This is a genomic window from Microbacterium sp. NPDC087591 (genome assembly GCF_044743625.1).
Taxonomy (GTDB): Bacteria; Actinomycetota; Actinomycetes; order Actinomycetales; family Microbacteriaceae; genus Microbacterium.
Genome location: NZ_JBIUWU010000003.1, coordinates 505,737 through 559,451 on the forward strand (window position 1 = coordinate 505,737; position 53,715 = coordinate 559,451).

At 66.6% G+C, this 53,715-nt stretch carries 68 protein-coding genes (2 of these 68 running past the window's edge); 9 read left to right on the plus strand and 59 right to left on the minus strand.

Annotated features, from left to right (window positions below; all coding sequences use genetic code 11):
- From ACIOVG_RS16935 to ACIOVG_RS16965, 7 genes are all read right to left on the minus strand, one after another.
- A protein-coding gene (locus tag ACIOVG_RS16935; RefSeq protein ID WP_400876029.1) for a hypothetical protein crosses the window boundary here: on the minus strand, positions 1-81 show its 5' portion. 78 nt of this gene lie to the left of the window's left edge; the window shows 81 of its 159 coding nt (coding positions 1-81); its start codon is at positions 79-81; its stop codon lies off the left edge, out of view.
- Between the two features lie 11 nt (positions 82-92).
- The gene (locus ACIOVG_RS16940) at positions 93-899 is read right to left on the minus strand and encodes a hypothetical protein (protein ID WP_400876031.1); all 807 of its coding nucleotides are present in this window, start codon (positions 897-899) and stop codon (positions 93-95) included.
- A 370-nt stretch (positions 900-1,269) separates the two neighbouring features.
- Positions 1,270-2,649: an NtaA/DmoA family FMN-dependent monooxygenase gene (locus ACIOVG_RS16945; protein WP_400876034.1), complete on the minus strand. Its 1,380-nt coding sequence runs from the start codon at positions 2,647-2,649 to the stop codon at positions 1,270-1,272.
- A gap of 108 nt (positions 2,650-2,757) precedes the next feature.
- Positions 2,758-3,609: an ABC transporter permease gene (locus ACIOVG_RS16950; RefSeq protein WP_400876037.1), complete on the minus strand. Its 852-nt coding sequence runs from the start codon at positions 3,607-3,609 to the stop codon at positions 2,758-2,760.
- Positions 3,602-4,399, minus strand: coding sequence for an ABC transporter ATP-binding protein (locus tag ACIOVG_RS16955; protein ID WP_400876040.1), 798 nt, complete (start codon positions 4,397-4,399; stop codon positions 3,602-3,604). Before ACIOVG_RS16955 ends, ACIOVG_RS16950 begins: the two co-directional genes overlap by 8 nt.
- Positions 4,399-5,499, minus strand: coding sequence for an ABC transporter substrate-binding protein (locus tag ACIOVG_RS16960; protein ID WP_400876042.1), 1,101 nt, complete (start codon positions 5,497-5,499; stop codon positions 4,399-4,401). Before ACIOVG_RS16960 ends, ACIOVG_RS16955 begins: the two co-directional genes overlap by 1 nt.
- 236 nt (positions 5,500-5,735) lie before the next feature.
- On the minus strand, positions 5,736-7,205 hold the full coding sequence (locus ACIOVG_RS16965; protein WP_400876045.1) for a helix-turn-helix domain-containing protein: 1,470 nt from the start codon (positions 7,203-7,205) through the stop codon (positions 5,736-5,738).
- A 140-nt stretch (positions 7,206-7,345) separates the two neighbouring features.
- On the opposite strand from ACIOVG_RS16965, the gene aceB reads away from it, so the two are divergent.
- The 3 genes from aceB (at position 7,346) to ACIOVG_RS16980 (ending at position 11,198) form a co-directional block, all read left to right on the plus strand.
- Positions 7,346-8,992 (plus strand): malate synthase A, encoded by a 1,647-nt coding sequence (aceB, locus tag ACIOVG_RS16970; protein ID WP_400876048.1) that lies wholly within the window; start codon positions 7,346-7,348, stop codon positions 8,990-8,992.
- Positions 8,993-9,022: 30 nt separating this feature from the next.
- Entirely contained in the window at positions 9,023-10,618 is a 1,596-nt protein-coding gene (locus tag ACIOVG_RS16975; protein ID WP_400876051.1) for an isocitrate lyase, read from the plus strand.
- A gap of 145 nt (positions 10,619-10,763) precedes the next feature.
- A complete protein-coding gene (locus tag ACIOVG_RS16980) occupies positions 10,764-11,198 on the plus strand; it encodes a hypothetical protein (protein WP_400876054.1) in 435 nt (144 codons plus the stop codon).
- A 259-nt stretch (positions 11,199-11,457) separates the two neighbouring features.
- On the opposite strand, the gene ACIOVG_RS16985 is transcribed toward ACIOVG_RS16980, so the two are convergent.
- Both ACIOVG_RS16985 and ACIOVG_RS16990 read right to left on the minus strand, forming a co-directional pair.
- Positions 11,458-12,528 (minus strand): helix-turn-helix domain-containing protein, encoded by a 1,071-nt coding sequence (locus ACIOVG_RS16985; protein WP_400876056.1) that lies wholly within the window; start codon positions 12,526-12,528, stop codon positions 11,458-11,460.
- A gap of 244 nt (positions 12,529-12,772) precedes the next feature.
- Positions 12,773-13,291, minus strand: coding sequence for an Lrp/AsnC family transcriptional regulator (locus ACIOVG_RS16990; RefSeq protein WP_400876059.1), 519 nt, complete (start codon positions 13,289-13,291; stop codon positions 12,773-12,775).
- Positions 13,292-13,392: 101 nt separating this feature from the next.
- Here ACIOVG_RS16990 and ald point away from each other — a divergent pair, with 101 nt between their 5' ends.
- Positions 13,393-14,478 (plus strand): alanine dehydrogenase, encoded by a 1,086-nt coding sequence (gene ald, locus ACIOVG_RS16995; protein ID WP_400876062.1) that lies wholly within the window; start codon positions 13,393-13,395, stop codon positions 14,476-14,478.
- A gap of 92 nt (positions 14,479-14,570) precedes the next feature.
- Positions 14,571-15,770 carry a pyridoxal phosphate-dependent aminotransferase gene (locus ACIOVG_RS17000; protein WP_400876065.1) on the plus strand — a complete coding sequence of 400 codons (1,200 nt, stop codon included), beginning with the start codon at positions 14,571-14,573 and terminating at the stop codon, positions 15,768-15,770.
- Positions 15,771-15,885: 115 nt separating this feature from the next.
- Here ACIOVG_RS17000 and ACIOVG_RS17005 read toward each other — a convergent pair whose 3' ends face one another.
- From ACIOVG_RS17005 to ACIOVG_RS17025, 5 genes are read right to left on the minus strand one after another with little or no spacing between them, the layout of a single operon-like run.
- Positions 15,886-16,287, minus strand: a complete 402-nt coding sequence (locus tag ACIOVG_RS17005) for a VOC family protein (protein ID WP_400876068.1) — start codon at positions 16,285-16,287, stop codon at positions 15,886-15,888.
- A gap of 25 nt (positions 16,288-16,312) precedes the next feature.
- A complete protein-coding gene (locus tag ACIOVG_RS17010; protein WP_400876071.1) occupies positions 16,313-17,443 on the minus strand; it encodes a UDP-N-acetylmuramate dehydrogenase in 1,131 nt (376 codons plus the stop codon).
- A 1-nt stretch (position 17,444) separates the two neighbouring features.
- Positions 17,445-17,843, minus strand: coding sequence for a MaoC/PaaZ C-terminal domain-containing protein (locus tag ACIOVG_RS17015; protein WP_400876074.1), 399 nt, complete (start codon positions 17,841-17,843; stop codon positions 17,445-17,447).
- Complete coding sequence (locus ACIOVG_RS17020) at positions 17,843-18,319, minus strand: MaoC family dehydratase N-terminal domain-containing protein (protein WP_400876076.1); 477 nt, start codon at positions 18,317-18,319, stop codon at positions 17,843-17,845. The genes ACIOVG_RS17015 and ACIOVG_RS17020 overlap by 1 nt, the downstream gene beginning before the upstream one ends.
- Before the next feature lie 41 nt (positions 18,320-18,360).
- On the minus strand, positions 18,361-19,161 hold the full coding sequence (locus ACIOVG_RS17025; protein WP_400876079.1) for a sulfite exporter TauE/SafE family protein: 801 nt from the start codon (positions 19,159-19,161) through the stop codon (positions 18,361-18,363).
- 461 nt (positions 19,162-19,622) lie between these two features.
- On the opposite strand from ACIOVG_RS17025, the gene ACIOVG_RS17030 reads away from it, so the two are divergent.
- Entirely contained in the window at positions 19,623-21,197 is a 1,575-nt protein-coding gene (locus ACIOVG_RS17030) for an AMP-binding protein (RefSeq protein ID WP_400876081.1), read from the plus strand.
- 192 nt (positions 21,198-21,389) lie between these two features.
- Here ACIOVG_RS17030 and rplQ read toward each other — a convergent pair whose 3' ends face one another.
- The 45 genes from rplQ to ACIOVG_RS17255 all read right to left on the minus strand — a co-directional run bounded on the left by rplQ (position 21,390) and on the right by ACIOVG_RS17255 (position 52,252).
- Entirely contained in the window at positions 21,390-21,905 is a 516-nt protein-coding gene (gene rplQ / locus ACIOVG_RS17035) for a 50S ribosomal protein L17 (protein WP_400876083.1), read from the minus strand.
- Positions 21,906-21,938: 33 nt separating this feature from the next.
- On the minus strand, positions 21,939-22,928 hold the full coding sequence (locus ACIOVG_RS17040) for a DNA-directed RNA polymerase subunit alpha (RefSeq protein ID WP_141870974.1): 990 nt from the start codon (positions 22,926-22,928) through the stop codon (positions 21,939-21,941).
- A 142-nt stretch (positions 22,929-23,070) separates the two neighbouring features.
- Positions 23,071-23,469, minus strand: coding sequence for a 30S ribosomal protein S11 (gene rpsK / locus ACIOVG_RS17045; protein WP_017829189.1), 399 nt, complete (start codon positions 23,467-23,469; stop codon positions 23,071-23,073).
- Positions 23,470-23,500: 31 nt separating this feature from the next.
- On the minus strand, positions 23,501-23,875 hold the full coding sequence (rpsM, locus tag ACIOVG_RS17050; RefSeq protein ID WP_047524098.1) for a 30S ribosomal protein S13: 375 nt from the start codon (positions 23,873-23,875) through the stop codon (positions 23,501-23,503).
- 179 nt (positions 23,876-24,054) lie between these two features.
- Positions 24,055-24,171 carry a 50S ribosomal protein L36 gene (rpmJ, locus tag ACIOVG_RS17055; RefSeq protein ID WP_005050492.1) on the minus strand — a complete coding sequence of 39 codons (117 nt, stop codon included), beginning with the start codon at positions 24,169-24,171 and terminating at the stop codon, positions 24,055-24,057.
- Between the two features lie 65 nt (positions 24,172-24,236).
- Positions 24,237-24,458 carry a translation initiation factor IF-1 gene (gene infA / locus ACIOVG_RS17060; protein WP_017201569.1) on the minus strand — a complete coding sequence of 74 codons (222 nt, stop codon included), beginning with the start codon at positions 24,456-24,458 and terminating at the stop codon, positions 24,237-24,239.
- 185 nt (positions 24,459-24,643) lie between these two features.
- A complete protein-coding gene (locus ACIOVG_RS17065) occupies positions 24,644-24,985 on the minus strand; it encodes a hypothetical protein (RefSeq protein WP_400876088.1) in 342 nt (113 codons plus the stop codon).
- Positions 24,986-25,484: 499 nt separating this feature from the next.
- On the minus strand, positions 25,485-26,153 hold the full coding sequence (locus tag ACIOVG_RS17070; RefSeq protein WP_400876090.1) for a DsbA family protein: 669 nt from the start codon (positions 26,151-26,153) through the stop codon (positions 25,485-25,487).
- A gap of 123 nt (positions 26,154-26,276) precedes the next feature.
- Complete coding sequence (gene map, locus ACIOVG_RS17075) at positions 26,277-27,125, minus strand: type I methionyl aminopeptidase (protein WP_400876093.1); 849 nt, start codon at positions 27,123-27,125, stop codon at positions 26,277-26,279.
- A 10-nt stretch (positions 27,126-27,135) separates the two neighbouring features.
- Positions 27,136-27,732 carry an adenylate kinase gene (locus ACIOVG_RS17080; protein WP_363555336.1) on the minus strand — a complete coding sequence of 199 codons (597 nt, stop codon included), beginning with the start codon at positions 27,730-27,732 and terminating at the stop codon, positions 27,136-27,138.
- Positions 27,729-29,051 (minus strand): preprotein translocase subunit SecY, encoded by a 1,323-nt coding sequence (gene secY, locus ACIOVG_RS17085; protein ID WP_141870970.1) that lies wholly within the window; start codon positions 29,049-29,051, stop codon positions 27,729-27,731. The genes ACIOVG_RS17080 and secY overlap by 4 nt, the downstream gene beginning before the upstream one ends.
- Positions 29,052-29,180: 129 nt before the next feature.
- Positions 29,181-29,816: a 50S ribosomal protein L15 gene (rplO, locus tag ACIOVG_RS17090; RefSeq protein ID WP_363555340.1), complete on the minus strand. Its 636-nt coding sequence runs from the start codon at positions 29,814-29,816 to the stop codon at positions 29,181-29,183.
- Entirely contained in the window at positions 29,816-30,001 is a 186-nt protein-coding gene (gene rpmD, locus ACIOVG_RS17095; RefSeq protein ID WP_046013417.1) for a 50S ribosomal protein L30, read from the minus strand. Before rpmD ends, rplO begins: the two co-directional genes overlap by 1 nt.
- Positions 30,001-30,693: a 30S ribosomal protein S5 gene (gene rpsE, locus ACIOVG_RS17100; protein ID WP_372491805.1), complete on the minus strand. Its 693-nt coding sequence runs from the start codon at positions 30,691-30,693 to the stop codon at positions 30,001-30,003. Before rpsE ends, rpmD begins: the two co-directional genes overlap by 1 nt.
- Positions 30,694-30,713: 20 nt before the next feature.
- Positions 30,714-31,073, minus strand: a complete 360-nt coding sequence (gene rplR, locus ACIOVG_RS17105) for a 50S ribosomal protein L18 (RefSeq protein ID WP_029260926.1) — start codon at positions 31,071-31,073, stop codon at positions 30,714-30,716.
- 2 nt (positions 31,074-31,075) lie between these two features.
- Positions 31,076-31,612 (minus strand): 50S ribosomal protein L6, encoded by a 537-nt coding sequence (gene rplF, locus ACIOVG_RS17110; protein ID WP_400876099.1) that lies wholly within the window; start codon positions 31,610-31,612, stop codon positions 31,076-31,078.
- 6 nt (positions 31,613-31,618) lie between these two features.
- Entirely contained in the window at positions 31,619-32,017 is a 399-nt protein-coding gene (gene rpsH, locus ACIOVG_RS17115; RefSeq protein WP_141870966.1) for a 30S ribosomal protein S8, read from the minus strand.
- Positions 32,018-32,162: 145 nt separating this feature from the next.
- Positions 32,163-32,753 (minus strand): 50S ribosomal protein L5, encoded by a 591-nt coding sequence (gene rplE, locus ACIOVG_RS17120; RefSeq protein WP_400876103.1) that lies wholly within the window; start codon positions 32,751-32,753, stop codon positions 32,163-32,165.
- Positions 32,753-33,112: a 50S ribosomal protein L24 gene (rplX, locus tag ACIOVG_RS17125; protein ID WP_141870964.1), complete on the minus strand. Its 360-nt coding sequence runs from the start codon at positions 33,110-33,112 to the stop codon at positions 32,753-32,755. The genes rplE and rplX overlap by 1 nt, the downstream gene beginning before the upstream one ends.
- A 2-nt stretch (positions 33,113-33,114) precedes the next feature.
- Positions 33,115-33,483, minus strand: a complete 369-nt coding sequence (gene rplN / locus ACIOVG_RS17130; protein WP_045278746.1) for a 50S ribosomal protein L14 — start codon at positions 33,481-33,483, stop codon at positions 33,115-33,117.
- On the minus strand, positions 33,480-33,797 hold the full coding sequence (gene rpsQ, locus ACIOVG_RS17135) for a 30S ribosomal protein S17 (protein WP_400876108.1): 318 nt from the start codon (positions 33,795-33,797) through the stop codon (positions 33,480-33,482). Before rpsQ ends, rplN begins: the two co-directional genes overlap by 4 nt.
- Positions 33,797-34,114 (minus strand): 50S ribosomal protein L29, encoded by a 318-nt coding sequence (gene rpmC / locus ACIOVG_RS17140; protein ID WP_105526205.1) that lies wholly within the window; start codon positions 34,112-34,114, stop codon positions 33,797-33,799. Before rpmC ends, rpsQ begins: the two co-directional genes overlap by 1 nt.
- Positions 34,114-34,533: a 50S ribosomal protein L16 gene (rplP, locus tag ACIOVG_RS17145; RefSeq protein ID WP_136055200.1), complete on the minus strand. Its 420-nt coding sequence runs from the start codon at positions 34,531-34,533 to the stop codon at positions 34,114-34,116. Before rplP ends, rpmC begins: the two co-directional genes overlap by 1 nt.
- The gene (rpsC, locus tag ACIOVG_RS17150) at positions 34,533-35,288 is read right to left on the minus strand and encodes a 30S ribosomal protein S3 (protein WP_017201587.1); all 756 of its coding nucleotides are present in this window, start codon (positions 35,286-35,288) and stop codon (positions 34,533-34,535) included. The genes rplP and rpsC overlap by 1 nt, the downstream gene beginning before the upstream one ends.
- Positions 35,288-35,686 (minus strand): 50S ribosomal protein L22, encoded by a 399-nt coding sequence (rplV, locus tag ACIOVG_RS17155; RefSeq protein ID WP_045278749.1) that lies wholly within the window; start codon positions 35,684-35,686, stop codon positions 35,288-35,290. The genes rpsC and rplV overlap by 1 nt, the downstream gene beginning before the upstream one ends.
- Positions 35,686-35,967, minus strand: coding sequence for a 30S ribosomal protein S19 (rpsS, locus tag ACIOVG_RS17160; protein ID WP_045278750.1), 282 nt, complete (start codon positions 35,965-35,967; stop codon positions 35,686-35,688). The genes rplV and rpsS overlap by 1 nt, the downstream gene beginning before the upstream one ends.
- Positions 35,968-35,979: 12 nt before the next feature.
- On the minus strand, positions 35,980-36,819 hold the full coding sequence (gene rplB / locus ACIOVG_RS17165) for a 50S ribosomal protein L2 (RefSeq protein ID WP_141870961.1): 840 nt from the start codon (positions 36,817-36,819) through the stop codon (positions 35,980-35,982).
- A 20-nt stretch (positions 36,820-36,839) separates the two neighbouring features.
- A complete protein-coding gene (gene rplW / locus ACIOVG_RS17170; RefSeq protein ID WP_017829206.1) occupies positions 36,840-37,163 on the minus strand; it encodes a 50S ribosomal protein L23 in 324 nt (107 codons plus the stop codon).
- On the minus strand, positions 37,160-37,822 hold the full coding sequence (rplD, locus tag ACIOVG_RS17175; RefSeq protein ID WP_400876114.1) for a 50S ribosomal protein L4: 663 nt from the start codon (positions 37,820-37,822) through the stop codon (positions 37,160-37,162). The genes rplW and rplD overlap by 4 nt, the downstream gene beginning before the upstream one ends.
- Before the next feature lie 2 nt (positions 37,823-37,824).
- The gene (gene rplC / locus ACIOVG_RS17180) at positions 37,825-38,484 is read right to left on the minus strand and encodes a 50S ribosomal protein L3 (protein WP_247631098.1); all 660 of its coding nucleotides are present in this window, start codon (positions 38,482-38,484) and stop codon (positions 37,825-37,827) included.
- An 8-nt stretch (positions 38,485-38,492) separates the two neighbouring features.
- Positions 38,493-38,801, minus strand: coding sequence for a 30S ribosomal protein S10 (gene rpsJ / locus ACIOVG_RS17185; RefSeq protein WP_030147986.1), 309 nt, complete (start codon positions 38,799-38,801; stop codon positions 38,493-38,495).
- A gap of 1,081 nt (positions 38,802-39,882) precedes the next feature.
- The gene (locus tag ACIOVG_RS17190) at positions 39,883-40,095 is read right to left on the minus strand and encodes a hypothetical protein (protein ID WP_045278754.1); all 213 of its coding nucleotides are present in this window, start codon (positions 40,093-40,095) and stop codon (positions 39,883-39,885) included.
- Between the two features lie 181 nt (positions 40,096-40,276).
- Positions 40,277-41,467 (minus strand): elongation factor Tu, encoded by a 1,191-nt coding sequence (gene tuf / locus ACIOVG_RS17195; protein ID WP_400876119.1) that lies wholly within the window; start codon positions 41,465-41,467, stop codon positions 40,277-40,279.
- A gap of 149 nt (positions 41,468-41,616) precedes the next feature.
- Positions 41,617-43,731, minus strand: a complete 2,115-nt coding sequence (gene fusA / locus ACIOVG_RS17200) for an elongation factor G (RefSeq protein ID WP_400876122.1) — start codon at positions 43,729-43,731, stop codon at positions 41,617-41,619.
- A gap of 84 nt (positions 43,732-43,815) precedes the next feature.
- Positions 43,816-44,286 (minus strand): 30S ribosomal protein S7, encoded by a 471-nt coding sequence (gene rpsG, locus ACIOVG_RS17205; RefSeq protein ID WP_017201608.1) that lies wholly within the window; start codon positions 44,284-44,286, stop codon positions 43,816-43,818.
- A 5-nt stretch (positions 44,287-44,291) separates the two neighbouring features.
- Positions 44,292-44,660 carry a 30S ribosomal protein S12 gene (rpsL, locus tag ACIOVG_RS17210; RefSeq protein WP_017201609.1) on the minus strand — a complete coding sequence of 123 codons (369 nt, stop codon included), beginning with the start codon at positions 44,658-44,660 and terminating at the stop codon, positions 44,292-44,294.
- A gap of 260 nt (positions 44,661-44,920) precedes the next feature.
- Positions 44,921-45,568, minus strand: a complete 648-nt coding sequence (locus ACIOVG_RS17215) for a spermidine/putrescine ABC transporter substrate-binding protein (RefSeq protein WP_400876125.1) — start codon at positions 45,566-45,568, stop codon at positions 44,921-44,923.
- A gap of 60 nt (positions 45,569-45,628) precedes the next feature.
- Positions 45,629-46,060 carry a hypothetical protein gene (locus ACIOVG_RS17220; RefSeq protein WP_400876128.1) on the minus strand — a complete coding sequence of 144 codons (432 nt, stop codon included), beginning with the start codon at positions 46,058-46,060 and terminating at the stop codon, positions 45,629-45,631.
- A gap of 68 nt (positions 46,061-46,128) precedes the next feature.
- The gene (locus ACIOVG_RS17225) at positions 46,129-47,115 is read right to left on the minus strand and encodes an ABC transporter (RefSeq protein ID WP_400876129.1); all 987 of its coding nucleotides are present in this window, start codon (positions 47,113-47,115) and stop codon (positions 46,129-46,131) included.
- Between the two features lie 114 nt (positions 47,116-47,229).
- Positions 47,230-47,382: a hypothetical protein gene (locus ACIOVG_RS17230; RefSeq protein ID WP_400876132.1), complete on the minus strand. Its 153-nt coding sequence runs from the start codon at positions 47,380-47,382 to the stop codon at positions 47,230-47,232.
- Positions 47,383-47,452: 70 nt separating this feature from the next.
- Positions 47,453-48,109 (minus strand): HAAS signaling domain-containing protein, encoded by a 657-nt coding sequence (locus ACIOVG_RS17235; protein ID WP_400876135.1) that lies wholly within the window; start codon positions 48,107-48,109, stop codon positions 47,453-47,455.
- 2 nt (positions 48,110-48,111) lie between these two features.
- Positions 48,112-48,438, minus strand: a complete 327-nt coding sequence (locus ACIOVG_RS17240; RefSeq protein WP_400876138.1) for a PadR family transcriptional regulator — start codon at positions 48,436-48,438, stop codon at positions 48,112-48,114.
- Positions 48,439-48,481: 43 nt separating this feature from the next.
- On the minus strand, positions 48,482-49,369 hold the full coding sequence (locus tag ACIOVG_RS17245) for a sugar ABC transporter permease (protein WP_400876141.1): 888 nt from the start codon (positions 49,367-49,369) through the stop codon (positions 48,482-48,484).
- Complete coding sequence (gene malF, locus ACIOVG_RS17250) at positions 49,369-50,973, minus strand: maltose ABC transporter permease MalF (RefSeq protein ID WP_400876144.1); 1,605 nt, start codon at positions 50,971-50,973, stop codon at positions 49,369-49,371. Before malF ends, ACIOVG_RS17245 begins: the two co-directional genes overlap by 1 nt.
- Before the next feature lie 70 nt (positions 50,974-51,043).
- On the minus strand, positions 51,044-52,252 hold the full coding sequence (locus tag ACIOVG_RS17255) for an extracellular solute-binding protein (RefSeq protein ID WP_400876147.1): 1,209 nt from the start codon (positions 52,250-52,252) through the stop codon (positions 51,044-51,046).
- A gap of 187 nt (positions 52,253-52,439) precedes the next feature.
- On the opposite strand from ACIOVG_RS17255, the gene ACIOVG_RS17260 reads away from it, so the two are divergent.
- From ACIOVG_RS17260 to ACIOVG_RS17270, 3 genes are all read left to right on the plus strand, one after another.
- Positions 52,440-52,928, plus strand: a complete 489-nt coding sequence (locus ACIOVG_RS17260; protein WP_400876150.1) for a YajQ family cyclic di-GMP-binding protein — start codon at positions 52,440-52,442, stop codon at positions 52,926-52,928.
- 113 nt (positions 52,929-53,041) lie between these two features.
- A complete protein-coding gene (locus tag ACIOVG_RS17265; protein ID WP_400876153.1) occupies positions 53,042-53,668 on the plus strand; it encodes an MSMEG_1061 family FMN-dependent PPOX-type flavoprotein in 627 nt (208 codons plus the stop codon).
- A protein-coding gene (locus ACIOVG_RS17270; protein ID WP_400876156.1) for a PDR/VanB family oxidoreductase crosses the window boundary here: on the plus strand, positions 53,669-53,715 show its 5' end (the start). 898 nt of this gene lie beyond the right edge of the window; only the first 47 of its 945 coding nucleotides appear in the window; it begins with the start codon at positions 53,669-53,671; its stop codon lies beyond the right edge, outside the window.

Below are 53,715 nucleotides of genomic sequence, written 5' to 3' on the forward strand. Positions count from 1 at the left end.
GAAGAAGATGATCGCGAAGATTGCTACGACAACGAGCACGGTGATGATCAATCCGGACCAGCTGAAGAGTGATGCGTCCATTTGGTTGCTCCTTACGGCAAGCTGAACGAGCCAGATTTGGTGTAGACAAACGACTTGCAGTCGACCTGCATGTACGCGACCGCTGCCACAACTTTTCCGCTCCGAGCGAAGGACCAGCTGCTTGCCCCGCTTGGAGAGGTGGCACTATACGACCGAGAGTAGACCAACCCGACGAACGGCCACCCTGCCACAGCCCCGAATGCATCGGCTCTCACCGAGCTCGTGATCTTGGTGAGAGCTGCCCCGCCCGTACGCTTTGTCGTCCAGGAAACACCCCAGTTCGCATCCACAATATTGATGCCACCGGTGACACGACCATTCGCGTTTGCAGTAGCACCAGCGCCAGATCTGGTCACATTGAACGGCTGGTTAAGGTTATAGAGAGCAGCGGGAGCAACACTTCCAGACCCGCCGAAAGCAACCGTCTCTATCACGGGTGTCCCGGCGTCAGCGGCAGGCTCTCCATCGATGAGATACGCGCGCAAGAACTCAAGATCTTCAAGACTCGGCGGCTCGCCTTCGACGTAGTCAGTGGCAAGAGCCTCCTTGCGCTCCGCCACCTCAACGGGTGACAGGTCAACGTTCTCGTCGAACGTCACCTCGCTCTGATCGATCGGGGTGGAGAACTCCTCGTAGGTCTCCGCGTCTTCCCCCGTCAACGTGGAAGTCTGGCCGCTGGCCGACACCGCAGTGAACGTTGTGGCCTCTGTGATAATGCCGTCCTTCGCATGTTCAGGTTCATGGGAGACTGACCCGGCCACATACCCTAAGGACGCAGCGGTGAGAACACCCACTGTGAAACAAGCGCCGAGCGTCATCCGACGCTTTCGATTTGAAGCCATATTTCCTTCACCCTCCATTGGCGTCACGAATTTCTCAACCTAGTGACGTGTGAGCAACTGGTGTATCCCCTTCTTCGGGGACCGACCAACTCCTTACAAAGTCGAAAAGCTCGTGCTATCCGCACAGTTGGGGATCCACGACGGCTCAACTCGCCCACCGCGCTTGACAGCAGACCCTGCCAACATGTCTGCGAACTTTCCCCGCCCGCGCCCACTCCGAGCAACGCCACACCCGAAGCGGCCGCCCGCACGCCCGAGCAGGGTCTCGCCGACGAGCGGGGGGCGCGACACCTCGACCACGAGATCGAGGTTCGTGCTCCCCACCACGGCGACGCCCGTGAGGGTGTCAGACACGCGACATCGTCCGCCGGTACTGCGATCCGGTGTGCGTGTCGGCCAGCGCCGGGGTCGGCGTGCCGATCAGGCGCTCGCGCAGCGACTGCGGCTCCGATGAGGGCTCCACGATCGCCCCGCGCTCCTTGAGGATCGGCAGCACGTGCTCGATGAAGTCGACCGTGGATGCCGGAGGGACGACGGGGGCGAACAGGAATCCGTCGAGGTCGGCGCCATCGGCGAGCTCGATCATCCGGTCCGCCACCTGCTCGGGAGTGCCGACGATCGGCCGGGCGCCGACACCGTGCGCGTGCCAATCGCCGAGCACGTCGCCGACCGTCTTGTCGGCGAAACGGGCCACCTGCGTCTGCGACAGCTCGGTGCTCAGCTCGGCCATCGGCGTGCTCGGCGCGTAGGCCGAGAGGTCGAGGCCGGTGAACCACGCGTAAGAGGCGACCGTGACGTCGGGGTTCTGCGCGTCGGCGACCTCGGCGTACTTGCGCTGTGCCTCCTCCTCCGTGCTGCCGATGATCGCGGCGAACGCCGACATGATCTTGACGTCGTTCGCTGCACGGCCGTTCTTCACCGCCTCTTCGCGGATCGCGGTCGAGTGCGCACGAAGCTGCTCGACCGAGCCGCTGCCCACGAAGATCGCCTCGCCGTGCTTGCCGCCGAACTCACGGCCGGCGGGAGAGGCTCCGGCTTGGAAGAGCACCGGCGTGCCCTGCGGCGAGCGCGAGGTGTTGCCGTACCCGTGCGAGCGGAAGTACGGGCCGTCGTGCGCGATGCGGTGCACCTTGGACGGGTCGGCGAAGCGCCCGGACTTGTCCCGCTCCAGCGCCCCCTCCTCCCAGGCCTGCTCCCACAGCTTGTAGACGACCTGCATGAAGTCGTCGGCCATGAGGTAGCGCTCGTCGTGCCCGACCATGGGCACTCCGAAGCCCTGCACCGCCGTGTCGGCCGTACCGGTGGTGACGACGTTCCAGCCGATGCGTCCGCCGGAGAGGATGTCGAGGGTCGCCATCCGACGCGCGAAGGAGTAGGGCGGCTCGAGCAGGGTCGAACCGGTGGCGACGAGTCCCAGACGCGTGGTCTCGGGGATGAGGGCCGCGAGGATGATCGCGGGGTCGAGGCGCGGCAGGTCGAGACCCTCGACCGAGCAGATGTCGGGACGTTCGCCTGCGACGTCGGCCCAGCCCCAGGCATCCGCGAGGAAGAGGAAGTCGAAACCGGCGTCCTCGACCATGCGGGCGGTGTCGCGCCAGTACTCGAACCTGTCGAAGAGGTACCGCTTGTTGTCGGGGTGGCGCCAGGTCGCGGTGCCGGAGTCGTTCGCCTGCGCGTTCTCGAAGAGGCCGAGACGCAGCTGCTTGACGCTGTTCTGATCGGTCATGTGCGGTGCCTTCCTTGTGGGTGGTTCGTGTCGTTTTCCCCTGGCGATGGGCACGCCGGAGGAACCCCGGGGCGGGTGGGGGTCCCGCCCCGGGATGAGGATGCGGCGTCAGCCCTTCGCCGTGACCTCGCCGTCACTCCACCACAGCACGCGCTTGCGCACGACAGCGAGGAGGATGATGAGGAGCACGCCGAGCAGGCAGAGCAGGGCGATGCTGGCCCAGGTGACGGGCAGGTTGGCCTGGGCGGCCGACGTCGTCACGAGAGAGCCGAGACCGGCCTGCTGCCCGGCCGCGACGAACTCCGCGACCGCGGCGCCGACGACGGCCAGCGGCAGCGCGATGCGCAATCCGGCGAACACGTACGGCATGCTGCCGGGGAAGCGCAGCTCGCGGAAGATCTCCCAGCGCGAGGCGTGCAGCGTCTTGAAGACGTCGAGCGCGCGCTGGTCGACGTCACGGAGCCCGGCCAGGGAGTTGACCAGCATCGGGAAGAACACCACGAGACCGGTGACGATGAACTTCGGCACCATGCCGAAGCCGAACGCCACGACCAGCGCAGGGGCGATCGCCACGATCGGCGTCACCATCACGATGATGACCAGCGGCATCACCGCACGCTCGATGATCTGGAACTCGGCCATCACCACCGCGAGCACGAAGCCCGCGAGGATGCCGGCGGAGGCGCCGACCACGACCTCGAGCAGTGTGACCAGGAAGTTCGACCAGTACATGCCGGCGTCGTCGACGAGGCTGCCGCCGATCGCCTCCAGCGTCGGGAGCACGTACGGGTTGGTCCAGGCCACCACCTGCCACAGTGTCGCGGCGATCACGAAGGTGATCAGGGTGGGACCCCAGGAGCCCCAGCGCAGCCACGGCGGGATCCCGCCGCGTCGTGCACCTGCACGCAGCCGCGCGGTGGCGAGCGTCGCGGTCGTGTCGCGGATCGTCATCTCAGACATGGGCTTTCTCCGTCTGCGCGCGCAGAGTGGTGCGCACGACTGCTTCCAGTTCGCGGAACTCATCGGTCGCGTACGCCTCTTCGGTGCGTGGCCGCGGCAGGTTCACATCGATCACCGCGGCGATGCGCCCGGGGTGGGCTGCCATCACGACGATGCGGTCCGAGAGCATGATCGCCTCGGGCACCGAGTGGGTCACGAACATGACCGCCTTGCGGTTCGACTGCCAGAACTCCAGCAGTGCGATCCGCTGCAGGTCGCGGTTCATCTCGTCGAGGGCCGAGAACGGCTCGTCCATCAGCATGATGGCCGGGTCGAACACGAACGCCCTGGCGATCGCCGCACGCTGCTGCATGCCGCCGGACAGCTGCCCCGGGTACTTCTTCATCGCCTGGCCGAGGCCGAACGTCGACAGCAGTTCCTGCGGGTCGCGCAGCGCGCGGCCCCCGTTCGCCTTGCGGTTCAGGCGCACCGGCAGCTCGACGTTCTCCTGCACGGTCTTCCACGGCAGGAGGGCAGGAGACTGCGGCACGAGGCCGATCTTCTTGTCCCTCGACGCCGCGGCGACGCTCTCGCCGTCGATCGTCACACTGCCGGAATCGGCGTCGATGAGACCGGCGACGACCTTGAGCAGCGTCGACTTGCCGCATCCGCTCGGACCGATCACCGACACGAACTCGCCCATGCCGATCGTCAGACTCACGTCGTCGAGCACGGTCACCCGTGCGCCATCGACGCCGAACGTCTTGGTGACGTTCCGGACCTCGACGCCGGCGCCCTGTGCGGCCGACATCACTTCGCCGGCCAGATCAGCGTGTCGCCGTCGTAGAGGTCGGCGACCAGGTCGGCATCCATCATGTCCTCGATCGCGGGGAGGTCCTTGACGTCGCCGTACTTCTCGACGAGCGCGTACTCGGGCTCCCACATCGCGGCGGTCTGCACGCCGGGGTTGCCGCCGGCGCTCTCGCGGACCCAGGCGGACTCCACCTCCCACGTGCGGGCGAGCTGCTCGCGCGGGAACGCCGCACCCTGGTTGTTGTCCTCCGCGAGCTGGGCGAGCTTGTCGATGCAGGCATCCGACTCGTCCAGGCAGTATTGCAGCGCCTTGAGGCTCGCGCGCATGAAGTCGGCGGCGACCTCGCGGTGCTCGTCGAGGAAGCGGGAGTTGACCTCCATCACGTTGTACGTGCCCTCGACGCCGAGGTCGGCGGGGAGGAACTCGCTGAACGGAAGGTCCTGCGCCTTGAGCGACTGCGGCTGGTTGGAGGCGTAGCCGACGATGGCATCGACCTGCCCGCGCACGACCACGGTCGGGTCGTAGTTCGTCATCTTGACCATCTCGACCTTCGAGACGTCGACGCCGGCCTCGTCGAGCATGGCGGAGGCGATCGGGGTGAGGTTGATGAAGTACCCCAGCGATCCACCCTCGAGGTCCTTCAGGCTCTTCAGCTTCTCGTTGCCGAAGATCGAGAACGGCGGGGTGGTGCCGTAGGTGGCGACCGCGGTGAGGTTCTTGCTGTTCGCCGCCGCGAGCATCACATCGGATGCCGACCCCAGCGCGGTGAACTGCGCCTGCCCGGAGGCGACGAGCTGCTGCCCGTTCGCGCCGGAGGCGTTGATCTCGACGTCGAGGCAGAGCTCGTCGAAGTAGCCCAGTTCCTCAGCGAGGAACACATCGAGCTGTCCGGCGCTGGCCGAGTAGCCGTAGCCGGAGATGTAGGTGATCTTGCCGGCATCCTTGTTGCGCTGGCAGGTGTCGGATGCGGCATCCGTGGGGGCGGTATCGCTGCCGGCTGGTTGCGCGGAGCAGGCTCCGAGCGTCAGCGTGGCGGCGAGAACGCACGTCAGGGTGGCGGTGGTGCGGAATCGGGTTTCCGCAGAGGAAGTAGCCATGAGGGTCCCTTCTCGGCCGTTCGTCATTGATGGCTCGTTGAAAGTAACATAGTCAAGATTGACTAAGCAACAACAAACTACTTCTTGACGACGTGCGCACTCCGACGGGCGCGCGAGCGCACGGCTTCGCGCCGAGTGCACGGCTCGTTGGCGCGCCGAAGCCGTGCACTCGGCAGGATGCCGTGCACTCGGCGAACCGCGCGGCGCGAGCGGGCGCGAGCAGGCGCGAGCGGGACTCAGCGCGGGGCGTGCGCCTCCAGGAACTCGTACACATCGGTCGTGTCGACGCCGGGGAACGCACCGGTCGGCAGGGTCGCGAGCAGCGTGCGCGGGGTCTTGACGTTGGGCCAGGAGTGCTCGCGCCAGCGTTCCTCGAGCTCGGCGGGCGCGCGGCGGCAGCACACCTCGACCGAGTGCTTCGAGACGCCGCGGTTGGGGGTGTCGCGACCCACGAACCACTTCGTGTCGTCGAAGCGCACCCCCACGCTCAGCGAGTGCAGCCCCTCGCTCGACGCCTCCACGCGGGCGGTGCACCAGTACGTGCCGTTGCCCGTGTCGGTGTACTGGTAGTACGGGTTGAAGCGGTCGTCCTCGTCGAACACGACGCGACTGGTCCACCTGCGGCAGCACATCTGCCCCTCGATCGCGCCGAGGCGGTCGGTGGGGAAGTTCACGTCGTCGTTCTCGTAGGCCTTCGTGATCGTGCCCGACTCGTGCACCTTGAGGAAGTGCACCGGGATGTCGAGGTGCCGGGTGGCGAGGTTGGTGAACCGGTGCGCAGCCGTCTCGTACGACACCGAGTAGGCGTCGCGCAGGTCCTCGATCGAGATGGCGCGCCGCGCCTTGGCCTCCGTCAAGGCGGGGACGACATGCGCCTCGGGGATCAGCAGCGCGCCGGTGAGGTAGTTGGTCTCGACACGCTGGCGCAGGAACTCCGCGTAGCTGCGCGGTTCGGAATGACCGAGCATGCGACTCGACAGCGCCTGCAGCACTGCGGTGCGCGCATCCCCCTTGGCCTGCACCTGGCTCGACAGGTACAGCCGCCCGTTCGCCAGGTCGGCGACGCTGCGCGTGGTCTGAGGCAGATCGGGGGCGTAATGCAGGGTGAAGCCGAGGTAGGCGGCGATCTCGGATGCCGCGCGCTGGGTCAGCGGACCGCCCGAGTGATCGACCGCCGCGAGGATCTCCGACGCCGTGGTCTCGAGCTCAGCGAAGTGGTTGTCCTGGCGGCGCATCAGGTGACGCAGCTCGACGTTCGCCCGCCGAGCCTCCTCCGGGGTCGCCGCTCGCTCGTCCCCCAGTCGCTCGATCTCGCCGTGCAGCGCGAGCAGTGCCTTCAGCGCATCCATCGGCAGGGTCTTGGCGATGCGGAACGGCTCGATGCCGAGCGCCTGGAAGGTCTGCCCCTTCATCGCCCGTTCGAGCGCGATCTCCACGGCGCTGCGCTCGTCGAGCGGCTCCCCCTCCATCAGCGCGTCGATCGTCACCCCCAGCGCACGCGCGATCGCCTGCAGCTGCGTGAGCTTGGGCTCGCGCTTGCCGGTCTCGATCATCGACATCTGGCTCGGCGCGCGGTCGACCGCGGTGGCGAGCTCCTCGAGCGTCATCCCCCTGGCGGTGCGGAGCTGCCGGATGCGGCGGCCGATCGTGAGGGCGTCGGTCTCTTCCGAGTCCACCGGCGCCCCTGAGCTTGTCGAAGGGTGCATGGCGGTGATTCTGTCACAAAAACAGAATTTCGGTGAAACTTCTCCCCGAGATCGGTCAGTCGAATGCGTGAACTTCACACACAGTGGTCTCAAGCCAGACGGCGTCACAGCCGGACCATCCGAAGAAAGGGCTTCTGATCATGAGCACTCCCACCGTCACCGCGCCGATCCAGACGACCCAGCCGGGTCCGGCGATCGAGGTCACCGGACCGCTGCGCGACCGCTACGACGAGATCCTCACTCCCGAGGCGATCGCGTTCCTCACCGAGTTGCACCACCGGTTCGCGTCGCGCCGCCACGACCGGTTGGCCGATCGCATGCGCCGCCGCTTCGAGATCGGCAACGGGCACGACCCGCGGTTCCGCGAGGACACCGCGCACATCCGCCAGGATGCCGAGTGGCGCGTCGCCGGCGCCGGGCCGGGGCTGGAGGACCGCCGCGTCGAGATCACCGGGCCCACCGACCCGAAGATGACGATCAACGCGCTGAACTCCGGCGCCCGCGTCTGGCTCGCCGACCAGGAGGATGCCACGAGCCCGACCTGGAAGAACGTGATCGAAGGCCAGCTCTCGCTGCGCGACGCGATCCGCGGAGAGCTGTCGTTCACGTCACCGGAGGGCAAGGAGTACCGCGTCACCGCCGAGCGCACGCCCACGATCGTGATGCGACCGCGCGGGTGGCACCTGCCCGAGAAGCACATCTCCTTCATCGACAGGGCAGGGCGCCGCACCTCGGCGTCCGGGTCGCTGGTCGACTTCGGGCTCTACTTCCTGCACAACGCGCAGGCTCTGATCGCCGACGGCCGCGGACCCTACTTCTACATCGCCAAGATCGAGTCGAGCGAGGAGGCGAAGCTGTGGGATGACGTCTTCTCGTTCAGCGAGGAGTACATCGGGATCCCGCACGGCACGATCCGGGCGACCGTGCTGATCGAGACGCTTCCCGCCGCGTTCGAGATGGACGAGATCCTGTTCGAGCTGCGCGACCACTGCGCCGGCCTCAACGCCGGCCGCTGGGACTACATCTTCTCGATCATCAAGAACTACCGCGGTCGCGGTGCGCGCTTCGTGCTCCCCGACCGCAGCGAGGTCACCATGACGGTGCCGTTCATGCGGGCCTACACCGAGCTGCTCGTGCAGACCTGCCACAAGCGGGGCGCCTTCGCGATCGGCGGTATGAGCGCATCGATCCCCAACCGCCGCGACCCCGAGGCGACGGCACGGGCGATCGAAAAGGTCGCAGCCGACAAGAAGCGCGAGGCCGGAGACGGCTTCGACGGCACCTGGGTCGCCCACCCCGACCTGATCCCCACGGCGCTGGCCGAGTTCGACGCCGTGCTCGGCGACCGTCCGAACCAGGTCGACCGCCAGCGGGACGACGTGCACGTGGAGGCGGCGGATCTGCTCGACCTGCACATCGGGCGACCGATCACCGCCCAGGGCGTGCGCGATAACGTGTCGGTCGCGATCCGCTACATCGAGGCCTGGCTGCGCGGGCTCGGCGCCGTGGCGATCGACAACCTCATGGAGGATGCCGCGACCGCCGAGATCAGCCGATCCCAGGTGTGGCAGTGGATCCACCAGGACCGCAGCACGCAGGACGGCACGGCGATCACGGTGGAGTACGTCGAGGAGCTGATCACGCAGGTGCTCGCCCAGGCGACGCGCAGCGCGGGCGACCGCTTCGACGACGCCGCGGACGTCTTCCGGGAGGTCGCGCTGCAGGAGGAGTTCCCCACCTTCCTCACCCTGGGCGCCTACTCGCGCCACCTCATCGAGAACGACTGACCCGCTCATCACCACCACGAAGGACTTGACATGACTCAGTACCAGGACGACATCGACGCCATCCGGGCGCTGAAGGAGGAGCACGGCTCCCCCTGGAACGCCATCGACCCGGAGTCCGCCGCACGGATGCGCGCGCAGAACCGGTTCCGCACCGGGCTCGAGATCGCGCAGTACACCGCCGACATCATGCGCCGCGACATGGACGAGTACGACGCGGACTCCTCCGTCTACACGCAGTCGCTCGGCGTGTGGCACGGGTTCATCGGGCAGCAGAAGCTCATCTCGATCAAGAAGCACCTGAAGTCCACGAACAAGCGCTACCTCTACCTCTCCGGGTGGATGGTCGCCGCGATGCGTTCGGAGTTCGGGCCGCTCCCCGATCAGTCGATGCACGAGAAGACCGCAGTGCCCGCTCTGATCGAGGAGCTGTACACGTTCCTCCGCCAGGCGGATGCCCGCGAGCTGGACCTGCTCTTCACCCAGCTCGATGCCGCCCGCGCCGCCGGCGACGAGACCGCGGCGGAGTTCATCCAGTCGCAGATCGACGACTACGAGACTCACGTCGTCCCGATCATCGCCGACATCGACGCCGGCTTCGGCAACCCGGAGGCGACCTACCTGCTCGCGAAGAAGATGATCGAAGCGGGAGCATGCGCCATCCAGATCGAGAATCAGGTCTCGGACGAGAAGCAGTGCGGCCACCAGGATGGCAAGGTCACCGTTCCGCACGAGGACTTCCTCGCGAAGATCAATGCGGTCCGCTACGCGTTCCTGGAGCTCGGCATCGACAACGGCATCATCGTCGCGCGCACCGACTCGCTCGGCGCCGGGTTGACCCAGAAGCTCGCCGTCTCGCAGGAGCCCGGCGACCTCGGCGATCAGTACAACTCCTTCCTCGACGTCGAGGAGATCTCGGAAGCCGGTCTGAGCGACGGCGACGTGGTCCTCAAGCGAGACGGGAAGCTGTTGCGTCCGAAGCGCCTGGCCAGCAACCTCTACGAGTTCCGCCGTGGGACCGGAGAGGAGCGCGTCGTGCTCGACTGCATCACGTCGCTCCGCAACGGCGCCGACCTGCTGTGGATCGAGACGGAGAAGCCCCACGTCGAGCAGATCGCGGGCATGGTCGACGCGATCCGTGCGGAGATTCCGAACGCGAAGCTGGTCTACAACAACAGCCCGTCGTTCAACTGGACGCTGAGCTTCCGGCAGCAGGCATACGATCTGCTGGCGGAGCAGGGCCACGATCTGTCGGCGTTCGACCGCACTGCGCTCATGAGCGTCGACTACGACGACACCGAGCTCGCCCGGCTGGCAGACGAGAAGATCCGCTCGTTCCAGCGCGACGCCTCGGCCCGCGCGGGGATCTTCCACCACCTCATCACGCTCCCGACCTACCACACCGCGGCGCTGTCGACCGATGACCTCGCTCAGGGGTACTTCGGCGACGAGGGGATGCTCGCCTACGTCAAGGGCGTCCAGCGCCGCGAGATCCGCGGAGGCATCGCGACGGTCAAGCACCAGAACATGGCGGGCTCCGACCTCGGCGACAACCACAAGGAGTACTTCGCCGGCGACGCCGCGCTCAAGGCCGGTGGTCAGCACAACACGATGAACCAGTTCAGCTGACGACGAGTCCGTGACGACCCGCCGACAGCCGGTTCCTCGTCGAAGAGGATTGAGCCGTCACCGCGACACCCCTCGCCCGTTCCTCCACGGTCGAGGGGTGTCGCGTGCCCGCCCCGCCGCCCCGTCACGGGCGTAGCCTGGATCCATGACCGACGCATGGCACGGCATCGCCGAGGAGTTCCTCCACCTCTACCCCGCGGGACGCCGGGTGCTCGCCGTGGCGGGTGCGCATGCCGAGCGCTCCCGCACCGCCGCAGACGCACTCGCGTCGGCGCTGGTCGCCGCCGGCCATGAGGTCGAACGATCGCACAGCGCAGACGGCGACGAGCAGACCCTGCGCACCGACGTCGTGGCAGCGTTCCGGAGCGGTCCGAAAGCCGACCGCGTGCTGGTCGTCTCCGGTCCGGCGGCGCTGCTCAGCCCGAAGGCGCGCGGCATGTGGAACTTCACCCTGTGGCAGCTCGCCGGAGACGAACCGCCGCACAGCGTGGCGTCCGCACTGGTCGACCTGACCGATCCCGCGCATCCGATCCGCCGCACCGCCGACTACTGCGCGCTGCCGGCGTCGTTCGGGGCCTGAGACGACTCCCCCGAGCTTCCGGGCGGGGCGCCGAACCGCACCCGGAAGTCGTGACGGGGCGCTGGGGAGGCAGCCTCGGCTCGCAGGAGCCCTTCCGTCAGAAGCCCGACTGGGGAAGCGGGCAGATTCAGAGTAGGCACACACGGCGACCGCGGAAAGGGCGCAGGAGCGGTCTGTCACCGGATGCCGTCAAACCGGGCACGGGATGACCGACGTGGCACCGGTTGCGCGCTCACATGTCGCAGGATCGCCGCTGCGCTCACCGCGTCGGACCGGTCTGCTCGTCGGTCAGCAGCATGGCCTCGGCGAGCTGCACCGGCCGGGAGCGCGCGGCGAGCCGGAAGGCGCTGGGGCTCCCGCCCACGTGTCGTGAGAACTGCGCGCGCAGCGCCGCCGCATCCACGAACCCCGCCCTCTTCGCCACCACTGCGAGCTCCTGCACGGGGACCACGAGCAGCTCCTCCCGCGCGGTCGTGAGGCGTCGACGCAGCAACTGCGCCGAGAGGCTCTCGTCGGCCCCCGCGAAGAAGCGGAACAGCTGACGACGACTCATGTGCAGCTCTGCCGCGAGCTCGTCGATCCCGAACTCCGGGTCGCGATGCCGAAGTTCGATGATCTGCGCCGCCTCCGCCCTGACCCTGCTGACCCGATCGGTCTCGCCGTCACCGGGGAACTGGCGGAACAACCCGCGCACGAGGGCGACCAGCGCCGCCTCCGTACCCGCCAGCGCACCCGCGGCCTGGTCGGGATCCCGCACCCACTCGTAGAGCATCCGGCCCATCGCGGCCCCCGCCGCACGCGTGAGCGGAGTGTCGGGGAACAGCCCGGCGCCGGCAGCCAGCGTGTGGCGGTATCCGGGGATCGCCGCCACCGGGACCACGACCCCGGTCGTCTCGCTCAGACCGAGGTGCTCGGCGGAGGACGGGCCGACGCTCGACATGAACCCCATCCGGCCGACGCGCAGCTCGTGGACGCCGTGTGCGGTGCGCAGCCGCTGTCCTCCGAGGTTCGAGATCCCGACGATGATGATGTCCTCGTCCTGCGGAGCGCCTCGATCGTAGGTGACGGTGTGCGCCGTCTCGAGCGTGCTGAACAGCATGGTCGTGCCGATGGAGCGACGCAGCAGCGCTGCCTCGAAGGCGAGGGGGTCTGCGGCTTTCATGGTTCCGAAGTTCGACAGCTGCTGCATGCCGATCGGGCCATCCAGCCGGATGACCGCGGACGAATACCACTGCGGTGGGTGCTGGTCGCCGTCTGTCTCCTCACGCCAGAGCCCGCCGGACAGCCGTCGCATCCACGCGGCGCTCTCGCCGGCGGTGATCGCCGTCACGCGCGACGCTCGTGCACGGCGGAGAGGCGCGACTCGCGCACGACGAGAGTGTCGGAATTCCCCAGAGCTTGCACCATCACGGTCCCCCATGTCCGACGCGCGCCGCTCACACGACGCACGCACCCCAACCCCATCCCCGCACACACACTAACGAGGCGCTTCCGGCGCGTGCAATATACGATGCGGCAGCCGGCCGCCCCGCAGCATCGACGCCCATCGGCGTGCCGGAGCTGCACCGCCCCGACTAGCGGAAGGCTGCGGCGACCGAGTTGCGGTGATAGTCGAAGACGATGCTGGTGCGGGTCGACGCGACGCTGCTCTGCGCCGAGAGATGCTCGAGCACGAACTCGCGCATCTGCGAGGAATCCGCCACCGCGATGTGGAGCAGGAAGTCGTCCTCTCCCCCGAGGAAGAACACCTGGATCACCTGAGGCAGCGCGCGCACCCGATCGGCGAACGCGACGATGCTCTCCCGCCGTGCGCTCGGACGCAGGCTGACTCCGATGATCGCCTGGAGCCCCGCGCCCAGCATCCGCTCGTCGACGCTCGCGTGGAAGCCGGTGATGACCCCGCGCTCGATCAGCGACCGCAGGCGCGCGTGCGCCGTCGAGGGAGCCACGCCGAGCGTGGCGGCGAGCTCGGCGTTGGTCATCCGTCCGTCCGCTCCGAGGAGGCGCACGATCCTGGCATCGATCTCATCGAGCGCCGGCGCCCGAAGAGTGTTCGGCGAACCTGCCGCATCCGACTGTTCCATACGAAACATTATTCAGGATTCGCCGCCCTGCCGAATGTTCTGAACAGAATCTGTTGATCAGCCGATGTTTCTGCGATTCTGTGTGCAGCCACACCACACCAGGAGGATCGATGAAGATCGGCGTACCCACCGAGGTCAAGAACAACGAGAACCGCGTCGCGCTGACGCCTGCCGGCACCGACCGCCTCGTCCACGAGGGACACCGCGTGCTCGTCCAGTCCGGCGCCGGCCTCGGGTCGAGCATCACCGATGACGCCTACCGCGCCGCCGGAGCAGAGATCGTCGACTCCGCGGCCGAGGTGTGGGGCGACGCCGACCTCCTGATCAAGGTCAAGGAGCCCATCGCGCAGGAGTACGGATTCCTGCGCCCGGACCTCACCCTCTTCACCTACCTGCACCTCGCCGCCGACCGCGCACTGACGACCGCGCTCGTCGATGCCGGGACCACAGCGGTGGCCTACGAGACCGTGCAGCTGCCCGACCGCAGCCTTCCCCTGCTGGTGCCGATGAGCGAGATCGCCGGTCGGCTCTCCGTGACGATGGGCTCGTACGCGCTGCTGCGCTCGAACGGCGGACGCGGCACCCTGCTCGGCGGCATCGCCGGCACGCCGCGCGCCAGGACCGTCGTGATCGGCGGCGGCGTCGCCGGAGAACACGCCGCGGCCAACGCTCTCGGCCTCGGGTCGAAGGTCACCGTGATCGACATCTCGCTTCCGCGCCTGCGCGAGCTCGAGCACCGTTACGGTGGGGCGCTGGAGACCCGTGCGTCCAGCCGCTACGACATCGCAGAGGAGCTCGCGACCGCCGACCTGGTGATCGGGTCCGTGCTCATCCCCGGTGCTGCCGCGCCCAAGCTCGTCACCGATGAGATGGTCGCGACCATGAAGCCGGGCTCGGTGCTCGTCGACATCGCGATCGACCAGGGCGGCTGCTTCGAGGGCTCGCGCCCGACCACGCACGACGCTCCCACGTTCCCGGTGCACGATTCGATCTACTACTGCGTCGCGAACATGCCGGGCGCCGTGCCCGAGACCGCGACCCGGGCACTGACCAACGCGACGCTGCCGTACGTCTCGGCGATCGCCGGAAAGGGCTGGGAGCGCGCCGCCGCTGACGACGCCTCGCTCGCGAAGGGTCTGAACGTGCAGGGCGGGCGCATCGTGCTGGACGCCGTTGCGCAGGCGCACGGCCTGTGACACGGCGCCGTCTGCCTGGAACCGAAAGAACACAGGATCTTCATGACCTCTCAGCCCTCGCGGGAACGGACGACCCGAGTACGCTCGTAATCGTGACTGAACGCGCTCCTCTCTCCCGCAAACTGTCCGCGATCGCCGAATCAGCGACCCTCAAGGTCGATGCCAAGGCGAAGGCCCTCAAGGCGGAGGGGAAGGACATCATCTCCTACGCCGCCGGCGAGCCGGATTTCGCGACGCCGCAGTTCATCGTGGATGCCGCCGCCGAGGCTCTCGCCGACCCGGCCAGCTACCGATACACCCCCGCTGCCGGCCTCCCCGCGCTGCGTGAGGCGATCGCCGCCAAGACGCTGCGGGACTCCGGTCTGGAGGTGTCGCCGAGCCAGGTCCTCGTGACCAACGGAGGCAAGCAGTCCGTGTACCAGGCGTTCCAGGCCGTGGTGAACCCGGGCGATGAGGTGCTGCTCCCCGCTCCGTACTGGACCACCTACCCCGAGGCGATCCGTCTGGCCGATGGCACGCCGGTCGAGGTCTTCGCCGGCGCCGACCAGGACTACAAGGTCACGGTCGAGCAGCTCGAAGCCGCCCGCACCGAGCGCACCACCGCGCTCGTCTTCGTCTCCCCCTCGAACCCGACCGGCTCGGTGTACACCGCGGAGGAGACCGCGGCCATCGGCGAATGGGCGCTCGAGCACGGCATCTGGATCATCAGCGACGAGATCTACCAGAACCTCACCTACGAGGGCGTCACGGCGACCTCGATCGTCGAAGCTGCTCCCGCCGTCGCCGGCCAGACGATCCTGGTCAACGGCGTCGCGAAGACCTACGCCATGACCGGATGGCGCGTGGGCTGGATGGTGGGGCCGGCCGATGCCATCAAGGTCGCGGGCAACCTGCAGTCGCACCTCACGAGCAACGTGAACAACGTCGCCCAGAAGGCCGCGATCGCCGCGCTCAACGGCCCGCAGACCGAGGCGGAGCAGATGCGCGAGGCATTCGACCGCCGCCGTCGGCTCATCGTCTCGGAGCTGTCGAAGATCGACGGGCTGGTCGTGCCGAACCCGCTCGGCGCCTTCTACGTGTACCCCGATGTGCAGGGTCTGCTCGGCCGCACCTGGGGCGGAGTCACACCGACCACGTCCCTCGAACTGGCCGACCTGATCCTGGAGCAGGCCGAGGTCGCCGTGGTGCCCGGTGAGGCGTTCGGCCCCAGCGGCTACATCCGCATGTCGTACGCCCTCGGCGACGACGCGCTCCTCGCGGGCGTGCAGCGCCTCCAGCGTCTGCTCTCCTGAGACGCACGGGGCTCGGTGACCACGCCGAGGCCCGCCGCACCGAAGAGACCCCCTCCTGCCGACGCGCGCAGGAGGGGGTCTCTTCGTCGTGCGCGGGCTCCCGCACCACCGGTGCTCACTCCTGCGGGTGGTAGCCGATCAGCCAGCGGATGCCGTAGCGGTCGACGAGCGTGCCGTCCCAGTCGCCCCAGGCACGTCGCTGCAGCGGGTCGATCACACGACCACCCACGGACAGATCGGCGAACCAGCCCGTGAGCGTCGACGCATCGGCGGTGCCGAGCAGCGAGAGGAACATGCCGTTCATCTGCACGGCATCGTCGTCGATGCCGGCATCCGCTCCCGACAGTTCGACGACGCCCTGCAACGTCGCGTGCCCGATCGCGTCGCTCGGGCCGTCGTGCCTGTCGAGCTGCGCGTAGTCGAACATCTGCAGCACGCCGCCGAACACGGACTGGTAATGCTGCATCGCCTCGGCCGCATTACCGGGGAAGAGGAGGTAGGGGATCAGTCCGCTCATGCGGCGAGTGTAGCCCCGACCGCCCTCAGAGCTCGACGCCGACCAGGACCGGTTCCGGCTGGAGCACCAGCCCGAACTCCGCGTGGACCCGGCTCTGGATGAAGCGCGCGAGCTCGGCGACCTCGGCCGCGGTCGCTCCCCCGCGGTTCGTGAGCGCCAGGGCGTGCTTGGTCGACACCGCAGCGCGCGAGCGCGGCAGCTTGAACCCCTTGCGGATACCGGCCTGCTCGATGAGCCAGGCGGCGCTCACCTTGACATCGGTGGGACCGCGCCGTGGCGCGGGAACCAGGCCGTCGTAGTTCGCCAGCGGGATGACGGTGATCGCGTCGAGATCGGGGGCGATGGGCCAACGCGGGCACTCCGGCGGCAGCGCGCGGGCGACGGACTCGGGCACGACCGCGTTCTGGAAGAAGGAGCCGACGCCGTGCGTATCGGGGTCGTTCTCGTCGAGCAGCATCCCCTTGGACGCGCGGGTGGCGAGGATGCTCTCGCGCACCCACTGCAGAGACACAGGAGCGTCACTGTCGAGCGCGAGAGCACGGCGGAGCTGCTCCCCGCGCACGATGCGCTCCGGCGTCACCACCAGGTCGACCGTGACGGACAGGATGACGGCACGGCGTTGCGGCTCGCTGCCGTAGTGGTGCTTGAGCACGGAGGTGCGGAATCCGAGTCCGAGTGCAGCGGCCGGAACCGTGGAGATCTCGCCCGTGGTCTCGTCGATCAGCTCGACCTCGACCAGGGTCTCCTGCACCTCCTGGCCGTAGGCGCCGATGTTCTGCACCGGAGCCGCGCCGACCGTGCCGGGGATCCCCGACATCGCCTCGAGCCCCGCGTAACCGTGGTCCACGGCGTAGGCGACGAGGTCGTCCCACCCGTGCCCCGCCTGCGCACGCAGACGGATGCGGCCGGCATGCGGAGACGGCAGCTCTTCGATCCCGGTGGTGAGGATGCGGATGACCGTGCCGTCGAAGGGCTCATCTCCGACGAAGAGGTTGGAGCCGCCGCCGAGCACGAACCACTCCTCGCCGCGTGCCCAGGTGTCACGCAGGGCCTCGACGAGTCCCGCGGTGGTCGTGGCCTCCTGCATGCGCACGGGGGCAGCCCCCGTGCGCAGCGTCGTGAGCTCGGCGAGGCGGATCGGATCGATCTCCCGCATGTCAGGCCGCGATGCGCAGCTGCGCCTTGACGAGCACGGTGGCGTCGCCGAACGTGACCTTCAGGTCGACGCGCGCGGCTTCGTCATCGACGGCTCCGACGGTCGCGGTGATGTGCACGTCAGCGCCGTCCACCGGATCGACGACGACCGGCTTGGTGAAGCGCACACCGTAATCGAGGATGCGCACACCCGGCTCGAGCGCGGCGAGCAGCACCGACGAGGCGATGCCCATCGTGAGCATGCCGTGGGCGAGGACGCCCGGCAGGCCCACCGCGGCGGCGATGTCATCGCGGTAGTGGATGGGGTTGAAGTCTCCGGATGCTCCGGCGTAGCGCACGAGCGACTCGCGGGTGAGGTGCACGGTGCGCTCGGCGAGGACGTCTCCGACGGAATACGGCATCAGCGCGTCCCCTCCTCTTCCTTGTCGTCTTCCCCGTCATCGCCCACCAACAGCACGCTGGTCGCGGTCACCACGTGAGCGCCGTCGACGTCGGTGATCTCGGCTTCGCTCGTGATGAGCGCGTTGCCGGCCATCGTGCGGATGCCGGTGACGCGCAGTTGACCGACGAGTTCATCGCCGGCCACGATCGGCCGCGAGTAGCTGAACCGCTGCTCCGCGTGGATCGTGCGGGCCAGCACGATGCCGGAGTCCGGCAGCGCGAGCAGCTGCTGCAGGGTCAGGTCCTGGATGACCATCGCGAAGGTCGGCGGCGCGACGACGTCGGCGTAGCCGGCCGCGCGGGCCGCCTCGACGTCGGTGTGCTGCGGGGCATCGGCGAAGACCGCGCGCGCGAACTCGCGCACCTTCTCACGTCCGACGAGGTACGGGGCGGTCGGCGGGAACTCCCGGCCGATCAGATCTGTGTTCACTGCCACCCCTCGATCCTACCGAGCATGGCGATCGGAAGATTCCGCGGTCAGCCCTTGCGTCGACCTCGCACTGCCTTGAGCGCCATCTGCACGGAGATCACCACGAGATATGCCGCGAAGAGAATGTTGCCGGCCGTCGGGTCGATCAGGGTCGCGATCCATGCGCCGAGAGCCGTCGTCGTGCAGGCGGAGACGCCGATGAGCACGGCTGCTCGCAGGTCGACGTTGCGGGTGCGCAGGTTGCCGATCGTGCCGGACACCGCGGTCGGGATCATCATGAGCAGCGACGTGCCCTTGGCCACCAGGTCGCTCGTGCCGAAGGCCAGCATCAGCACCGGGACGACGATCACGCCGCCGCCGACGCCGATGAGTCCGGCGAGCACGCCGGTGCCGAGCCCCACGCCGACCAGCGCGAGTCCGGTGAGCAGCGTGAGGTCGAAGGCCGCGTCGCGCGAGGGGATGACCAGGAACAACGTGATGATGACGACGACCAGGAAGCCGACGAAGCCCCAGCGCAGCGCGGTCTGGGAGATGCGCGGAAGGAGTCGGGTGCCGATCTGCGCGCCGACCACGGCGCCGGCCGCGAGGATCAGCGCGGGGATCCACGCCACAGAGCCGGAGACGGCGTAGGAGATCACGCCGACGCTGGCCGTCGGCACGATCGCGGCGAGCGAGGTGCCGGCGGCGATGCGCTGGTCGAAGTGCAGCAGCAGCACCAGCAGCGGCACGATGACGGTGCCACCACCGACGCCGAAGAGCCCAGAGAGCAGCCCGGCGAGCAGGCCGATTCCGATGAAGGCGGCGTATGCTCGCGGCCCTCGGCGCAGACCTGCCGCGACTTCGTTCACGCTGCGTTCCTCCCACGCGACGCACGACGGCCGCACCGCCGTCCAGCCTACTCCCGTGACACGAGCTTCCCGACGGCCGTGACGACCGAGACGACGACGAGGACGGCGGCGACGGCGACGAGCAGAAGACCCGATCGCGGGGGGAGCCGCGATCGGGCCTTCCGGTGTGCCTGTGCATCGTCACGCGGTGGGAGTCACGCGACAGCTGCGATCAGTTCACGAGAAGCGCGGCACGGTGGGGAATGGGGAGATGTGTGCGCCTCTCGCTCCCAGAACAGCACACCGGCTCGCGCGCGTCACGTCTCCCCCGCATGATCCCCCAGTTGCGGGGTACGCCGCGTGAGGTCGGCCCGCACGCTCGGTGCGATCTACGAACACCCTGGGACGCAGTGCCGTGATATGCGAGACTGGATCGCGACACCGGCGATGGCGCCGGCATCGACCGGATCGAAGGAGATCTGATGGTTCGCAGTACGTTCCCAGACCTGGAGATCCCCGATGTCTCCGTGTACGACTTCCTGTTCGGCGACCTCGACGACGCACGGCTGGACTCCGTCGCGCTGATCGACGGCATGAGCGGTGCGACCACGACCTATCGCCAGCTCGTGGCGCAGATCGGACTGTTCGCCGGCGCCCTCGCAGCACGGGGCATCGGCGTCGGCACACGCGTCGGCGTGCTCTGCCCCAACATCCCCGCATTCGCGACGGTCTTCCACGGCATCCTGCGCGCCGGAGCCACCGCCACCACCATCAACTCCCTCTACACCCCCGACGAGATCGCGAACCAGCTCACCGATGCCGGCGCGGAGTGGCTGATCACCGTCTCCCCTCTGCTGCCGGGAGCGACCGCCGCTGCGGCTGAGCTCGGCATCGACGCCGACCATCTGATCGTGCTCGACGGGGCCGAAGGACACCCGTCGCTCCCCGAGCTCCTGGGCGAGGGACGCGCAGCGCCGGACGTCTCCTTCGACCCGGCGACGCATCTCGCCGTCCTCCCCTATTCGTCGGGCACGACCGGCCGCCCGAAGGGGGTGATGCTCACTCACCGCAACCTGGTCGCGAACGTCACGCAGTGCCGCTCGACGATCTCGCTCGGCGATGACGACCGGGTGCTGGCCGTGCTGCCGTTCTTCCACATCTACGGCATGACGGTGCTCCTCAACTTCGCCCTGCGGCAACGCGCCGCGCTCGTCACCATGCCGAAGTTCGACCTCGTCGAGTTCCTGCGCGTGGTGGCCGAGCATCGCACCAGCTGGGTCTTCATCGCCCCGCCGATCGCGGTGGCGCTCGCGAAGCATACGCTCGTCGATCAGTACGACCTCTCGGCGATCAAGGTCATCTTCTCGGGGGCCGCCCCTCTGGACGGCACCCTCGCCTCGGCCGTCGCCACGCGCCTGGGGTGCACGGTGTGCCAGGGCTACGGCATGACCGAGACCAGCCCGGTGACCCACGCCATCCCCTACGACCGCGATGACATCGATCGCTCCTCGGTGGGACTGCTGCTCGCCGGCACGGAGGCGCGTCTGCTCGACGCGGAGACCGGCGCCGAGGTCGAGATCCCCACCGACGGGGCGAGCGAGCCGGGAGAGCTCCTCATCCGCGGACCCCAGGTGATGAGCGGATATCTGAACCGGCCGGATGCCACCGCCGAGATGCTCGACGCCGACGGATGGCTGCACACCGGAGACGTCGCCACGGTCACCCACGACGGCATCTTCCGCATCGTCGACCGGCTCAAGGAGTTGATCAAGTACAAGGGCTACCAGGTCGCCCCGGCGGTGCTGGAGGCGGTGCTGCTCGAGCATCCGTCGATCGCGGATGCGGCGGTCATCGGCGCCCTCGACGAGGACGGGCAGGAGGTGCCGAAGGCGTTCGTCGTCGTGCAGCAGAGCGCGGAGCTCGACGCCGACGCCGTGATCGCCCATGTCGCCGGGCGCGTGGCGCCGCACGAGAAGGTGCGTCAGGTCGAGTTCATCGACGCCATCCCGAAGTCGACGTCCGGCAAGATCCTGCGCAAGGACCTGCGCGCCCGCTGACGTGGGGCCGCGCACTGCCTGACGATTCACGGAGCATGTGACGATCTGCGGGCGTCTCGGCGCCGGATGCTCCGTGATCCGTCCCGACGTCCGTGAATCGTCACGGCACCCCGCTGCCGTCCGGCATCACCCCGGACATGATGAAGCCCGCCACCCCGGAAGGGCGGCGGGCTTCATCATGAGCGCGAGTGATTACTCGGACTTCTCCTCGGCGGGAGCCTCGGTGGTCTCCTCAGCAGGAGCCTCCTCCGTGGCAGCCTCGGGAGCCTCCTCGACGGGAGCCTCCTCGACGACCTCGGCCGGCTTCTCAGCCTTGGCGGTCTTCTTGGCCGACTTCGGCTTCGGGTTGACGGGCTCGAGGACGAGCTCGATCACGGCCATGGGGGCGTTGTCGCCCTTGCGGTTCCCGACCTTGGTGATACGGGTGTAGCCACCCTCGCGGTCCGCGACGAGCGGAGCGATCTCGGCGAAGAGCGTGTGCACGACGCTCTTGTCACCGATGACGGCCAGCACGCGACGACGCGCGTGCAGGTCGCCACGCTTGGCGAAGGTGATCAGACGCTCAGCGAGCGGGCGGAGGCGCTTGGCCTTCGTCTCGGTCGTCTTGATCGACTTGTGGGTGTAGAGCGCCGCTGCGAGGTTCGCAAGCATGAGGCGCTCGTGTGCGGGGCCGCCTCCGAGGCGGGGACCCTTAGTGGGCTTGGGCATAATCGTCTAGCTCCTGGTCAGAAAGGTCGGGTATCAGAAGGACTCGTCTTCGCTGCCGCCGTAGAAGTGGGCGCCGTCGAAACCGGGCACCGAATCCTTGAGCGACAGACCGAGCGAGATGAGCTTGTCGCGCACCTCGTCGACCGACTTCTGGCCGAAATTGCGGATGTTCATGAGCTGCGTCTCCGACAGGGCGACGAGCTCAGAAACGGTGTTGATGCCCTCACGCTTCAGGCAGTTGTACGAACGGACCGACAGGTCGAGGTCCTCGATCGGCATCGACAGCTCGCTGGAGTTGACTGCCTCCACCGGCGCCGGGCCGATCTCGATGCCCTCGGCCTCGACGTTCAGCTCGCGAGCGAGACCGAACAGCTCGGTCAGCGTCTTCGCAGCCGAAGCGACGGCGTCGCGGGGGCTGATCGACGACTTGGTCTCGACGTCGAGGACGAGCTTGTCGAAGTCGGTGCGCTCACCGGCACGAGTCGCCTCGACGCGGTAGCTGACCTTCAGGACGGGCGAGTAGATCGAGTCGATCGGCACCTGGCCGGCCTCGGCGTACTCGTTGCGGTTCTGCGTCGCCGAGACGTAGCCACGGCCACGCTCGATCGTCAGCTCGAGCTCGAACTTCGCGGTGTCGTTGAGCGTCGCGATGACGAGCTCGGGGTTGTGGACCTCGACACCGGCCGGAGCCGAGATGTCAGCGGCGGTCACTTCGCCCGCACCGGTCTTACGCAGGTACGCCGTGATGGGCTCGTCGCGCTCCGAGGAGACGACCAGCTGCTTGATGTTGAGGATGATCTCGGTGACATCCTCCTTCACGCCGGGGATGGTGCTGAACTCGTGCAGCACACCGTCGATGCGAACGCTGGTGACCGCGGCGCCGGGGATCGACGACAGCAGGCTGCGGCGCAGCGCGTTGCCGATCGTGTAACCGAAGCCGGGCTCCAGAGGCTCGATGATGAACCGGCTACGGTTCTCGACGATCTTTTCCTCGGTCAGTGTGGGACGCTGTGCAATAAGCACTCTGTGTTCCTTTCGATCACATGCCCGCTATATGACATGTGGTGGGTGAGGTCTTGAGTTGTGGAAGTCGATGCCCGCATGCGGGCGGAGAGCCGCTCGGCGCTTCAGTATGTCGAAGGCACGAGCGGCTCAACCAGCCGGATCAGACGCGGCGACGCTTCGGCGGGCGGCATCCGTTGTGCGCCTGCGGGGTGACGTCCTGGATCGAGCCGACCTCGAGGCCTGCGGCCTGGAGCGAACGGATCGCGGTCTCGCGGCCGGAGCCCGGACCCTTCACGAGGACGTCGACCTTCTTGACGCCGTGCTCCGCAGCCTGGCGGGCAGCGGACTCGGCAGCCATACCGGCGGCGTACGGGGTCGACTTGCGGGAGCCCTTGAAGCCCACGCCACCCGACGATGCCCACGCGATGACGGCGCCGGACGGGTCGGTGATCGAGACGATCGTGTTGTTGAACGTCGACTTGATGTGGGCCTGGCCCAGCGCGATGTTCTTCTTTTCCTTGCGGCGCGGCTTGCGCGCGGCGGCCTTGGGTGCAGCCATGAAAGTGTTCTCCTAGTCCCTGGGGCCCCGCTTAGCGGGCCTTCTTCTTGCCTGCGACGGTGCGCTTCGGGCCCTTGCGGGTACGGGCGTTGGTCTTGGTGCGCTGACCACGGACCGGGAGACCACGACGGTGGCGGATGCCCTCGTAGGAGCCGATCTCGACCTTGCGGCGGATGTCTGCGGCGACCTCGCGGCGCAGGTCACCCTCCACCTTGTAGTTGCCTTCGATGTAGTCGCGGAGGGCGATCAGCTGGTCATCGCTGAGGTCCTTCACGCGGATGCTCTCGTCGATCTCCGTTGCCTTGAGGATCTCGACCGAGCGGGTACGGCCGACGCCGTAGATGTAGGTAAGGGCGATCACCACGCGCTTATCGCGCGGGATGTCAACGCCGGCAAGACGTGCCATGCGGTTCTCCTGGGTGTTGTGGAGGTGTGGGACAGGATCGGTGCCCGGGCCTCCGCCCGAGGTGTCCCCCTTCTGAGCTCCTGAGCCTGTCGAAGGGCGCGGGAGGGAAGGGTTCTGATCCTGCCGTATGTGTATTCAGTTATGAGATGTGCGCGAGCGGTGCCGCGCAGCGCAGGTGCTTAGCCCTGGCGCTGCTTGTGACGCGGGTTGCTCTTGCAGATCACCATGACGCGGCCGTGACGGCGGATCACCTTGCAGTGATCGCAGATGGGCTTGACGCTGGGGTTGACCTTCATGATGTTTCCTGTTCGCTGTCTTCGTACCGCCCCGATGCCGAGGCAGGCCGTTACTTCTCGACCGGTCAGCGGTAGCGGTAGACGATACGGCCGCGGGTGAGGTCGTAGGGGCTGAGCTCCACGACCACGCGGTCCTCGGGGATGATACGGATGTAGTTCTGCCGCATCTTGCCGGAGATCGTTGCCAGGACCTTGTGTCCGTTGCTGAGCTCAACGCGGAACATCGCGTTGGGCAGTGCTTCGGAGATCACGCCCTCGATCTCGATGACACCGTCTTTCTTAGCCATAGCCTCGCTGACGCTTCTGCAGACCGGTCGATCTGCGGTGGGTGATTGGATTGTGGTGCTGCACCGCCGGACACGCCGAATCAAGGCACAAAGCACCAAAGATCTATGTTAGACGACGACGAGGGCTTCGGCAACTTGATCCGTCACCGAAGCCCTCGTCTTCGCGTTACTGCATACGCTGCCCGTCAGCGAATCGGCTGTGCGTCGGTGACCCACGTCACATCGCACGCCTGGAAGTTGAAGCTCACCGGCCCGCTAAGCGTCTTGTAGTTCCACTTTTTGGATGGCCAGCACTGCCACATGACCTGAAACTTGCTGTTGGTGCAGGTGCCGAGGATGTTCTTGCCACTCCATGTGAATGACGAGCAGGTCGCGAGACCTGCGGCTTGGGCGGGAGCGGCCACCCCGATCGGCACCAACAGCCCCAGCGCTAGGGCGGCGGCCGCGCCTACCCCCGACAGTCGCCGAGTTGCATTCCTGCGTCGCGTTTTGGGCGTGCGGTCTCCGGCACTCGCTGAAACATCCATAATGCATCCTCCAGTTCGGTTACTACATTGAGGACAACCTAGGGGAAGGACGCGGATCTTTCCATGTGCTTCGACGGTTCGGTTGAGTCCTCTCGACCGGGTATCGAGCCGCGCGGGCAGCCTGCGCCTTCGATCTTGCCGACTCAAAGCCAGTTGAGATGCGCTGTACGTGGCGTCACGACCTCGCCTCTGGCACGAGAACCGATATCGACTATCCAGGTCGGTGAATGCCTTGAGGTCGGCAGCGTCCTGGAGGTTCAGTCACTTACCGTTCGCCTCGACCGTCGCGGTTCCCGAAATCCCGTGACTCTGCGCCTGCACGCCTGGCCAGACCTCTTGTAGGCCGAGTCGATAACGCAAGAGCCAGACTCGGGGGCGATGACTCGAGTGGCGAACGGTGCGAGTCTGATCGTGACGTGCCGGAACCGCAGAAACGAGGCACAAAGCACCAAAGACGCTCCGGAGCCATCCGGCAACGTGAGAGCCGGGGATCCGCGGGTCAGCCGATGAGATCGGTGAGCTTCTTCAGATCCGCGGAGTCCTGGAGATTCAGTCGCGTGCCGTTGATGTCCACCGTCGGCGTGCCCTGGATGTCGTGCGACTTGGCCTGAGCGACACCGAACTTACGGTACGTCTCGTCGCTGATGCACGAGACCGCATCGTCCGCGCCCACCTGCGTCGCGAACGCCGCGAGTTCGTCGTTGGTCAGACCCGAGGAGTTCTCCGCAGGCTGGTTGTCGAACAGCGTCTTGGCGAAGTCGAGGTACAGATCCGGGTTCGACTCCGCGACACAGACAGCGGCGCCGGCCGAGCGCGACGAGTAATCGGTCCCCTGCGAGAAGCGGTCGAGGATGGCGATCGGGTGGTACTCAAGAGTGATGCGGCCATCCGCGGCTGCGGCTTCGAGCTGCGGACCGAACTGGTCCTCGAAGCTCTTGCACACCGGGCACTGGAAGTCGACGAACACGGCCACGGTGTCTTCGCCGTCGCCGAAGGAGATCGCTCCGGTCTCGGCGTCGAACGCCTCGTTGCTGCTGGGGGCGGCGCCCGGAGCCGTGGCCTGGTTGTTCAGGAACACCACGAGTCCACCCAGGACCACCAGAATCACGACCACGGCGGCGGAGACGCCGATCGCGAACCAGTTGGTGTTGCTCTTCGCCGCTGCCATTGTGTTCCGTTTCTCTCGGTATCGCCGCACCTCATGCAGGCGCATGTACCTTTGGATTTTGCCGTATCAGCCTATGCGGTTCGTGTGAGGGATATGCGGTTCGTGTGATGGATGTGCAGCGGATCAGGCGACGGGTACCGGCACGATGCCGAACGGCGCGAGACCGGCGGCACCGCCATCCGCCGCCGTGAGCACCCAGATCCCGCCCGCGTGACGGGCGACGCTGTGCTCCCAGTGTGAACCATCGCTGCCGTCGACGGTCGTGACGGTCCAGTCGTCGTCCTCGATGTAGGTCGCCTCGCCGCCCGCGGTCACCATGGGCTCGATCGCCAGGACGAGCCCGTCCTTGATCTCGGGGCCGGGATCCGGCGTGCGGTAGTTGAAGACGCTCGGCGCCTCGTGCATCTTGCGCCCGATGCCATGGCCGACGTACTCGCGGAGGATGCCGTAGGTCTCCCCCGACACGGCCGACGGCCCCTGAGCCTCGATGTACTCCTGGATGGCCGTGCCGATCTCGCCGATGTGCGACGCCGTGGCCATGGCCGCGACACCGGCCCAGAGCGAGCCCTCCGTGACACGCGAGAGCTCCTCGCGCCGGGCGACGAGTTCAGGACGCTCGGGGTCGGGAACGACGAAGGTGACGGCGCTGTCGCCGTTCCACCCCTCGAACTGCGCACCGCAGTCGACGGACACGATGTCGCCCGGCTGCAGCACGAGCTCACCGGGGATGCCGTGCACGACCTGCGCGTTCACCGACACGCAGATGGTGTGGTGGTAGCCGCGCACGAGCTGGAAGTTGGACTCCCCTCCGCGCTCGACGATCACACGGTTGGCGGCCTCATCGAGCTCGAGGGTCGTGATACCGGGCCGGATCAGCGGACGCACCGCGTCCAGCGCAGCCGCGGTGATGAGACCGGGCTCGACCATCGCGCGCAGCTGAGCCGGGGTCTTGTAGATCGACCGGCGGAACATCCCCCGGCCCTCAGGCCGCGAGACGCAGACCGCGAGCGGTCAGCGCAGCGAAGACGCGGGACGTGATCTCCTCGAGCGAACCGACGCCATCGATCCGGTCGACGATGCCCTTGGCGCCGTAGACCTCGATGATCGGAGCCGTCTCGCGCTCGTAGATGTCCAGGCGGTGACCGATGGCCTCGGGGGTGTCATCCGAACGCCCCTGCTCCGTCGCACGCAGCGTGAGCCGGGACAGGCTCTCCTCACGCGGCACGTCGAGCAGGATCACGGCGTCGAGCGCCTCGCCGCGCTCGGCCAGGAACGCCTCGAGGTGCGCGACCTGCGCCGTGTTGCGCGGGTAGCCGTCGAGCAGGAAGCCGTTCGCGGCGTCCTCCTGCGACAGGCGGTCGCGCACGATCTCGCTGGTCAGCTCGTCCGGCACCAGATCGCCCTTGTCGAGGATCGCCGTGACCTGCTGGCCGAGCGGCGTCCCCTCCTTGATGTTCGCGCGGAAGATGTCTCCCGTCGACACAACAGGGATGCCATACGACTCGGCGATGCGCACACCCTGCGTGCCCTTGCCGGAGCCCTGGGGGCCGACGATCAGGAGGCGTGCGGATGCTGTCATCGAAGAAGCCCTTCGTAGTGGCGCTGCTGCAGCTGCGCGTCGATCTGCTTGACCGTCTCGAGACCCACACCCACGATGATCAGGATCGAGGCGCCACCGAACGGGAAGTTCTGGTTGGCGCCGACGGTGGCCAGAGCGATGAGCGGAATCAGCGCGATGAGACCCAGGTAGATGGAACCGGGGAGCGTGATGCGCGTGAGCACGTAGTCGAGGTACTCGGCGGTCGGGCGTCCGGCACGGATGCCCGGGATGAAGCCGCCGTACTTCTTCATGTTGTCGGCGACCTCGACCGGGTTGAACGTGATCGCGACGTAGAAGTACGTGAAGCCGATGATGAGCAGGAAGTACACGGCCATGTAGACCGGGTGGTTGCCCGTGGTGAAGTTCGCGCTGATCCAGGAGACCCATGCCGGCGGAGTCGATCCGTCCTGCGGGGTGTTGAACTGCGCGATCAGCGCCGGGATGTACAGCAGCGACGAGGCGAAGATCACGGGGATCACACCCGCCATGTTCACCTTGATCGGGATGTAGGTGTTCGTCCCGCCGTAGGTGCGGCGTCCGACCATCCGCTTGGCGTACTGCACCGGGATGCGTCGCTGGGACTGCTCGACGAAGACGACGAGGCCCATCACGATGATGCCGACCAGGAGTACGAGGAGGAAGACCTCGAAGCCCTTGCTCTCCCAGATCATCCACATGGCGCCGGGGAACGTCGCGGAGATCGAGGTGAAGATCAGGAGGGACATGCCGTTGCCGATGCCGCGCTCGGTGACGAGCTCCGCGAACCACATGATGAGACCGGTACCGGCCGTCATCGCCATGATGATGAGCAGCTGCGCCCACCACACGTCGTTCGTCAGCAGGTTCTGGCAGGCAGCGACATCCGTCGTTCCGAACAGCTGACCGCTGCGGGCCACCGTGATCAGCGTCGTCGACTGCAGAAGCGCGAGGGCGATCGTGAGGTACCGCGTGTACTGGGTCAGGCGGGCCTGACCGGCCTGGCCCTCCTTGTGCAGCGCCTCGAAGTGCGGGATGACGACGCGCAGCAGCTGCGTGATGATCGTCGCGGTGATGTACGGCATGACGCCGAGCGCGAAGATCGACAGCTGCAGGAGCGCACCGCCGGAGAAGAGATTGACCAGGCCGAGCAGTCCGTCGGTGCCCGCGTTCTCCGCGAGGCACTCCTCGACGTTCGGGAAATGCACGAACGGAGCCGGGACGTTGGAGCCGAGGCGATAGATGGCGACGATCGCCAGAGTGAAACCGATCTTCCGACGCAGGTCGGGCGTGCGGAAGATCCGCGCGATGGCGCTAAACAAGGACGTTCCTCCTGAAAGGGTTGCCGAATCCCGAAGGGCGGCTGAAAGACCAGGGTAACCTACCCGGACGAGCCGGAGAGACTAACCACAAGAGGGGCCGGAGAATCTCCGGCCCCTCTCGCGTAGTGGTTACTTGACGGATCCGCCCGCGGCCACGATCTTCTGCTCGGCAGAACCCGAGACCTTGTCGACCGAAACAGTGAGCTTCACGGCGATGTCGCCGTTTCCGAGAACCTTGACCTTCTCGTTCTTGCGAACGGCACCCTTGGCGACGAGGTCGCTGATGGTGACGTCGCCACCCTTGGGGTACAGCTCCGCGAGCTTCTCCAGGTTCACGACCTGGTACTCCACGCGGAACGGGTTCTTGAACCCGCGCAGCTTCGGGGTGCGCATGTGCAGAGGCATCTGCCCACCCTCGAAGCCGACGCGCACGGTGTTGCGAGCCTTCGTACCCTTGGTACCGCGACCAGCGGTCTTACCCTTGGAGCCCTCACCGCGACCGACACGGGTCTTCGCGGTGTTGGCGCCGGGGACCGGACGCAGGTGGTGCACCTTCAGCACGCCGGGGCGGGATGCCGGAGCATCCTTCTTCGGCGCAGCCTTCTTGGCAGCGGGCTTCTTGGCCGGAGCCTCAGCCTTGGCGTCGGAGGCGGCGGCCTTGGCCGGTGCCTTCTTCGCTGCGGGCTTCTTCTCGGCAGCAGCCTTGGGAGCGGCAGCCTTCTTCGGGGCCTTCTCGGCCTCGACGGCGTCGTTCTTCTCAGCCATTAGTCGATCTCCTCAACCTTGACGAGGTGGGCGACGGTCTTGACGTAACCGCGCGTCTGCGCGTCGTCGGGGCGAACGGTGCTGTCGCCGATTCGCTTGAGACCGAGGCTGCGCAGCGTGTCACGCTGGTTCTGCTTCTCACTCACCTTGGACTTGACCTGCGTGACCTTGAGGCGCGAAGCCATCAGGCACCTACCTTCTGTGCGGCGATGGCCTCGGCCTCCGCACGGACGAGACGCGCCGGAGCCACCTGGTCGAACTCGAGGCCACGACGTGCGGCGACCGCACGGGGCTCCTCGAGCTGCTTCAGAGCAGCGACGGTCGCGTGCACGATGTTGATCGTGTTCGACGAGCCGAGGGACTTCGACAGGACGTCGTGGATACCGGCGCACTCGAGCACGGCGCGGACGGGACCACCGGCGATAACACCGGTACCGGCAGCGGCGGGACGCAGCAGAACCACACCGGCGGCCGCCTCACCCTGCACCGGGTGCGGGATCGTGCTGCCGACGCGCGGAACGCGGAAGAAGTTGCGCTTGGCCTCTTCGACACCCTTCGAGATCGCGAGGGGAACCTCACGAGCCTTGCCGTATCCGACACCGACGAGACCGTTGCCGTCACCGACGACCACGAGAGCGGTGAAGCTGAAGCGACGTCCACCCTTCACGACCTTCGAGACGCGGTTGATGGTGACCACACGCTCGAGGAACTGGTTGTCCCCGCGATCGCGCGAGTTGCGGTCACGACCGCCACCCTGGTTGCGATCGCGTCCGCCGCCACGGCGGCCTTCGCGAGCAGGCTCGGCCTGGGTCGTACCGGCGGCCGTCTCAGAGACGACAGCGGCCGCCTCAGGAGCGGCAGCAGCCGTTTCGGTCACTTCGTTCTCCTTGTTGTCACTCACAGTGCCAGCCCCCCTTCACGGGCGCCATCGGCGATGGCCGCGACACGACCGGCGTAGCGGTTGCCACCACGGTCGAACACTGCCTCGGAAACGCCGGCAGCCTTCGCGCGCTCGGCGAGAAGCTCGCCGACCTTGCGGGCCTTGGCGGTCTTGTCACCCTCGAGCGAGCGCAGGTCGGTCTCGAGCGTCGAAGCCGACGCCACGGTGTGACCCTTGCTGTCGTCGACGAGCTGCACGAAGACGTGGCGAGCCGAACGGTTGACGACGAGGCGCGGACGCACCTCGGTGCCGACGACCTTCTTGCGAAGGCGGGCGTGACGACGCGCGCGGGCGTCAGACTTTGACTTGAGAGCCATGGTTACTTACCACTCTTTCCGGCCTTGCGACGCACGTTCTCGCCGGCGTAGCGCACACCCTTGCCCTTGTACGGCTCGGGCTTGCGGATCTTGCGGATGTTGGCAGCTGCCTCGCCGACAGCCTGCTTGTCGATTCCGCTGACGGTGAGCTTGTTGTTGCCCTCGACCGTGAGCGTGATCCCGGCGGGCGGGTCGATCAGGACCGGGTGCGAGAAGCCGAGTGCGAACTCGACCGAGCTGCCCTTCTGAGCAACGCGGTAACCGGTTCCGACGACCTCGAGACCCTTGGTGTAGCCCTGGGTCACGCCGATGATGTTGTTGTTGATGAGCGTGCGGGTCAGGCCGTGAAGCGACCGCGACGCGCGCTCGTCGTCGGGACGGGAGACCAGAATCTGGTTCTCCTCGACCACGACCTCGATGGGGCTGGCCACCGTGAGGGTGAGTTCACCCTTAGGGCCCTTCACCGCGACCTCACGGCCGTCGACCGAAACGGTGACGCCCGCAGGCACGTCGATGGGAAGTCGTCCAATACGCGACATTTCGAATTACCACACGTAGGCGAGAACTTCTCCGCCCACGCCCTTCTGCTCTGCCTGACGGTCGGTGAGAAGACCGGAGGAGGTGGACAGGATGGCCACGCCGAGACCGCCGAGGACCGTGGGGAGCTCCGTGGACTTCGCGTAGACGCGGAGACCGGGCTTCGAGACACGCTTGATGCCTGCGATGGACCGCTCACGGTTCGGGCCGTACTTCAGAGTCAGCGTCAGGTTCTTTCCGACGCGAGCGTCAGAGGTCTCCCAGCCGGCGATGTAGCCCTCCTGCTGGAGGATGGCGGCGATGTTCGTCTTCAGCTTGCTCGACGGCAGGGTCACGGAATCGTGGTGCGCCGAGTTCGCGTTGCGCAGACGGGTCAGCAGATCTGCGACCGGGTCTGTCATTGTCATGGTTTTGTTCCTTTGTTCATGAGGTTCCGGCTGCCGTTACACGACAGACGGCCTGCGATGAGCACGCAATCTTCAATTGTACGTGCACATTGGCGATGAATTCGACAGGCTCAGAAACCCGAGGGTTCCTGAGCCTGTCGAAGGATCACGCCTGTGCGTCTTCCGAGCGGAACGGGAAGCCGAGGTGACGGAGCAGTGCCCGACCCTCGTCATCCGTCTTCGCGGTGGTGACGACGGTGATGTCGAAACCGCGAACCCGGTCGATGCGGTCCTGATCGATCTCGTGGAACACGCTCTGCTCCTGGAGACCGAAGGTGTAGTTGCCGTTGCCGTCGAACTGCTTGCCCGAGAGGCCGCGGAAGTCGCGGATACGGGGCAGTGCGAGCGAGACGAGGCGGTCCACGAACTCCCACGCGCGGTCACCGCGGAGGGTGACGTGCGCGCCGATGGGCTGGCCCTCGCGCAGCTTGAACTGCGCGATGGACTTGCGAGCCTTCGTGACGATCGGCTTCTGGCCGGTGATCTTGGTGAGGTCGTCGACCGCGCCATCGATCACCTTGCTGTCGCGAGCTGCCTCGCCGACACCGGTGTTCACGACGACCTTGACCAGTCCGGGGATCTGCATGACGTTCGCGTAACCGAACTCCTCCTGCAGAGCTTTCTTGATCTCGGCGTTGTACTTCGCCTTCAGGCGGGGCTGGATCTTGCCAGCCACCGCGGCATCGGTGCTTGCCATCAGAGGTCCTTACCTGACTTCTTCGCGAAACGCACGCGGACGTTGCGCTTGACGCCGTCCTTCACCTGCTCCTCGACCCGGTGGCCGACCTTGGTCGGCTTCTTGGTCGAAGGGTCGACGAGTGCGACGTTCGAGATGTGGATGGGAGCCTCGACAGTCTCGAGGCCACCCGTCTTGGTGCCACGCTGCGTCTGACCGACGCGCGTGTGCTTGGTGACGTAGTTCACGCCCTCGACGATGATGCGGTTGCGCTCGGACAGGATCTCGAGGACCTTGCCCTGCTTGCCGCGGTCTCCGCCACGCTCCTGCTTGGCTCCGGTGATGACCTGAACCAGGTCACCCTTCTTGATCTTCGCCATGATTAGATGACCTCCGGCGCCAGCGACACGATCTTCATGAACTTCTTGTCACGAAGCTCACGACCGACCGGCCCGAAGATACGGGTGCCGCGGGGCTCCCCGTCGTTCTTCAGGATGACGGCGGCGTTCTCGTCGAACTTGATGTACGAGCCGTCGGGACGGCGCGTCTCCTTCTTGGTGCGGACGATGACCGCCTTGACGACGTCGCCCTTCTTGACGTTTCCACCGGGGATCGCGTCCTTGACGGTCGCGACGATGGTGTCGCCCAGGCCGGCGTAACGACGCTTGGAGCCACCGAGCACACGGATGGTGAGCAGCTCCTTGGCACCGGTGTTGTCGGCGACCTTGAGTCGGGATTCCTGCTGAATCACTTGGCCTTCTCCAGAATCTCCACCAGACGCCAGCGCTTCGTGGCGCTCAGCGGGCGGGTCTCGTTGATGAGGACCAGGTCGCCGATGCCGGCGGAGTTCGCCTCATCGTGCGCCTTGACCTTCGAGGTGCGGCGGATGACCTTGCCGTAAAGCGGGTGCTTCACGCGGTCCTCGACCTCGACCACGATGGTCTTGTCCATCTTGTCGCTGACGACGTAGCCACGACGCGCCTTGCGGTACCCGCGGGCATCCACATCGCGGACGTCGTGAGCGGCGTGCTCAACCTCGACGGCTGCTTCCTTCTTGGTGGCCATCACTCAGCCTCTTCCTTCACGGCGTCGTCGGCGGAGTCCGCCTTCTTCGCCTTCGACTTGGTCGCCTTCTTCGCCGGGACCTCGACCGGAGCGGGCGTCGCACGGATGCCCAGCTCGCGTTCGCGGATCACAGTGTAGAGACGCGCGATGTCGCGCTTGACGGCGCGGATGCGGCCGTGGCTCTCCAGCTGGCCGGTGGCCGACTGGAAACGGAGGTTGAACAGCTCCTCCTTGGCCTTACGCAGCTCCTCGACGAGGCGCTGGTCTTCGAACGTGTCGAGCTCTGTAGGAGCGAGCTCCTTGGTGCCGATCGCCATTACGCGTCGCCCTCCTCGCGCTTGATGATGCGTGCCTTGAGCGGCAGCTTGTGAATGGCACGGGTCAGTGCCTCGCGAGCGAGTTCCTCGCTCACGCCGGCGACCTCGAAGAGGACGCGACCCGGCTTGACGTTGGCGACCCACCACTCGGGAGAACCCTTACCGGAACCCATGCGGGTCTCAGCAGGCTTCTTCGTGAGCGGACGGTCCGGGTAGATGTTGATCCACACCTTGCCGCCACGCTTGATGTGACGCGTCATGGCGATACGAGCGGACTCGATCTGACGGTTCGTCACGTAAGCGGGCGTGAGCGCCTGGATGCCGAAGTCTCCGAAGGAGACCTTGGTGCCACCAGTAGCCTGACCCGAACGACCGGGGTGGTGCTGCTTGCGGAACTTGACCTTACGGGGGATGAGCATTATGCCGACGCTCCTTCTGCGACAGGTGCTTCGTTGCGCGGCGCGCGGCGACGGTCGCCACCACGGTCGTCGCGACGGGCCTTCGGTGCGTTGGCCTGCTCGCGAGCGAGCTCCTTCGCGGTGAGGTCGCCCTTGTAGATCCAGACCTTCACGCCGATGCGGCCGAAGGTGGTCTTGGCCTCGTAGAAGCCGTAGTCGATGTTCGCGCGCAGCGTGTGCAGCGGCACACGACCCTCGCGGTAGAACTCCGAACGGCTCATCTCGGCGCCGCCGAGGCGGCCGGAGACCTGGATGCGGATGCCCTTGGCGCCAGCGCGCTGCGCGCCCTGGAGACCCTTGCGCATCGCACGACGGAACGCCACACGAGCAGAGAGCTGCTCGGCGATGCCCTGCGCGACGAGCTGAGCGTCAGCCTCGGGGTTCTTGACCTCGAGGATGTTCAGCTGGATCTGCTTGCCCGAGAGCTTCTCGAGGTCGCCACGGATACGCTCTGCCTCTGCACCACGGCGACCGATCACGATACCCGGACGGGCGGTGTGGATGTCGACGCGGACGCGGTCACGGGTGCGCTCGATCTCGATGTTCGAGACACCGGCGCGGTCGAGCTGCGTCTTCAGCAGGTTGCGGATCTTGATGTCCTCGGCGACGTAGTCGGCGTAGCGCTGACCCGGCTTCGTCGAGTCCGAGAACCACCGCGACACGTGGTCAGTCGTGATACCGAGACGGAAGCCGTACGGGTTTACCTTCTGTCCCATTACTTGCTCGCCTTCTTGTTGCTGTCGCCCGTGGCGGCCGGAGCTGCCTCAGGCGTCGAGAGCACGACCGTGATGTGGCTCGTGCGCTTCTTGATCTGGAAAGCGCGACCCTGTGCACGGGGCTGGAAACGCTTGAGCGTCGTGCCCTCGTCGACGTAGGCGTTAGCCACGTACAGGTCCTGCTCGTCGAGGTACTCGCCGTCGCGATCTGCCTTGACCTGCGCGTTGGCCATGGCCGACGCGACAAGCTTGTAGATCGGCTCACTGGCGCTCTGCTGTGCGAACTTCAGGATCGCCAGAGCCTCCTGGGCCTGCTTGCCCTTGATGAGCGCGACGACACGACGAGCCTTCTGAGGGGTCACGCGGATGTGTCGCACGCGTGCGATCGATTCGACCATTAGCGGCGCCGCCCCTTCTTGTCGTCCTTCTCGTGGCCGCGGAAGGTGCGGGTGGGCGCGAACTCGCCCAGCTTGTGACCGACCATGGTCTCGGACACAAACACAGGGATGTGCTTGCGACCGTCGTGGACCGCGATCGTGTGACCCAGCATGGCCGGGATGATCATGGACCGGCGAGACCAGGTCTTGATGACGTTCTTCGTGCCCTTTTCGTTCTGACCGATCACCTTGCGAAGCAGGTGCTCGTCGACGAAGGGGCCCTTCTTAAGACTGCGAGGCATCTTCTCTTACTCCTACTTACGCTTCTTGCCGGCGTTACGACGACGCACGATGTACTTGTCGCTTTCCTTGTTGGCGTGACGGGTGCGACCCTCAGCCTGGCCCCAGGGGGAGACGGGGTGACGACCACCGGAGGTCTTACCCTCACCACCACCGTGCGGGTGGTCGACCGGGTTCATGGCGACACCACGGACGGTCGGGCGGACGCCCTTCCAGCGCATGCGGCCGGCCTTACCCCAGTTGATGTTCGACTGCTCGGCGTTGCCGACCTCGCCGATGGTCGCGCGGCAGCGCGCATCGACGTTGCGGATCTCGCCCGAGGGCAGACGCAGCTGGGCGTAGGGGCCATCCTTGGCGACGAGACGGACCGAGACTCCGGCCGAACGTGCCATCTTCGCGCCGCCACCGGGGCGGAGCTCGATCGCGTGGATGACGGTACCCGTCGGGATGTTCTTCAGCGGGAGGTTGTTGCCCGGCTTGATGTCAGCCCCGGCGCCCGACTCGACGATGTCGCCCTGCTTCAGCTTGTTCGGCGCGATGATGTAGCGCTTCTCGCCGTCGAAGTAGTGCAGCAGCGCGATGCGTGCGGTGCGGTTGGGGTCGTACTCGATGTGAGCGACCTTGGCGTTGACGCCGTCCTTGTCATTGCGACGGAAGTCGATGACGCGGTACTGGCGCTTGTGTCCACCACCGATGTGACGGGTCGTGATGCGGCCCTGGTTGTTGCGACCACCGGTCTTCGAGAGCGGGCGCAGCAGCGACTTCTCCGGCGTCGATCGAGTGATCTCGGCGAAGTCAGCCACCGACGAGCCGCGACGGCCCGGGGTCGTGGGCTTGTACTTGCGAATAGCCATTATTGTCCTTATCCCCCGGGTCAGCCGATTGCCGTGAAGATGTCGATGGTGCCCGACTTCAGGGTGACGATGGCGCGCTTGGTGTCCTTGCGCTTGCCGGTTCCGAAGCGGGTGCGACGAGCCTTGCCGACGCGGTTGAGGGTGTTGACCCCAGCGACCTTGACGCCGAAGATCTTCTCGATGGCGAGCTTGATCTCGGTCTTCGAAGCGCGCGGGTCGACGAGGAAGGTGTACTTGCCTTCATCGATGAGACCGTAGCTCTTCTCGGACACGACCGGCTTCAGGATGATGTCGCGCGGGTCCTTGTTCAGGGCCGTCTGGAGAACAGATGCCTGCTCGCTCATGCGGAGACCTCCTGGTTGGCGCCGGACTTCGAGGCGATGAAGCCCTCGAGCGCGGCCTGGGTGAAGACGATGTCGTCGGAGACGAGCACGTCGTAGGCGTTGAGCTGGTCGAACGTCAGCACGTGCAGGTTCGACAGGTTGCGGATGCTCTTCAGCGTCACATCGTCGCCCCGCTCGATCACGACGAGCACGTTCTTCGACGAGACGACGTTGGTGAGGAAGCTCACCGCGGACTTGGTCGAAGGCGTGCCGTCGATCCCGAAGGAGTCGATGGCGTGGATGCGGTCACCGCGGAAGCGGTCGCTGAGCGCGCCCAGGAGGGCGGCGGCGATCATCTTCTTGGGGGTGCGCTGCGAGTAGTCGCGCGGCTTCGGTCCGTGGACGATGCCACCACCGGTCATGTGCGGCGCGCGGATGGAACCCTGACGGGCGTTACCCGTGCCCTTCTGCTTGAAGGGCTTGCGGCCGGCACCCGAGACCTCACCGCGACGCTTGGTCGAGTGCGTTCCCTGGCGAGCCGCCGCGAGCTGCGCGACGACGACCTGGTGGATGAGCGGGATGTTCGTCTTGGCGTCGAACAGCGCGGCGGGAAGCTCGATCGAGCCTGCCTTCTTGCCGTCTGCCTTGAGGACGTCGAGCGCGAGAGTGGAGTCAGCCATGTTCAGGCACCCTTCACTGCGTTGCGGACATAGACGATGCGGCCACGAGCACCGGGGACGGCGCCCTTGACGAGCAGCAGACCCTTCTCGATGTCGATGGCGTGCACCGTGAGGTTGAGGACGGTCACACGCTCGCCACCCATACGGCCAGCCATGCGCATGCCCTTGAAGACGCGGCTCGGGGTCGACGATGCGCCGATGGAGCCGGGCTTGCGGTGGTTGCGGTGCGAACCGTGCGATGCCGAGACACCCTTGAAGTTGTGACGCTTCATGACACCGGCGAAGCCCTTGCCCTTGCTCGTGCCGACGACGTCGACGAGCTGGCCGGCTTCGAACGTGCCGTCGACCGTGAGCTCCTGACCGAGTGAGTAGTCAGCAGCATCCGCGGTGCGGATCTCGGTGACGTGGCGACGCGGCGTGACGCCGGCAGCCTCGAAGTGAGCCGTGAGGGGCTTGTTGACCTTGCGCGGGTCGATCTGGCCGTACGCGATCTGCACGGCGTTGTAGCCGTCCTTCTCGGGGGTACGAACCTGAGTCACCACGTTGGGCGCGAGTTCGATGACGGTGACGGGGATGAGCTTGCCGCTCTCGTTCCACACCTGGGTCATACCGAGCTTCGTGCCCAGCATTCCCTTGGAAATCTTTGCGTTGATGTCAGCCATGTCGAACCTCAGAGCTTGATCTCGATGTTGACATCGGCCGGGAGGTCGAGACGCATCAGCGAGTCGACAGCCTTGGGCGTCGGGTCGACGATGTCGATCAGACGCTTGTGGGTGCGCATCTCGAAGTGCTCGCGGCTGTCCTTGTACTTGTGGGGCGACCGGATGACGCACACGACGTTCTTCTCGGTCGGAAGCGGCACGGGGCCGACGACGGTCGCGCCCGCACGGGTCACGGTGTCGACGATCTTGCGTGCCGACGAGTCGATGACCTCGTGGTCATACGACTTCAGGCGAATGCGGATTTTCTGTCCCGCCATTGTCTGCTCACTCTCTTTAAGCGTCTTACCGACCTGGGCCGGATGGCCCAGGGGCATTGGACGCACGTCGGCGCTGTTCGCGCCTCGGCACTCGAACGGCTCTCGCGAGTCGATCTGCTGCACCACTGTTCTTCTGTCAGCCCGGACGCCTCTCAGCGACCGGGATGCCGACGTCTGCCGCACATGGCGGAGCCTTCATCGTGAAGGTGTCGGGGGTTGTGTCCTGCTACCCGCGGCCTAGAACCCTGCATTCCCCGGAGGAGACGCCGTCTATGCACTGCCCTGGTAGTGATCCGGCACACGCATAGCGCGCCGAAATGTCGAACCTGTCTATTCTGCCATGGCTGATTTCACTTGCGCAAACCCGGGCGTGTCGCGCGTCGGATGCGCACCATCGAAGGGAGGTTCGTGCCCTCCCCCGCGACCGTCTGCGGCCTCCCCTTCGGGGGCGGATCGGTCGATCAGCGCGCGAACTGCAGGAGGATCGGCGACGTGCAGGAGGAACCGGCGGCATGTCATCCGGCCCCTCGCGATCGTTCCTGCAGGTGGCGGTGAGCCAAAGCGTATCTTGCAGGGCCGCAGCCGCCTGAGTCCCAGGACCGGGAGCGATGGCCGACGCCGAACCCCGATGCCGGTGCGTCCGACGAGACGGCGGCGTCAGGCCGCAGGAGATAGCGGGGCGAGGCATCCCCATGCCTCGCCCCGCTTGGGGAGGGCGTTCAGTGCGAGGGGGCACACCGAACGCGAGGAATCCGGCGTGAAGGGACGCCAGGATCCTCGTTCGAGGGCGCGACGGAGGACCCGCCGCGCGAGCGGGGCGGAACGGCGGCGCACAGACGGCGCGCAACGCACGATGATCCCCAAAATCAGTTCCCCAGTTGTGAGCACGGCGACAGCCGTGCAGCTTCGGTGCTTCGAACCCCTTCGAAGTACCAGGTCGCAAGATCCCCAGGCGACTCAGCACAGTCTACGGGTTCAGCATCACGGATGCGAGCTTCCAGACCAACGAGTCTGCTGCGAGAACGCGGAAGCGGCGACCCACCGCAGTGGATCGCCGCTTCCGTGACGCTCTTGTCGTTCCCTACTCGTTGCCGACAGCCTTGTCGGCACTGTCGCGGATCTCGTCGATCTTGTCCGCAGCCCCCGGCGCGATCTTCTTGGCGAAGTCGGCGACGCCGTCGAGCACCTTGTCGCTGATGTCCTCGGCCTGTTCGCTCTTCACGGCCTCGGCGATCTTGTCCTTGTTCTGCTCGAAGAGATCCTTGCCCTTGTTGACGGCGTCCTCGATACCCATGTCGTTCCCCTTAGCGGTGTGTGCTGCCGACCGTTCAGGTCGATCACCCTCATTGTGCATGCCCGCATCGGCGAACGGAACCCTCAGTGATGATTGCTGCTTCAGAAGTCCCCGCACATCGGCCGTCAACGACAGCAGGGCCGGACCCGAAGGTCCGACCCTGCTGCGAGAAAGCAGATGCTTACTTGATGATCTTCGTGACCGTACCGGCGCCGACGGTGCGTCCACCCTCACGGATGGCGAAGCCGAGGCCCTCCTCCATGGCGATCGGCTGGATCAGCTCGACCGTCACGTCGGTGGTGTCGCCGGGCATGACCATCTCGGTGCCCTCGGGCAGCGTGATGACGCCGGTGACGTCGGTGGTGCGGAAGTAGAACTGCGGGCGGTAGTTCGTGTAGAACGGGTTGTGACGCCCACCCTCATCCTTGGACAGGATGTACGCGGTGCCGGCGAAGTCGGTGTGCGGCGTGACCGAACCCGGCTTGACGATGACCTGACCGCGCTCGACGTCCTCACGCTTGGTTCCACGGAGCAGGAGACCGCAGTTCTCGCCGGCCCATGCCTCGTCGAGCTGCTTGTGGAACATCTCGATACCCGTGACCGTGGTCTTGACGGTCGGACGCAGTCCGACGATCTCGACCTCGGAGTTGATGGCCAGCGTGCCACGCTCGGCGCGGCCGGTGACGACGGTTCCACGACCGGTGATCGTGAAGACGTCCTCGACGGGCATCAGGAACGGCTTGTCCTTGTCGCGCACGGGGTCGGGAACGTTGTTGTCCACGGCGTCCATGAGGTCGAGGATCGACTGCGTCCACTTCTCGTCGCCCTCGAGGGCCTTGAGAGCGGAGACGCGGACGACGGGAGCGTCCTCAGCGAAGCCCTGCGAGGCGAGCAGCTCGGAGACCTCGAGCTCGACGAGCTCCAGGATCTCCTCGTCGTCGACCATGTCGGACTTGTTCAGCGCGACCAGCAGGTACGGCACGCCGACCTGCTTGGCGAGCAGCACGTGCTCGCGCGTCTGAGCCATCGGGCCGTCGGTGGCGGCGACCACGAGGATCGCGCCGTCCATCTGAGCCGCACCGGTGATCATGTTCTTGACGTAGTCGGCGTGGCCGGGAGCGTCAACGTGCGCGTAGTGGCGCTTCGGGGTCTCGTACTCGATGTGCGAGATGTTGATGGTGATACCACGCTGGCGCTCTTCCGGCGCCGAGTCGATGGAAGCGAAGTCGCGCTGCACGTTGGTGTCAGACGGGAACTTGTCAGCAAGCACCTTCGAGATCGCTGCGGAGAGCGTGGTCTTGCCGTGGTCAACGTGACCGATGGTTCCGATGTTGACGTGCGGCTTGGTCCGCTCGAACTTGGCCTTAGCCACTGGGTCCTCCTCAGGACGTCATGTAGAGGTTGCCGGGCACTGGTTTGCGACCGGTTCTCTACGGGTGTGAATCTCAGTTTAGTAGAGAGGGAATGTGAAGTTGTAGGGGACCTGAGAGCCGGGCCGTGACCCGGCTCTCAGAAAGACGATTACTCGCCCTGGTTCTTCTGGACGATCTCGTCAGCCACCGCGCGGGGAACCTCAGCATAGCTGTGGAACTCCATCGAGTAGACGGCGCGACCCGAGGTCTTCGAGCGCAGGTCGCCGATGTAGCCGAACATCTCGGACAGCGGGACGTGTGCACGGACGACCTTGACGCCGGCGGCGTCCTCCATCGACTGGATCTGACCGCGACGCGAGTTCAGGTCACCGATGACGTCACCCATGTACTCCTCAGGAGTACGCACCTCGACCGCCATCAGCGGCTCGAGGAGCACGGGGTTCGCCCGACGAAGAGCTTCCTTGAAGCCCATCGATCCGGCGATCTTGAACGCCATCTCCGAGGAGTCGACGTCGTGAGCGGCACCATCGACGATGGTGGCCTTCACGCCGACGATCGGGTAGCCGGCGAGCACGCCGACGTTCATCCCGTCCTGGAAACCGGCATCGATCGATCCGATGTACTCACGAGGGATGCGACCACCGGTGACGGCGTTCACGAACTCGTAGGTCTTGTCGCCGTCCAGGTCGAGAGGCTCGATGTTGAACTGGATCTTCGCGAACTGACCCGATCCACCCGTCTGCTTCTTGTGGGTGTAGTCGTACTTCTCGACGGACTTCTTGATCGTCTCGCGGTACGCGACCTGGGGCTTTCCGACGTTCGCCTCGACGTTGAACTCGCGCTTCATGCGGTCGACGAGGATGTCGAGGTGCAGCTCGCCCATGCCCTTGATGGTCGTCTGACCGGTCTCGGGGTTGAGCTCCGTGCGGAAGGTCGGGTCCTCCTCAGCGAGCTTCTGGATGGCGACACCCAGCTTCTCCTGGTCGGCCTTGGTCTTCGGCTCGATCGCGACCTCGATGACCGGCTCCGGGAACGTCATCGATTCGAGGACGACCGGCGCGGCGGGGTCGGTGAGGGTGTCGCCCGTGGTGGTGTCCTTCAGGCCGATGACCGCGTAGATGTTGCCGGCGGTGACCGAGGGGACCGGGATCTCCTTGTTGGCATGCATCTGGAAGATCTTCCCGATGCGCTCCTTCTTGCCCTTGGTCGAGTTGACGACCGCGGAGCCCGACTCGAGGTGACCCGAGTAGACGCGCACATAGGTGAGGCGACCGAAGAACGGGTGCACCGCGACCTTGAACGCGAGGGCTGCGAACGGGTCGTTGGCGTCGGGGTGACGCTCGATGATCGTGTCGTAGTCCTTGGGGTCGTGCGCCTGGATCGAGCCCACGTCGAGCGGGTTCGGGAGGTAGTCGACGACCGCGTCGAGCATCGGCTGGACGCCGCGGTTCTTGAACGCGGAGCCGCACAGCACCGGGTAGATCTCGGAGGCGACGGTCAGCTTGCGGATCGCACCCTTGATCTCGGCGACAGTGAGCTCTTCGCCACCGAAGAACTTCTCGAGCAGGACGTCGTCGGTCTCGGCGACGGTCTCGAGGAGGGCCTGACGGTACTCGTCGGCCTTCTCCTTGAGCTCGGCCGGGATCTCCTGGACCTCGTAGGAGGCACCCATGGTGACATCACCCTTGGAGTCTCCGGCCCAGACGAGTGCACGCATCTCGACGAGGTCGATCACACCGAGGAAGTCGTTCTCCGCACCAATCGGCAGCTGGATGACCAGCGGCTTGGCGCCGAGGCGGTTGATGATCGTGTCGACCGTGAAGTAGAAGTCCGCGCCGAGCTTGTCCATCTTGTTGACGAAGCAGATGCGGGGGACGTTGTACTTGTCGGCCTGACGCCACACGGTCTCGGACTGGGGCTCGACGCCCTCCTTGCCGTCGAACACGGCGACAGCACCGTCGAGGACGCGGAGCGAGCGCTCCACCTCGACCGTGAAGTCCACGTGACCGGGGGTGTCGATGATGTTGATCTGGTTCTTGTTCCAGTAGCAGGTCACGGCGGCAGACGTGATCGTGATGCCGCGCTCCTTCTCCTGCTCCATCCAGTCGGTGGTCGAGGCGCCATCGTGCGTCTCGCCGAGCTTGTGGTTGACGCCCGTGTAGAACAGGATGCGCTCGGTCGTCGTGGTCTTGCCGGCATCGATGTGCGCCATGATGCCGATGTTGCGGACCTTGCTCAGGTCGGTGAGCACGTCTTGTGCCACAGGAGTGTCCTTATCTGTCGAGCAGTGGTACTGCGAAGAGTGGGTGCCCGCCCCCGGCGAGTGGCCGGGGGCAGGCGAAGCTGTTTACCAGCGGTAGTGAGCGAACGCGCGGTTCGACTCGGCCATCTTGTGGGTGTCTTCACGGCGCTTGACCGCGGCACCCAGGCCGTTCGACGCGTCCAGGATCTCGTTCTGGAGACGCTCGGTCATCGTCTTCTCACGACGACCCTTGGCGTAGCTGACGAGCCAGCGCAGCGCGAGGGTGTTCGCGCGGTGCGGCTTGACCTCGACCGGAACCTGGTAGGTCGAGCCACCGACGCGGCGGCTGCGGACCTCGAGGGTCGGGCGCACGTTGTCGAGCGCCTTCTTGAGGGTGGCGACGGCATCCTGACCGTTCTTCGCCTCGACGCCGCGGAGGGCGCCGTAGACGATGGACTCGGCCAGCGACTTCTTGCCGTCGACGAGGATCTTGTTCACCAGCGAGGTGACGATCGGAGCGCCGTATACCGGGTCGTTGACGACGGGGCGCTTGGGGGCGGGACCCTTACGAGGCATCTAACTCAACCCTTCTTCGCGCCGTAGCGGGAACGAGCCTGCTTACGGTTCTTGACAGCCTGGGTGTCCAGGGCGCCGCGGACGATCTTGTAACGCACACCGGGGAGGTCCTTGACACGACCGCCACGGACGAGCACGAGCGAGTGCTCCTGCAGGTTGTGGCCCTCACCGGGGATGTACGCGGTGACCTCGGTGCCGTTGCGGAGCTTCACACGAGCGACCTTGCGCATCGCCGAGTTCGGCTTCTTCGGGGTGGTGGTGTAGACGCGGGTGCAGACCCCGGCCTGCTGCGGGTTCGACTTCAGGGCGGGCGCCTTGGTCTTGGTGACCTTGGGCGAGCGACCCTTGCGAACCAACTGCTGAATGGTTGGCACGTTCTCTCCTCATAGTGCTGCACGGTGACAGCGTGATGGGTTTCACATCATGACCCACCGGCACGCCGGAATCGACGCGCTTTGTGGTGTGGTGGGTATGCCGTGGAGGCGGACCGGCAAGGTGCCGACGCCCAGCGCACACGTCAAGACGTGCACACACCTGATCAAGTGTAATGGCGCGTAACGTGACGGTCAAATGGGAGCGGACCGGATGCCGGTGATCCCCCACCGTTCCCCGGCCCCACCCGCCGGTGCAGTGTTCAGGGTGTGTCGGGGTCGAACGGCGAGTCGAGCGATTGCGTCAGCTCGGCCAGGAGCGCCTCGATCTGCGGCTCGACGTGCGTCGAGATGGCCGCCTGGATGGACAGCCGGTACCGCAGCAGCAGACCGCAGACCTCGCGCCCGACCATGTTCGCGTACTCGTCGGCGAGGCCGACCTCCTGGCGCAGCGCGGCCTTGGCCTCGTCGGACAGCGGGGGCAGCGGTGGCAGCTCGGCTGAGGCGTCGTCGGCGAGTCCCGCGATCGTGAAGAGGAAGGGTGCGCCGGCGACGGGTTCCGGATCGAGCGGCAGACCGTCGAACTCCGGATCGAGGTTCTCGTTCGGCCGATAGGCGCGGGCACGGTTGCGGTCTGCCTGCTGATCGAGCTCGCGCTGCAGCGTCGGCAGGTTCCGCGCGGTGTACTCGGCGACCGCGTGGTCCACGATCGTCTTGATGCGGGTCGAGAGCCCATGCTGCACACCGTGCGGGACATCCGCGCCGATTCCGGCGGCGGAGAGGATCGGCGACCCGAGGCAGCGGCGGCACGGAGCGACACGGCCACGGTGCGTGGCCGGCTCCCAGCGCGGCACCCAGCGCAACCAGGACTCGACGGCCTGGTCGACCTGCGCCTCCAATGAACGCTCCACACCGACAGCGTACGGCGCTGACGCCCCGGGCGCGCCTATTACCGCGGTCACGGCGGGGCGTCACTCCTCTTCTTCGCGCTCCCAGGGCCAGCGCGGCCGCTCGGAGCGCGTGCGACGCAGGGCGATGCCTGACCAGGCGGCGATCGCGGCCGCCACGATCAGCACGGCGCTCGGACCGCCGCGGACCAGGTCTCCCGCCACGGCCGTGGCGGTCACCAGTCCCCCGGTGCCGATGAGCACCGCACCCCAGACGCCGATCAGATGACCGAGTGCCGTGGCCAGCGCGATCGCGAGAGAGGCGACGTACGAGGGGCGTGATCGACGCAGCGTGAGCCCCAGCATGAGCGCGAACACGAGGAGGGCGATCAGCATCCCGGTCACTCCGGGCCCCTGCCCCAGACCGGGGACCGAGATGATGTCGGTGTCCGTCGCCACGCTCACCGCGCCGAGCCCGAAGACCGCGAGCGCGAAGAAGCCCGTGGTGGCGAGCACCAGCGCCAGGACAGCCGAAACCCCCGCGGACTCGGGTCCGCGGGGGTTCGGCGTGGTGGCGTTCGTGATTACCTCGCCAGCGTCGGGCCGGCCTCGAGCGTGCGCTCGTACTCGCGCTGCGCCTCGGCGTTCTGCTCGGTCTTTCGAGCTCCGCTGCGCGCGACCCAGGCGCCGAACCAGATGGTGAGCTCGCGGGCGAAGATGAAGGCCGCGATCGCGAGGGGCGCGAGCAGCTGCTCGCCGACGAGTTCGGATGCGGCGGAGGGGGTGAGCGTGAGGATGCCGGCCTCGAAGATCTGACCGAGGATGTGCCCGCCGTATGCGATGGCGCCCACGATGATGCCGAACACGACCCACAGACCCCAGCGGCCGCGGTTGATGATCGCGCCCAGCAGCCAGAAGCCGATGAAGAAGACGACGACCGGCGTCCAGTACCCCCACGTCGCGAGCGGCGCGAGTGCGGACTGACCGATGTTCTCGCCGGTCACGTCTCCCGCGAGAGCGCCCAGGCCCAGCGTCGTGCCGAGGTACAGGACCGCGAAGACGAGTGTGGCGAGCAGGCCGATCGCACCCGCGGTCCCCCGGTTTCCCCGGTCGCGCGGCGGCTCGGGAGCCTGCACGAAGATCGGCTGCGGGAGCTGCGATCCTGCGGCGACGAGCAGGGGCTCGGACGGGACGATCTGCGTCTCGGCCGCGCTGTAGGCAGGCGTGTACGCGGCATCGGCCACGGACGGCTCCTCGACGTGCGAGACCGGAGCGGAGAAGACGGCCGTCGCCTCCGGATCACGGTCGGCGCTGACGGCTGCCGGCGGTGCCGCAGCGGCTGCCGGCGGCGCGAAGGTGCCGGGGTAGGACCGCTCGGCCTCTTCGAAGGCGGCGAGGTCGGGGTCGACGACCTTCTCCTCGACCGGACGTGCGGCGGCGTCGGGCTCGTGAACGGCGCCGGGGACGTCGGCGCCCGCTGCGGCTGCAGCGTCCAGGCCGGCGTTCGCGCTGCCGACGACGTCGTCGACGTCTGCCGGCTTCTCGGGCTGGGGAACGTCGGGGTCACTCATGGGGTGCGCCTCTCATCGGATGTCTGCGTTCTGAGGTTACCGCCGGGTGTCGCGGCGCTCAGGGAGGCGTGCCGACGTGTCGCCAGACCCCTGACGCCCGAACCGCGTGGGCGATCAGGGCAACGCGCTGCGCACGGCCGTGTCGGCGAACTCGGCGAGCAGCGGGAGCATCGGGAGGGAGAGCCAGAGCAATGCCACGATGACGCCGGTGCAGAACACACCGGCGATCCAGCTCATCGCCAGATTGCGCCCAGCCACCCGTGCCATGCCCCCACCGTACGACGATGGCCGGCCGCGACGCGGAAGCAACGCCGATCATTCGGGCGCGTCGCCCCGATCAGCGCGCCGTGCGACCCCGCAGTCGCCAGAGCAGCCAGAGCCCGGATGCCGGGATCAGGACCAGCCCGAGCGCGATCACGCCGAACCAGATGACGTCGTACCACGCGGGCAGCAACGGATTCGCGACCGGCGGCGGCGTCCCGGTGCCGGAGGAGCTGCCGCTCGTCTCGGCGACGGCGAATCCCTGCATGGTCGTGACCAGGATCGCCGCGACGACGAACACGCTGAACGGCACCACGATGGCGACGACCTTCTCCCACGTCTTCCACAGCGCGCTGAGGCTGACCAGCACCGCGCCGACGAACCAGCCGACGACGGGTACGACGATCCCGCCGAAGCTCAGGGTCAGCGCCGCCGCGATCGCGAAGCCGCGCGTGGAGGTGGTCGGTGGACGGGGAACCTCCGGGGCTGGCACCGGCGCCGCCACGACGAAGGTCGGTCCGGCTGGCGTCTCATCCTGTGCCTCGCGCGCGATCGCGACGGGATCGCCCAGCTGTGCGATCCGCTCTGCGGTCGCTGCGGCATCCAGACCGTGCAGCTCTTCGGCGATGCCCCCGCGGATGTCGGCGGCGACACCGTGCGGCAGTCCGCGCATGGCCTCGTCGAGTCGGGCGAGGTACTCCTCGCGCAGGTCCTCAGCGGTGGTCTCGGTCATGCTCATCCCTCTCCGACGATGCCCGTGACGACACGGGCGAACGGGGTCCACTGCGCACGGAACCGGGCGAGCTGCTCGATTCCGGCATCCGTGAGCCGGTAGTACTTGCGCACCGGCCCGCTCTCCGAGGGGAGGTCGAACGTGCTGACCCAGCCGTTGTCCCTCAGCCTCCCCAACAGGGGGTAGAGCGTGCCGATGCTGGCGATCAGGCCCGCCTGCGTGAGCGCGTCCGCCAGCTGCCAGCCGTACATCGGCTCGCGCGAGAGCAGCCCGAGCACGCAGTACTCGACTACCCCTTTGCGCATCTGCGCGCCGATGTCAGCTGTCATGCATCACAAGGTAGCATGCGTGGCACGCTAGTGCCATCGTGTCTCAGCCCTTGGTGGCCCCTGCGGTGAGACCGCCGACGATGTACTTCTGCAGGAACAGGAACAGGATCATCACCGGGATCGCCGCCATCACCGCGCCGGCCGAGAAGGCCGACCAGTCGGCGTAGCGCGGGTTGGCGACCAGCTTGGTGAGACCGACGACGAGCGTCTGCTGCTCCGGCTCGATCAGGATGACGCTCGCGATCACGTACTCGTTGACCGTGCCGATGAACGACAGGAGCCCCACGACCGCGAGGATCGGGGCGACCAGGCGCAGGATGATCGTGAAGAAGATGCGGGCGTGGCCGGCGCCGTCGATGCGCGCGGCTTCATCGAGCTCTTTCGGGATCGTGTTGAAGAAGCCGTACATCAGATACGTGTTCACACCGAGCGCTCCACCGAGGTACACCAGGATCAGGCCCGTGTGCGTGTTCAGCCCGATCGCGGGGAACCAATCCCCCAGCGTCGACAGCAGCAGGAAGATCGCGACGACGGCCAGGAGCTGCGGGAACATCTGCACGACGACGATCGTGACCAGTCCCACCCGACGCCCGGCGAAACGCATGCGTGAGAACGCATATGCGGCGCAGGCGCCGATGAACACGGTGACGGCCCCGGTCACCAGCGCGATGAGGAGGGTGTTCCCGAACCAGCGGAGATAGGGATTCTGCGGATCGGTGAGGATACGCACGTAGCTGTCGATGCCGATCGCGGAGAACAGCTGGTTCGATCCGGTCAGCGTGCCCTTCGGGTTCAGCGACGCCGAGACGACGTAGAGGAGCGGGAACAGCGCGAACGCGCTCACCACGACGGCGACGACGTGGCGCCATCCGGTGTCAGCGAACCAGGCTCCGACGCTGCGCCGGCGCACGGGGGTGTCGATGGTGCTCATCAGTTCAGCTCCTCGAGGGCCTTGGTCTTGCGGAAGCTGATGATCGAGATCGTCGCCACCACGATGAAGATCAGGATCGTGAACGCGGAGGCGAGACCGTAGTCGCGCGTCTGCCCGGTGAAGGCCACCTTGTAGACCATCGAGATCAGGATGTCGGTGTGACCGACCGGGATCGACACGTCGCTGAAGCGCGGGCCGCCGTTGGTCAGCATGTAGATCAGGTTGAAGTTGTTGAAGTTGAAGGCGAACGACGAGATCAGCAGCGGAGCGACCGTCACCAGCAGCAGGGGCAGCTTGATGCGTCGGAACACCTGCCAGGGGTTCGCACCGTCCATCACGGCCGCCTCGTTCACGTCCTCGGGGATGCCCTGCAGCGCTCCCATGCAGACCAGGAACATGTAGGGGAACCCGAGCCACAGGTTCACGATGAGGATCGAGACCTTCGCGAGCGTGGGGTCGGTGAGCCACGGGATGTCCGCTCCCCCGAAGATGACCTGGTTGATGAAGCCGAAGCTCTCGTTCATCATTCCCGCCCACACCAGCGCCGAGAGGAAGGCGGGGAACGCGTACGGGAGGATCATGATGATGCGGTAGCCGTTGCGGAACCGCATCCGGGTGTTGTTGAACACCAGCGCCAGGAGCAGACCGAGGAAGAAGGTCGTGGCGACCGAGATGATCGCGAACACGAAGGTCCAGATCGTCACCGAGATCAGCGGGCCGCGGATCGAGGCGTCGGTCACGGCGCGCACGAAGTTGTCGAAGCCGACGGTGACCTGCCAGCCGGGGAGGAGCTCTTCGCCGTTCTCGGCGGTGAAGGCCCCGGTGCCGATGTCGGAGTAGACCGTTCCGGTGCGGGTGTCGGTGATCGCATCCGCGTCGGAGTCGTACTCGAGCGTCGAGACGTACAGGTATCCGCTCTGTCCGTCGGGGGCGCGGAGGCTGCCGTCGTTCGGATCTTCACTGAACGGGACGGCGAGGTTTTCGAGCTGCTCGGAGAGCGTGAACACCGTGGCGAGCGGGAGCGTCGTCCATCCGTCGACGGCGACCGCCTTGCCGCCGTCGAACTCGGCCTGCACCTGCTGCAGCGGCTGCTCGGCCGTGCCCAGCAGCGCATCGCCGGAATCGGGATCGGTCACCAGCAGGCCGTAGGTGCCGAACTGCTCGACGACCGTCACCGGGTAGGTCGGGGAGTCCTCCACGCGCTCCTGCGCAGAGGCGAGCAGGGAGGAGATCGCCTGGTCCTTGGACCCGTTGTGGCCCGTGCCGTAGTTCGTGAAACCGATGTACCCCGTGTACAGCAGGGTGAAGACCTGGAACACGACCAGGAAGATGATGCCAGGGGTGAGGTACTTCGCCGGTACGCGCCGACGGGAGAAATAGATGTAGTTGACGAAGACCGTGACCGCGACCACCAGGGCCAGGATGAGCCACTCCTGGTGCATGTACAGCACGAACGCCGCGTAGACCGCGATGGCATCGACGACGGCCAGCAGCAGGATCTTCAGCAGCAGCCAGCCGATCGGGCCGGATGCCGCTTCGGCGATCGTGGCGGCCTGTCGCTGGCGTTTGGTCGGAGGAGCCGTGGGCTCGACGGTGTCTGTCATCTCGTCCTCGTCAGGGTTCTGCCGGGGCGGGCGCGCAGCGCCCACCCCGGCAGGGTCGGTACGTGAGGTGTTACTTGATCGCGGCGGTCACGTCGTCGACGAGCTTCTGCCACGTCGACTTCGGGTCCGCGCCGTTGATGATCGCGGCCTCGGCCACGCCCCAGTACTGCCAGACAGATCCCATCGCAGGGATGGCGGGCATCGGAACCGCGTCGGCGCCGACGGCCTGGAAGCCGGCGATGATCGGGTCGGATGCCGCGGAGTCCGCTGCTGCGGTGAGGGCGGGAAGCACGTTGCCCGCCTTGAAGAGCTCGAGCTGCACCTCTTCGGTGCCGAGGTAGTTCACCAGGAAGTCGTTCGCGGCGACCTTGTTCTTGGACTCGGCGCTGACGAAGAAGCCCTTCACGCCGGCGAACGGCGAGGCCGTCTCGCCCGTGGGGCTCGGCACCGGGTCGATCGCGACGTTGATGCCGGCGTCCTTGGCAGCTCCGACGTTCCACGGACCCGTCAGCCAGAAGGCTGCGGTGCCGTCGAGGAACTGCTGCTTGGCGATCTCGCCGTCGATGTCGGTGTTCAGCGTGCCCGCTGCGCCCTGCGCGGCGAGCCAGTCGGCGAAGGCGAAGCCGCCCTCGCTGCCCAGCTGGAGGTCGGTGGAGTCGTAGCTGCCGGACTCGTCGGTGCCGAAGACGGGGGCGCCGAACGCGGTCTGGAACGGGTACAGGTGGTACGGGTTGCCCTCAGCGCCCTGCTCGACCACGAACGTGCCCTTCGACACCATGTCGTCGAAGCTGGTGGGAGCGGTGGGGACGAGGTCGGCGTTGCGCAGGATCGCGATGTTCTCGACCGCGTACGGAAGCATGTAGACCGTGCCGTCGTAGGTGGCGGCCTGCAGCGCGACGGGCAGGTAGTCCGCGGAGCTGTCGCCGAGCTCGATCGGCGCGACGACACCGTTGGTCGACAGCTCGCCCAGCCAGTCGTGAGCGCCCATGACGACGTCGGGACCCTTGCCGGTCGGAACCTGCTGGATGAAGTCATCCTTCATGTCGTCGACCGACTTGCCGACGAGCTCGACCTTCACGCCGGTCTTGTCCTGGTAGGAGTCGGCCGCGCCCTGCAGCGCATCGACGCGCTCTGCGTCGACCCAGACGGTCAGCGTGCTGGCGCTGCCGCTGTCGGAGGAGTCGTCGCTGCTGGTCCCGGTGGAGCAGCCGGCAAGCGACAGAGTGGAAACGATGGCGATGGCGCCTGCGGCGACGATGCCCCTCTTGTTCACCTTCATTGGTGTGTGCCTCTCTCAGTGCTGATGGCCTGCGATACTGCAAGCGCTTACAGTATGCAACGAGTTCCGCCCGAATCGCAACGGAGCATCCCTTCGATATCAAGCTGTGATGCCGATCCGCAGCGCGCGAACGAATGAAAGCGTTTCCAGATGGGCGGCGCTCGGCCAGGCTCGGTACACTTCCTGTATGGCTGACAGTTCCTTTGACATCGTCTCGAAAGTCGACCACCAGGAGGCGGAGAACGCCCTCAACCAGGCCCGCAAGGAGATCGAGCAGCGCTACGACTTCAAGGGCACCGGGGCGTCGATCGCGTGGAGCGGCGAGCAGATCCTGATCATCGCCAACTCCGAGGAGCGCGCCAAGGCGGTGCTCGACGTCTTCCAGTCGAAGCTCATCAAGCGCAGCATCTCGCTGAAGAGCCTCGAGTCGGGCGAGCCCTTCGCCAGCGGCAAGGAGTTCCGCATCGTCTCGACCATCAAGGACGGCATCTCCTCCGAGAACGCGAAGAAGATCAACAAGATCATCCGCGACGAGGGCCCCAAGGGCGTCAAGAGCCAGATCCAGGGTGACGAGCTGCGCGTGCAGTCCAAGAGCCGCGATGACCTGCAGTCCGTGATCGCGCTGCTCAAGGGCTCCGACCTCGACGTCGACCTGCAGTTCATCAACTACCGCTAAGCGCCGGCCCGCGGTTCACACGTCCGTCGTGTGCCGATGACACACTTCGTCCGACCGATGCTGTGCCGGGGCGACGCTGACTCGGGCGTCCGACCTCGAATAGCCTCGACGGCATGGACCTGGACGACTTCCGTTCCGTCGACCTCGCGTCGGTGCGATCCACGTTGGGCGATCCTTCCGACGCCGCCCTCATCAAGATCACCGATCATCTCGACGAGAACTGCTTCGCGTTCCTCGCGCACTCGCCCTTCTGCTGCCTCGCGACGACGGACGACGAGGGAAACTGCGACTGCTCGCCGCGCGGCGACTACCCCGGATTCGTCCGCGCCCTCGACGCCCGCACCCTCGTGATCCCCGATCGGCTCGGCAACAAGATCGCCGATTCGATGACCAACATCACCCGGAACGGCCACATCGGACTCCTGTGCTTCGTGCCGGGGATGACCGAGACGTTGCGCATCAACGGGATCGCCAAGATCACCGACGAGCCGAGCGTGCTGGCGATGCTCGAACAGGACCACTCGGTCCCCGACCTGGCGATCGTCGTGCGCACGGAACAGGTGTACCTGCACTGCGGGCGCGCGCTGCTGCGGGCCGGACTCTGGGATGCCGACATGCAGGATCTCGCGGCGGAAGTGCCCTCCTCCGGTCAGATCTGGGCGGGCATGTCCGGCTGGGACAGCACGGTCGGCGACGTCATCGACGACGCGATGGCCGGCGCGTACGGGAACCTGTACTGAATGCACAGTCGCCAGGGGATGACGCCGCTCGTGGTGCGCGAGATGGT

What these genes read in the sequence shown, in the direction of transcription:
- infA (WP_017201569.1), bottom strand. Translation starts at nt 24,458, where the DNA reads ATGGCTAAGAAAGACGGTGTCATCGAGATCGAGGGCGTGATCTCCGAA.
- rpsG (WP_017201608.1), bottom strand. Translation starts at nt 44,286, where the DNA reads ATGCCTCGTAAGGGTCCCGCCCCCAAGCGCCCCGTCGTCAACGACCCG.
- rplO (WP_363555340.1), bottom strand. Translation starts at nt 29,816, where the DNA reads ATGGCTGAGAAGAACGACGCCGTCGAGGCCGAGAAGGCCCCGAAGAAG.
- rplE (WP_400876103.1), bottom strand. Translation starts at nt 32,753, where the DNA reads ATGGCAAGCACCGATGCCGCGGTGGCTGGCAAGATCCAGCCCCGCCTG.
- rpsJ (WP_030147986.1), bottom strand. Translation starts at nt 38,801, where the DNA reads ATGGCGGGACAGAAAATCCGCATTCGCCTGAAGTCGTATGACCACGAG.
- ACIOVG_RS17260 (WP_400876150.1), top strand. Translation starts at nt 52,440, where the DNA reads ATGGCTGACAGTTCCTTTGACATCGTCTCGAAAGTCGACCACCAGGAG.
- rpmJ (WP_005050492.1), bottom strand. Translation starts at nt 24,171, where the DNA reads ATGAAGGTCAACCCCAGCGTCAAGCCCATCTGCGATCACTGCAAGGTG.
- rpsH (WP_141870966.1), bottom strand. Translation starts at nt 32,017, where the DNA reads ATGACAATGACAGACCCGGTCGCAGATCTGCTGACCCGTCTGCGCAAC.
- ACIOVG_RS17245 (WP_400876141.1), bottom strand. Translation starts at nt 49,369, where the DNA reads ATGAGCACCATCGACACCCCCGTGCGCCGGCGCAGCGTCGGAGCCTGG.
- ACIOVG_RS17190 (WP_045278754.1), bottom strand. Translation starts at nt 40,095, where the DNA reads ATGGGTATCGAGGACGCCGTCAACAAGGGCAAGGATCTCTTCGAGCAG.
- ACIOVG_RS17005 (WP_400876068.1), bottom strand. Translation starts at nt 16,287, where the DNA reads ATGAGCGGACTGATCCCCTACCTCCTCTTCCCCGGTAATGCGGCCGAG.
- ACIOVG_RS16965 (WP_400876045.1), bottom strand. Translation starts at nt 7,205, where the DNA reads ATGCACCCTTCGACAAGCTCAGGGGCGCCGGTGGACTCGGAAGAGACC.
- ACIOVG_RS17030 (WP_400876081.1), top strand. Translation starts at nt 19,623, where the DNA reads ATGGTTCGCAGTACGTTCCCAGACCTGGAGATCCCCGATGTCTCCGTG.
- rpsQ (WP_400876108.1), bottom strand. Translation starts at nt 33,797, where the DNA reads ATGGCCACCAAGAAGGAAGCAGCCGTCGAGGTTGAGCACGCCGCTCAC.
- ACIOVG_RS17015 (WP_400876074.1), bottom strand. Translation starts at nt 17,843, where the DNA reads ATGCCGTATTCCGTCGGAGACGTCCTCGCCGAGCGCACCGTGCACCTC.
- rpsC (WP_017201587.1), bottom strand. Translation starts at nt 35,288, where the DNA reads ATGGGACAGAAGGTAAACCCGTACGGCTTCCGTCTCGGTATCACGACT.
- rplC (WP_247631098.1), bottom strand. Translation starts at nt 38,484, where the DNA reads ATGGCTGACATCAACGCAAAGATTTCCAAGGGAATGCTGGGCACGAAG.
- ACIOVG_RS17225 (WP_400876129.1), bottom strand. Translation starts at nt 47,115, where the DNA reads ATGAGTGACCCCGACGTTCCCCAGCCCGAGAAGCCGGCAGACGTCGAC.
- ACIOVG_RS17235 (WP_400876135.1), bottom strand. Translation starts at nt 48,109, where the DNA reads ATGACCGAGACCACCGCTGAGGACCTGCGCGAGGAGTACCTCGCCCGA.
- ACIOVG_RS16980 (WP_400876054.1), top strand. Translation starts at nt 10,764, where the DNA reads ATGACCGACGCATGGCACGGCATCGCCGAGGAGTTCCTCCACCTCTAC.
- ACIOVG_RS17240 (WP_400876138.1), bottom strand. Translation starts at nt 48,438, where the DNA reads ATGACAGCTGACATCGGCGCGCAGATGCGCAAAGGGGTAGTCGAGTAC.
- ACIOVG_RS16975 (WP_400876051.1), top strand. Translation starts at nt 9,023, where the DNA reads ATGACTCAGTACCAGGACGACATCGACGCCATCCGGGCGCTGAAGGAG.
- ACIOVG_RS17070 (WP_400876090.1), bottom strand. Translation starts at nt 26,153, where the DNA reads ATGGCAGCGGCGAAGAGCAACACCAACTGGTTCGCGATCGGCGTCTCC.
- rpsM (WP_047524098.1), bottom strand. Translation starts at nt 23,875, where the DNA reads ATGGCACGTCTTGCCGGCGTTGACATCCCGCGCGATAAGCGCGTGGTG.
- rplX (WP_141870964.1), bottom strand. Translation starts at nt 33,112, where the DNA reads ATGGCGAAGATCAAGAAGGGTGACCTGGTTCAGGTCATCACCGGAGCC.
- ald (WP_400876062.1), top strand. Translation starts at nt 13,393, where the DNA reads ATGAAGATCGGCGTACCCACCGAGGTCAAGAACAACGAGAACCGCGTC.
- ACIOVG_RS16990 (WP_400876059.1), bottom strand. Translation starts at nt 13,291, where the DNA reads ATGTTTCGTATGGAACAGTCGGATGCGGCAGGTTCGCCGAACACTCTT.
- ACIOVG_RS16950 (WP_400876037.1), bottom strand. Translation starts at nt 3,609, where the DNA reads ATGTCTGAGATGACGATCCGCGACACGACCGCGACGCTCGCCACCGCG.
- rplB (WP_141870961.1), bottom strand. Translation starts at nt 36,819, where the DNA reads ATGGCTATTCGCAAGTACAAGCCCACGACCCCGGGCCGTCGCGGCTCG.
- ACIOVG_RS17230 (WP_400876132.1), bottom strand. Translation starts at nt 47,382, where the DNA reads ATGGCACGGGTGGCTGGGCGCAATCTGGCGATGAGCTGGATCGCCGGT.
- rplD (WP_400876114.1), bottom strand. Translation starts at nt 37,822, where the DNA reads ATGGCTGACTCCACTCTCGCGCTCGACGTCCTCAAGGCAGACGGCAAG.
- ACIOVG_RS17010 (WP_400876071.1), bottom strand. Translation starts at nt 17,443, where the DNA reads ATGCGGGAGATCGATCCGATCCGCCTCGCCGAGCTCACGACGCTGCGC.
- ACIOVG_RS17265 (WP_400876153.1), top strand. Translation starts at nt 53,042, where the DNA reads ATGGACCTGGACGACTTCCGTTCCGTCGACCTCGCGTCGGTGCGATCC.
- ACIOVG_RS16945 (WP_400876034.1), bottom strand. Translation starts at nt 2,649, where the DNA reads ATGACCGATCAGAACAGCGTCAAGCAGCTGCGTCTCGGCCTCTTCGAG.
- ACIOVG_RS17255 (WP_400876147.1), bottom strand. Translation starts at nt 52,252, where the DNA reads ATGAAGGTGAACAAGAGGGGCATCGTCGCCGCAGGCGCCATCGCCATC.
- ACIOVG_RS16960 (WP_400876042.1), bottom strand. Translation starts at nt 5,499, where the DNA reads ATGGCTACTTCCTCTGCGGAAACCCGATTCCGCACCACCGCCACCCTG.
- rplP (WP_136055200.1), bottom strand. Translation starts at nt 34,533, where the DNA reads ATGCTCATCCCCCGTAAGGTCAAGTTCCGCAAGCAGCACCACCCCGGT.
- map (WP_400876093.1), bottom strand. Translation starts at nt 27,125, where the DNA reads ATGTTCCGCCGGTCGATCTACAAGACCCCGGCTCAGCTGCGCGCGATG.
- ACIOVG_RS16940 (WP_400876031.1), bottom strand. Translation starts at nt 899, where the DNA reads ATGACGCTCGGCGCTTGTTTCACAGTGGGTGTTCTCACCGCTGCGTCC.
- rplF (WP_400876099.1), bottom strand. Translation starts at nt 31,612, where the DNA reads ATGTCGCGTATTGGACGACTTCCCATCGACGTGCCTGCGGGCGTCACC.
- rplR (WP_029260926.1), bottom strand. Translation starts at nt 31,073, where the DNA reads ATGGCTCTCAAGTCAAAGTCTGACGCCCGCGCGCGTCGTCACGCCCGC.
- malF (WP_400876144.1), bottom strand. Translation starts at nt 50,973, where the DNA reads ATGACAGACACCGTCGAGCCCACGGCTCCTCCGACCAAACGCCAGCGA.
- rplQ (WP_400876083.1), bottom strand. Translation starts at nt 21,905, where the DNA reads ATGCCCAAGCCCACTAAGGGTCCCCGCCTCGGAGGCGGCCCCGCACAC.
- rplV (WP_045278749.1), bottom strand. Translation starts at nt 35,686, where the DNA reads ATGGTCGAATCGATCGCACGCGTGCGACACATCCGCGTGACCCCTCAG.
- rpmD (WP_046013417.1), bottom strand. Translation starts at nt 30,001, where the DNA reads ATGGCTTCGCGCCTCAAGGTCACGCAGGTCAAGTCCAAGGTGAGTGAG.
- rpsK (WP_017829189.1), bottom strand. Translation starts at nt 23,469, where the DNA reads ATGGCTGCACCCAAGGCCGCCGCGCGCAAGCCGCGCCGCAAGGAAAAG.
- rpmC (WP_105526205.1), bottom strand. Translation starts at nt 34,114, where the DNA reads ATGGCGATCGGCACCAAGGAGCTCGCTCCTACAGAGCTCGACACGTTC.
- ACIOVG_RS17065 (WP_400876088.1), bottom strand. Translation starts at nt 24,985, where the DNA reads ATGGATGTTTCAGCGAGTGCCGGAGACCGCACGCCCAAAACGCGACGC.
- aceB (WP_400876048.1), top strand. Translation starts at nt 7,346, where the DNA reads ATGAGCACTCCCACCGTCACCGCGCCGATCCAGACGACCCAGCCGGGT.
- ACIOVG_RS17080 (WP_363555336.1), bottom strand. Translation starts at nt 27,732, where the DNA reads ATGACAGCATCCGCACGCCTCCTGATCGTCGGCCCCCAGGGCTCCGGC.
- rpsS (WP_045278750.1), bottom strand. Translation starts at nt 35,967, where the DNA reads ATGCCTCGCAGTCTTAAGAAGGGCCCCTTCGTCGACGAGCACCTGCTT.
- rplW (WP_017829206.1), bottom strand. Translation starts at nt 37,163, where the DNA reads ATGAGCGAGCAGGCATCTGTTCTCCAGACGGCCCTGAACAAGGACCCG.
- ACIOVG_RS16955 (WP_400876040.1), bottom strand. Translation starts at nt 4,399, where the DNA reads ATGTCGGCCGCACAGGGCGCCGGCGTCGAGGTCCGGAACGTCACCAAG.